40 protein-coding genes and 2 pseudogenes (1 of these 42 only partly in view) are annotated in these 57,671 nt (G+C 73.9%); 13 read left to right on the forward strand and 29 right to left on the reverse strand.

Going from position 1 to position 57,671, the window contains the following annotated elements:
* Positions 1–39: 39 nt before the first annotated feature.
* The 5 genes from ACZ45Q_RS02570 to ACZ45Q_RS02590 all read right to left on the reverse strand — a co-directional run bounded on the left by ACZ45Q_RS02570 (position 40) and on the right by ACZ45Q_RS02590 (position 7,726).
* The gene (locus ACZ45Q_RS02570; RefSeq protein ID WP_468253945.1) at positions 40–1,254 is read right to left on the reverse strand and encodes a hypothetical protein; all 1,215 of its coding nucleotides are present in this window, start codon (positions 1,252–1,254) and stop codon (positions 40–42) included.
* Between the two features lie 205 nt (positions 1,255–1,459).
* Entirely contained in the window at positions 1,460–2,665 is a 1,206-nt protein-coding gene (locus ACZ45Q_RS02575) for a hypothetical protein (RefSeq protein ID WP_468253946.1), read from the reverse strand.
* A 220-nt stretch (positions 2,666–2,885) separates the two neighbouring features.
* Complete coding sequence (locus tag ACZ45Q_RS02580; RefSeq protein WP_468253947.1) at positions 2,886–4,049, reverse strand: VWA domain-containing protein; 1,164 nt, start codon at positions 4,047–4,049, stop codon at positions 2,886–2,888.
* A complete protein-coding gene (locus ACZ45Q_RS02585) occupies positions 4,046–6,547 on the reverse strand; it encodes a DUF5682 family protein (RefSeq protein WP_468253948.1) in 2,502 nt (833 codons plus the stop codon). The genes ACZ45Q_RS02580 and ACZ45Q_RS02585 overlap by 4 nt, the downstream gene beginning before the upstream one ends.
* Before the next feature lie 51 nt (positions 6,548–6,598).
* On the reverse strand, positions 6,599–7,726 hold the full coding sequence (locus ACZ45Q_RS02590; RefSeq protein ID WP_468253949.1) for an ATP-binding protein: 1,128 nt from the start codon (positions 7,724–7,726) through the stop codon (positions 6,599–6,601).
* A 133-nt stretch (positions 7,727–7,859) separates the two neighbouring features.
* Between ACZ45Q_RS02590 and ACZ45Q_RS02595 the strand changes: the two genes are divergently transcribed.
* Both ACZ45Q_RS02595 and ACZ45Q_RS02600 read left to right on the forward strand, forming a co-directional pair.
* Entirely contained in the window at positions 7,860–9,215 is a 1,356-nt protein-coding gene (locus tag ACZ45Q_RS02595; RefSeq protein WP_468253950.1) for an SWIM zinc finger family protein, read from the forward strand.
* Positions 9,216–9,232: 17 nt separating this feature from the next.
* Entirely contained in the window at positions 9,233–10,825 is a 1,593-nt protein-coding gene (locus ACZ45Q_RS02600) for a DUF5691 domain-containing protein (RefSeq protein WP_468253951.1), read from the forward strand.
* Between the two features lie 99 nt (positions 10,826–10,924).
* On the opposite strand, the gene ACZ45Q_RS02605 is transcribed toward ACZ45Q_RS02600, so the two are convergent.
* Positions 10,925–11,341: a cobalamin B12-binding domain-containing protein gene (locus tag ACZ45Q_RS02605; RefSeq protein ID WP_468253953.1), complete on the reverse strand. Its 417-nt coding sequence runs from the start codon at positions 11,339–11,341 to the stop codon at positions 10,925–10,927.
* 370 nt (positions 11,342–11,711) lie between these two features.
* Here ACZ45Q_RS02605 and ACZ45Q_RS02610 point away from each other — a divergent pair, with 370 nt between their 5' ends.
* Together ACZ45Q_RS02610 and ACZ45Q_RS02615 are read left to right on the forward strand one after the other, a co-directional pair.
* A complete protein-coding gene (locus tag ACZ45Q_RS02610) occupies positions 11,712–12,875 on the forward strand; it encodes an esterase/lipase family protein (RefSeq protein ID WP_468253954.1) in 1,164 nt (387 codons plus the stop codon).
* Between the two features lie 229 nt (positions 12,876–13,104).
* The gene (locus tag ACZ45Q_RS02615; RefSeq protein ID WP_468253955.1) at positions 13,105–14,754 is read left to right on the forward strand and encodes a M23 family metallopeptidase; all 1,650 of its coding nucleotides are present in this window, start codon (positions 13,105–13,107) and stop codon (positions 14,752–14,754) included.
* A 57-nt stretch (positions 14,755–14,811) separates the two neighbouring features.
* On the opposite strand, the gene pcrA is transcribed toward ACZ45Q_RS02615, so the two are convergent.
* On the reverse strand, positions 14,812–17,295 hold the full coding sequence (pcrA, locus tag ACZ45Q_RS02620) for a DNA helicase PcrA (RefSeq protein ID WP_468253957.1): 2,484 nt from the start codon (positions 17,293–17,295) through the stop codon (positions 14,812–14,814).
* Between the two features lie 482 nt (positions 17,296–17,777).
* Here pcrA and ACZ45Q_RS02625 point away from each other — a divergent pair, with 482 nt between their 5' ends.
* Entirely contained in the window at positions 17,778–18,998 is a 1,221-nt protein-coding gene (locus ACZ45Q_RS02625; RefSeq protein ID WP_468253958.1) for a C40 family peptidase, read from the forward strand.
* A gap of 8 nt (positions 18,999–19,006) precedes the next feature.
* On the opposite strand, the gene ACZ45Q_RS02630 is transcribed toward ACZ45Q_RS02625, so the two are convergent.
* Positions 19,007–19,360 (reverse strand): hypothetical protein, encoded by a 354-nt coding sequence (locus tag ACZ45Q_RS02630; protein WP_468253959.1) that lies wholly within the window; start codon positions 19,358–19,360, stop codon positions 19,007–19,009.
* A 430-nt stretch (positions 19,361–19,790) separates the two neighbouring features.
* On the opposite strand from ACZ45Q_RS02630, the gene ACZ45Q_RS02635 reads away from it, so the two are divergent.
* Positions 19,791–20,840: a C40 family peptidase gene (locus tag ACZ45Q_RS02635; RefSeq protein WP_468253960.1), complete on the forward strand. Its 1,050-nt coding sequence runs from the start codon at positions 19,791–19,793 to the stop codon at positions 20,838–20,840.
* A 382-nt stretch (positions 20,841–21,222) separates the two neighbouring features.
* Complete coding sequence (locus tag ACZ45Q_RS02640; RefSeq protein ID WP_468253961.1) at positions 21,223–22,776, forward strand: pectate lyase family protein; 1,554 nt, start codon at positions 21,223–21,225, stop codon at positions 22,774–22,776.
* Between the two features lie 107 nt (positions 22,777–22,883).
* Here the strand turns inward: ACZ45Q_RS02640 and ACZ45Q_RS02645 are convergent, their stop codons facing one another.
* From ACZ45Q_RS02645 to ACZ45Q_RS02655, 3 genes are read right to left on the reverse strand one after another with little or no spacing between them, the layout of a single operon-like run.
* Complete coding sequence (locus ACZ45Q_RS02645) at positions 22,884–23,531, reverse strand: class I SAM-dependent methyltransferase (protein WP_468253962.1); 648 nt, start codon at positions 23,529–23,531, stop codon at positions 22,884–22,886.
* Positions 23,532–23,544: 13 nt separating this feature from the next.
* A complete protein-coding gene (locus tag ACZ45Q_RS02650; protein WP_468253963.1) occupies positions 23,545–24,267 on the reverse strand; it encodes a LuxR C-terminal-related transcriptional regulator in 723 nt (240 codons plus the stop codon).
* Positions 24,264–25,556, reverse strand: coding sequence for a PspC domain-containing protein (locus tag ACZ45Q_RS02655; RefSeq protein ID WP_468253964.1), 1,293 nt, complete (start codon positions 25,554–25,556; stop codon positions 24,264–24,266). Before ACZ45Q_RS02655 ends, ACZ45Q_RS02650 begins: the two co-directional genes overlap by 4 nt.
* A 164-nt stretch (positions 25,557–25,720) precedes the next feature.
* On the opposite strand from ACZ45Q_RS02655, the gene ACZ45Q_RS02660 reads away from it, so the two are divergent.
* A complete protein-coding gene (locus tag ACZ45Q_RS02660) occupies positions 25,721–27,124 on the forward strand; it encodes a PspC domain-containing protein (RefSeq protein ID WP_468253965.1) in 1,404 nt (467 codons plus the stop codon).
* Positions 27,111–27,326, forward strand: coding sequence for a hypothetical protein (locus tag ACZ45Q_RS02665; protein WP_468253966.1), 216 nt, complete (start codon positions 27,111–27,113; stop codon positions 27,324–27,326). Before ACZ45Q_RS02660 ends, ACZ45Q_RS02665 begins: the two co-directional genes overlap by 14 nt.
* A 7-nt stretch (positions 27,327–27,333) precedes the next feature.
* On the opposite strand, the gene ACZ45Q_RS02670 is transcribed toward ACZ45Q_RS02665, so the two are convergent.
* The 3 genes from ACZ45Q_RS02670 to ACZ45Q_RS02680 all read right to left on the reverse strand — a co-directional run bounded on the left by ACZ45Q_RS02670 (position 27,334) and on the right by ACZ45Q_RS02680 (position 30,388).
* Positions 27,334–27,840: a DoxX family membrane protein gene (locus ACZ45Q_RS02670; protein ID WP_468254329.1), complete on the reverse strand. Its 507-nt coding sequence runs from the start codon at positions 27,838–27,840 to the stop codon at positions 27,334–27,336.
* A gap of 260 nt (positions 27,841–28,100) precedes the next feature.
* Positions 28,101–29,357 carry a hypothetical protein gene (locus tag ACZ45Q_RS02675; protein ID WP_468253967.1) on the reverse strand — a complete coding sequence of 419 codons (1,257 nt, stop codon included), beginning with the start codon at positions 29,355–29,357 and terminating at the stop codon, positions 28,101–28,103.
* Between the two features lie 227 nt (positions 29,358–29,584).
* Positions 29,585–30,388 (reverse strand): class II aldolase/adducin family protein, encoded by an 804-nt coding sequence (locus tag ACZ45Q_RS02680; RefSeq protein WP_468253968.1) that lies wholly within the window; start codon positions 30,386–30,388, stop codon positions 29,585–29,587.
* Between the two features lie 154 nt (positions 30,389–30,542).
* Between ACZ45Q_RS02680 and ACZ45Q_RS02685 the strand changes: the two genes are divergently transcribed.
* Positions 30,543–31,016 carry a pyridoxamine 5'-phosphate oxidase family protein gene (locus tag ACZ45Q_RS02685; RefSeq protein WP_468253969.1) on the forward strand — a complete coding sequence of 158 codons (474 nt, stop codon included), beginning with the start codon at positions 30,543–30,545 and terminating at the stop codon, positions 31,014–31,016.
* A 42-nt stretch (positions 31,017–31,058) separates the two neighbouring features.
* On the opposite strand, the gene guaA is transcribed toward ACZ45Q_RS02685, so the two are convergent.
* Entirely contained in the window at positions 31,059–32,642 is a 1,584-nt protein-coding gene (gene guaA, locus ACZ45Q_RS02690; protein WP_468253970.1) for a glutamine-hydrolyzing GMP synthase, read from the reverse strand.
* A gap of 334 nt (positions 32,643–32,976) precedes the next feature.
* Here guaA and ACZ45Q_RS02695 point away from each other — a divergent pair, with 334 nt between their 5' ends.
* Both ACZ45Q_RS02695 and ACZ45Q_RS02700 read left to right on the forward strand, forming a co-directional pair.
* Positions 32,977–33,345 (forward strand): chorismate mutase, encoded by a 369-nt coding sequence (locus ACZ45Q_RS02695; protein ID WP_468253972.1) that lies wholly within the window; start codon positions 32,977–32,979, stop codon positions 33,343–33,345.
* Between the two features lie 699 nt (positions 33,346–34,044).
* Positions 34,045–35,166 (forward strand): LAETG motif-containing sortase-dependent surface protein, encoded by a 1,122-nt coding sequence (locus tag ACZ45Q_RS02700; protein ID WP_468253973.1) that lies wholly within the window; start codon positions 34,045–34,047, stop codon positions 35,164–35,166.
* Between the two features lie 93 nt (positions 35,167–35,259).
* Here the strand turns inward: ACZ45Q_RS02700 and ACZ45Q_RS02705 are convergent, their stop codons facing one another.
* The 10 genes and pseudogenes from ACZ45Q_RS02705 to ACZ45Q_RS02750 form a co-directional block, all read right to left on the reverse strand.
* Entirely contained in the window at positions 35,260–37,074 is a 1,815-nt protein-coding gene (locus ACZ45Q_RS02705) for a GMC oxidoreductase (RefSeq protein ID WP_468253974.1), read from the reverse strand.
* Between the two features lie 37 nt (positions 37,075–37,111).
* Entirely contained in the window at positions 37,112–38,770 is a 1,659-nt protein-coding gene (locus ACZ45Q_RS02710) for a succinic semialdehyde dehydrogenase (protein ID WP_468253975.1), read from the reverse strand.
* A gap of 220 nt (positions 38,771–38,990) precedes the next feature.
* Positions 38,991–39,635 (reverse strand): annotated as a pseudogene (locus ACZ45Q_RS02715) (serine/threonine-protein kinase); the annotation flags it as partial.
* A gap of 210 nt (positions 39,636–39,845) precedes the next feature.
* Positions 39,846–40,034, reverse strand: a pseudogene (locus tag ACZ45Q_RS02720) (hypothetical protein); the annotation flags it as partial.
* 43 nt (positions 40,035–40,077) lie between these two features.
* A complete protein-coding gene (locus ACZ45Q_RS02725; RefSeq protein ID WP_468253976.1) occupies positions 40,078–41,958 on the reverse strand; it encodes a serine/threonine-protein kinase in 1,881 nt (626 codons plus the stop codon).
* Positions 41,959–42,038: 80 nt separating this feature from the next.
* The gene (locus ACZ45Q_RS02730; protein WP_468253977.1) at positions 42,039–43,007 is read right to left on the reverse strand and encodes a serine/threonine-protein kinase; all 969 of its coding nucleotides are present in this window, start codon (positions 43,005–43,007) and stop codon (positions 42,039–42,041) included.
* A gap of 97 nt (positions 43,008–43,104) precedes the next feature.
* Positions 43,105–44,814 (reverse strand): serine/threonine-protein kinase, encoded by a 1,710-nt coding sequence (locus ACZ45Q_RS02735; protein ID WP_468253978.1) that lies wholly within the window; start codon positions 44,812–44,814, stop codon positions 43,105–43,107.
* Positions 44,815–44,965: 151 nt separating this feature from the next.
* Positions 44,966–47,674, reverse strand: a complete 2,709-nt coding sequence (locus ACZ45Q_RS02740) for a protein kinase (RefSeq protein WP_468253979.1) — start codon at positions 47,672–47,674, stop codon at positions 44,966–44,968.
* A 157-nt stretch (positions 47,675–47,831) separates the two neighbouring features.
* Positions 47,832–49,811 carry a serine/threonine-protein kinase gene (locus tag ACZ45Q_RS02745; protein WP_468253980.1) on the reverse strand — a complete coding sequence of 660 codons (1,980 nt, stop codon included), beginning with the start codon at positions 49,809–49,811 and terminating at the stop codon, positions 47,832–47,834.
* 205 nt (positions 49,812–50,016) lie between these two features.
* On the reverse strand, positions 50,017–51,723 hold the full coding sequence (locus ACZ45Q_RS02750; protein ID WP_468253981.1) for a glycerol-3-phosphate dehydrogenase/oxidase: 1,707 nt from the start codon (positions 51,721–51,723) through the stop codon (positions 50,017–50,019).
* 346 nt (positions 51,724–52,069) lie between these two features.
* Here ACZ45Q_RS02750 and ACZ45Q_RS02755 point away from each other — a divergent pair, with 346 nt between their 5' ends.
* A complete protein-coding gene (locus ACZ45Q_RS02755) occupies positions 52,070–53,278 on the forward strand; it encodes a nucleotide sugar dehydrogenase (RefSeq protein WP_468253983.1) in 1,209 nt (402 codons plus the stop codon).
* Positions 53,279–53,363: 85 nt separating this feature from the next.
* On the opposite strand, the gene ACZ45Q_RS02760 is transcribed toward ACZ45Q_RS02755, so the two are convergent.
* The 4 genes from ACZ45Q_RS02760 to ACZ45Q_RS02775 form a co-directional block, all read right to left on the reverse strand.
* On the reverse strand, positions 53,364–54,488 hold the full coding sequence (locus tag ACZ45Q_RS02760) for a GuaB3 family IMP dehydrogenase-related protein (protein ID WP_468253984.1): 1,125 nt from the start codon (positions 54,486–54,488) through the stop codon (positions 53,364–53,366).
* 113 nt (positions 54,489–54,601) lie between these two features.
* Positions 54,602–56,110, reverse strand: coding sequence for an IMP dehydrogenase (guaB, locus tag ACZ45Q_RS02765; protein WP_468253986.1), 1,509 nt, complete (start codon positions 56,108–56,110; stop codon positions 54,602–54,604).
* Between the two features lie 152 nt (positions 56,111–56,262).
* Positions 56,263–56,850 carry a sigma-70 family RNA polymerase sigma factor gene (locus ACZ45Q_RS02770; RefSeq protein WP_468253988.1) on the reverse strand — a complete coding sequence of 196 codons (588 nt, stop codon included), beginning with the start codon at positions 56,848–56,850 and terminating at the stop codon, positions 56,263–56,265.
* Positions 56,851–57,350: 500 nt separating this feature from the next.
* Positions 57,351–57,671: the 3' portion of a response regulator transcription factor gene (locus ACZ45Q_RS02775; protein WP_003948568.1), read on the reverse strand. The gene runs 291 nt beyond the window's last position; the window shows 321 of its 612 coding nt (coding positions 292–612); its start codon lies off the right edge, out of view; the stop codon is at positions 57,351–57,353.

Consider the following 57,671-nt stretch of genomic DNA (forward strand, 5'->3'; position numbering starts at 1 on the left):
ACTGGTGTCCGTCAGGACGGATGTCCGCTCGCGCGGATGTCAGACGTGGTACTGGCCGCCGAGTCCGGCGTGCTGCGCGTAGCCCGGGGTGACGGACTGCGCCACGCCCTGGACACCGGTGGCGGCGTGGTGGGCCAGCGGGACGCCCGCCTCCTGGACGGTGCCGGTCAGGTCCTGGCCGAACGGCGCCACCTGTCCGGCGACTCCCTGGGCGAACGGGGCCACCTCTCCGGCGACACCGTCCGCGAAGGGCACCGCGTGGCCCGCGACGCCGTACGCCAGGTCGGTGGCGCTGCCGCCGATGCCCTCGGCGACCGGCTCCACGGTCCGGACGACGGTGTCGACCACCGGCTGGACGGCGCCTGCCACCCCGGCGGCGAACGGCGGCACCTCGCCCGCCACGCCGTCGGCGAACGGCCCGACCTGCCCGGTCACGCCCTGCGCGAGCGGCTGCACCTGGTCCGCGACGCCGCCCGCGAAGGGCCGCACGTCGCCCGCGACGCCGTACGCCAGGCCGCTCGCGTCCTGCCCGGCCTGCCCGGCGACGGGCAGCACGCCGTGCACGGCCGTGTTCGCGACGGGCGGCAGGACGGCGTCTGCGGTGTCGTCGGTGTCGCCAGTGACCTGGCCGACCGCACCCGTCGCGACCGGCTGCACGCCCCGCACGGCCGCGTCGGCGACCGACCGGACGCCGGCCACCGCGTTCGAGGCGACCGGCACGGCCCCGTCGACGGCGCCGGCCGCGACCGGCGGCGTGACCGCGGCGGCCGTCTCCTCGACGACCGGGGTCGCGGTGCCGGTGACGTGGCCGGGGACGCCGCCGACGGTGTCCTGGACGGCGGTCGCCGCGGTGGTGGAGGCCTGCTCCAGCTCCGGCGCGAAGGCGGAGAGGGGGCCGAAGAGGTAGTCGATGTCGCCGTCGGCGGTCGCCGAGGCGGTGGCGTCGGCCTGACCGGCGGCGGCCGTGGCCTGACCGGCGGTCCGGTCGACCGTGGCGTCGGCGCGGTCGACGGTGGCGTCGGCGCGGTCGGTGGTCCGGTCGGCGGTCCGGTCAGCCGTGGCGGTGGCGGCGGTGGCGGCGGCCTCGTGCACGGCGGACGTGGCCTCGGACTCGACCGTGTCGACGGCCGTCGCGTCCGGGACGGAGACGGGCGCGGCGGGCAGCTCGTCGGCGCTGGCCACGGCGGAGCCGAGGGCCCAGGCCCCGGTGACGCCGGCGGCTATGACGATCGACCGGCGGATGTTCTTGTTCATGAGTACGTCAGGGTCCTTGCGAGTTTGGGGACATTTCCGGTGCCGGGCCGGACGGGACGCGAACGCCGGCGCACCAGGCGCCATGGCGGATCGGGTCGGAGGTGTGGTCCCGGCGGCTACCGCCCGGCGCACGGAGGAGCGTCCGGACGGGAGGGCAGACCTTTCCGCCCCCGCGCGGCAGGTCTACGGCGGGGGAAGGGCTGCCCTAGGCCGGAGAAACGGGAATGTCCCGGTAACGGTCCCGGGTCTCGTCGGCGTCGGCGCGCGAGACCGCGCCGGGCGCGAGTCGCAGGGGGACGCGGTGCTGGGTGGTGACGGCGTGCGCGTCGCCGTGTCGCGGCGTGTGGTTGTCGGCCGCGGAACGGTTGGCCGGCTCGCCGTCCGGATCGCCGGGCGGCGTGTGGGGGACGGGTGCGGGAAGCGTCGGGGCGGAGGTGACGGCCTGGTCGTCGGCGGCGAACGCGCGGTACGGCCGGGTCGGCACGTCGAAGTGAGGTCCGTGCAACACGGCGCCCCGCGCCCGGGCGTCGCCCGGCAGGTCGCCGGGCCGGGTGCCGGAGGGACGGGTCTGAGGGCCGGTGGGGGCGGGGACGCCTTCCGTGGCCGGGGGCGTCACGGGTCCCGCCGGTGGCGCCGGGAGGACCGGCGCGGGCAGGGCGTCCACGGCAGGCGGCGCGGCGAAACCCGGGGCGCGGGGCGCCTCCGGGAGGCCCGGAAGCGACGGAAGGCCGGGGAGCTCCGGGGAGCCCGGGAGGTCTGGCAGCGCCGCCGACTCCGGCTGGGCGACCACGCCGGAGACGTCCGCCAGGCCGGGCACCTCGGACAGGCCGGGCACCTCAGGCAGCCCGGGGAGGCCTGGGCCACCGTCGGATGCGCGCGGCGGGCCGGAGGCCTGAAGGTCGGTGAGACCACGCAGGCCGGCCAGGTCACGCAGGCCGGTGAGACCAGGCAGGTCGGACGCGTGCGGCGGATCGGCGGCAGCGGACCCGCCGGGCCGACGGTCCACCGGGCCGACGCCGTCGGTGTCATCGGCATCGTCGGCCCCGCTCGCCCGGCCACCCTGGTGGGCCTCACGGGCCTGACGCGCCTGACCGACCTGGCCGGCCCCGTCCGCGGTCGCCGTGCCGTCGGGGACAGGGCGATCCGGCACGGGACGACGCTCGCCGGGGCCCGACAGCATCGGCAGCTCGGCCGGCGCGTCCACCGCGTCCGGCCCGTCCGCCACCGGGACGCCTGCGGCGGCCGGCTGCGCCGGCGGCACGCGCCCGTCGGCGGCCTGTGCCCGTTCCCCGCAGTACAGCCCGAGCGCGAGGACCGCGCCCACCAGCAGCGCCAGTCGGAGCGCGCGCCGCCCGGCCGCCCCGCGCAGCATGCGCGGGGCGGCACCGGGCAGAGCGGCTGACCAGGTCACGAGGGAAGGTTCCTCCCGGACGGCGGAACGGTGACGGATGCGGAGGCGCGTCACGAGCGACGAGCCGGCGGGACGCGTACGGCCAAGCGGAACGCTGTACACCGCTGACGGGCGTCGATCCTTGCACGGGACGCCCGAGGTTGCGCAACCCCTCCGTTACCGATGGGTAGTCATGTCCCTTTTGCTGGGAGGAGTCGGGCGGTGACGGATCGACAAATCGTCACTGGGTGTCCGGTATCGGCAGCGGACGCTTCTCGATAGCCGCCGCCATCACCTCGGGGAAGAGGTCGGGCGTGCAGGCGAAGGCCGGTGCGCCGAGACCGGCGAGCGCTGCGGCGTGCTCCCGGTCGTAGGCGGGCGCCCCCTCGTCGGACAGCGCCAGCAGCGTCACGAACTGCACCCCCGACGCCTTCATCGCCGCCACCCGCTTGAGCATCTCGTTGCGTATCCCTCCCTCGTAGAGGTCGCTGATCAGGACCACCACCGTCTCGGTGGGCCGGGTGATCTGCGACTGGCAGTACGCCAGCGCACGGTTGATGTCCGTGCCGCCCCCGAGCTGGGTGCCGAACAGGACGTCGACCGGGTCGTCCAGCTGGTCGGTGAGGTCCACGACGGCCGTGTCGAAGACGACGAGCCGGGTGCTGATGGACCGCATGGACGCCAGCACCGCGCCGAACACCGAGGCGTAGACGACGGACGCCGCCATCGACCCCGACTGGTCGATGCAGAGGACGACCTCCTTCTTCACCGAACGGGACGCCCGGCCGTAGCCGACGAGCCGTTCCGGCACGATCGTCCGGTACTCCGGGAGGTAGTGCTTGAGGTTGGCGGCGATGGTGCGGTTCCAGTCGATGTCGTGGTGGCGCGGCCGGGTCACGCGGGCGCTGCGGTCGAGGGCACCGGTGAGCGTGGCCCGGGTGCGGGTGGCGAGCCGCTTCTCCAGGTCCTCGACGACCTTGCGCACCACGGCCCGTGCCGTTTCCTTCGTCGTCTCCGGCATCGCCCGGTTCAGCGACAGCAGTGTGCCGACGAGGTGCACGTCGGCCTCGACCGCCTCGAGCATCTCCGGCTCCAGCAGCAGCGTGGCCAGGCCGAGCCGGTCGATGGCGTCCCGCTGCATGACCTGGACGACGGAGGACGGGAAGTAGGTCCGGATGTCCCCCAGCCAGCGCGCCACGGACGGAGCCGACGCACCGAGCCCCGCCGCACGCTCCCGCCCGCCGCGCTGCTTGTCGCCCTTGCCGTAGAGGGCGGCGAGCGCACCGTCCATCGCGGCGTCCCGTCCGGACAGCGCGCACCCGGTGCCGTCGGCCGCCTCACCGCCGAGCACCAGCCGCCAGCGCCTGAGCCGCTCCTGCGCCGGATCCACCCGCTCGGCCGTCATGCCTCCACCCCCACCAGCTCATCGTCCTCGGCGTGCTGCCGCGCGCCTTGGCCGTCCGTCGAAGGACCCTCGTGCGGGTCCAGGCCCAGCAGCAGCCGCACCACCGGCACGACCGCGTCGGCCCGCCCGGTGTCGAGGCCGGCGCCGAAGCCGGGTACGCCGGCCCCCGTCGCCGCCGCGCCCCCGGGACCCGCGGGTCCGCGCCGGACCAGCTCGCCCAGCGTGCGGCGCACTCCCGGCTCGTACGCCGAGAACGTCCGCCGCAGCAGCGGGAGCACGTCCGTGAACGCGTCCGCCGGCACACCGGTCAGCCAGGCGTCGACCAGGCCCAGCAGCCGTTCGTCGTGGACGAGCAGCATGCCGCCGGAGCCGCCGCCGACGAAGCCCTCGATCCATGCGGCGGCGTCCGCCGGCGGTGTGCCCGGGGACAGCACCAGGCCCATCAGCCGAGCCGTCTCCTCGGGCGTGAGCTCCCCGTCGTCCAGCAGGAGCCGCACGGCCCGGCCCCGGATCACGCCGGGCACCGTGTCCCGTCCCGACAGCACCCGCAGCACCGACCGCCAGCGGGTCCGCAGCTCACCGTGGCCCGGCGCGGGGTCGTCGCCCAGCAGCGCCACCGCGCCGTGCACGGCGTCGACATGGCGTCGCATCTCCTCGGCGGCCTCCGCGTCCAGTGCGGCGCACGCCGGCGGCAGGCCGACGAACACCCGCCCGGCGAGGCCCGCGGCGACCTCGGCCAGCGCCCCGGTGTCCGTGCCGCGCACGTCGCCGTAGCGCAGGGAGCGGACCAGGGCGGGGAGGGCCCGGGCGAGGTGGCCGACGTCCGCGTCCAGCGCGGCCCGGTCGGCCAGGACGCGCATCACGGTGGGCAGCGCGTCCGGCAGTTCGGCCAGCAGGCAGCGCTCGGCCAGCGCGGTGACCTCCGCGAGGCCCTGCGCGGCGACGGCGTCCGCCTCGGCCTTGGCGGTCGCGGCGGCGAGCACGGTCGTGCCCCACACCCCGGCCTCGGCGACCCGCACCGACAGCTCCGGCTCCCAGCGCAGCCGCCAGGTCTCCCGGAAGGTGCCCGTGCTGCCGCGCGAGGCGGCCGGTTCGCCCCAGTCGATGCCGAGCAGGCGCAGCCGGTGCAGCAGTCTGCTGCGCCCGGCGTCGGTCTCCTTGCGCAGGTCGAGTTCCAGCTCCCGCTCCAGCGCCTCGGGCTTGAGCCGCAGCCTGCGCCGGAGCCGCGCGAGGTCCCGCTGCAACGGCACCGCCGGGGCGTCGTCCGGCACCTCGCCCAGCACGTCCCCGACGACCAGCCGGTCGCGCACCAGCGCCAGCGGCACGTCCGAGCCGTCGCACATCACCGCCCGCACGGCGTCGATGGTCTCGGTCAGCCCGGGCAGCGGGCGGCCGCGCATGGCGGCGAGCGTCCCGGCCAGCCGCACCGCCTCGATGACATGGGCGGAGGACACGATCCGGTCCTCCTCCCGCAGCAGGCCGGCCACCTTCGTCAGCCACCGCTCGACCGGGCGGTCCGGAGCGCTGAACAGATGCCCGTACCAGCCCGGGGAGGTGATGCCCGCGCCGTAGCCGCTCGCCCGGGACAGGCGGCGGTGCGTCCACGGCACCCAGGTCATGTCCGTCCTGACCTTGGGCAGGCCCTTCAGCAGCGCCCGGTCGGCGGCGACGGTGGTCTTCCGGCGCAGCGCGGGCACGTGCCAGGCCCCGCACACCACGGCCACGCCGTCGGCGAACTCCCGCTGCGCCGCCCGCACCTGGAGCCGCATGTACGCCTCGCGGACCGGGTCCCGGTCGTGTCCGCCGTCGCCGAACTCCTCCCGTAGCGCCCCCATCGCCTCCTCCAGCACCGCGAACGGCGCGAGCGGGTCCCCCTTCCCCGCGCCGCGGTGCTCGACCACGTCCTCCCACCACCGCTCCGGGTCGTCGTACCCGGCGGCGTCGGCGAGCGCGGCCAGCGGGTCGACCCGGACGTCGCAGGAGGAGACGTCGGAGGGTCCGGTGGAGGGGTCGTCGGCGGGGGCCGCGGAAGGGTCGTCGGAGGGGCGGGCGGCGGGGACTGCGGAGGGGTCGGCACAGGCGTCCGGTGTCTCCCAGGCGAGGGTGTGCGCGGCCGGCAGGTCGATGAAGCGGGCCGGCACCCGGTGCTCCAGCGCCCAGCGGAGGGCGACCCACTCCGGGGAGAACTCGGCCAGCGGCCAGAACGCCGACCGGCTCGGCTCGTCCACGGCATGGGCGAGGAGGGCGACCGGCGGCCGGAGACCCTCGTTCGCGGCAAGCGGGATCAGGGCGTCGCCCTCCGGCGGCCCCTCGATCAGCACCGCCGCGGGGCGGGCCGCGTCCAGGGCCGCCCGGACCGCCCGCGCCGACCCGGGCCCGTGGTGGCGGACGCCGAGCAGCAGCGGCCGCACCGCCGCTCCCCCGCCGCCCGGCCTGTCACTGACCGCCACGTCGTCCCCTCCCCCTGCGGGTCCACGTCGAGTCGTCCTCGTCCCCATTACGGCGCCCCGCCACCGGACGGCCCGTGGCATGACGCTCCTGACGGTGACTCACGCGCTCACCTCCCGGCAGGCGCGGTAGAAGTCGGTCCAGCCGTCGCGCTCGCGGACGACCGTCTCCAGGTACTCCTGCCAGATCACCCGGTCGGCCGCCGGATCGCGGACGACGGCGCCGAGGATGCCCGCGGCGACGTCGCCGGGGCGCAGCACCCCGTCCCCGAAGTGGGCGGCGAGCGCCAGGCCGTTGGTGACGACGGAAATCGCCTCGGCCGTCGACAGGGTGCCGCTCGGCGTCTTCAGCTTCGTCCGGCCGTCGGTCGTGACCCCGTCGCGCAGCTCCCGGAAGACGGTGACGACGCGGCGGATCTCGTCGATGCCGTCGGGCGCGGCCGGCAGATCGAGGGAGCGGCCGATCTGGTCCACGCGCCGGGAGACGATGTCGACCTCCGCCTCGGAGCTCTCGGGCAGCGGCAGCACCACGGTGTTGAAGCGGCGGCGCAGGGCGCTGGACAGGTCGTTGACACCGCGGTCGCGGTCGTTGGCCGTGGCGATCAGGTTGAAGCCGCGGACCGCCTGCACCTCCTGGCCCAGCTCCGGTATCGGCAGCGTCTTCTCCGACAGGATCGTGATGAGCGTGTCCTGCACGTCGGCCGGGATGCGTGTCAGTTCCTCGACCCGGGCGGTCATGCCCTGCGCCATGGCCCGCATGACGGGGCTGGGCACGAGCGCGTCCCGGCTGGGGCCGTGGGCGAGCAGCTGCGCGTAGTTCCAGCCGTAGCGGATGGCCTCCTCCGGGGTGCCCGCGGTGCCCTGCACCAGCAGCGTCGAGTCGCCGCTGACCGCCGCGGCCAGGTGCTCGGACACCCAGGTCTTGGCGGTGCCCGGGACGCCCAGCAGGAGCAGGGCGCGGTCGGTGGCCAGCGTCGTCACGGCGACCTCGACGATGCGGCGGGGTCCCACGTACTTCGGTGTGATCACCGTGCCGTCCGGGAGGGTGCCGCCGAGCAGGTACAGGGCGACGGCCCAGGGGGACAGCTTCCAGCGGGCCGGGCGCGGCCGGTCGTCCTGGGCGGCCAGCGCGGCCAGCTCCGCCGCGAAGGCGTCCTCGGCGTGCGGACGCAATGCCTCCGTCTGCTCCACGGGCGGTTCGACGGACGTCGGTTCAACGGACACGGACATGGCTCGGTCCCCCTCCAGCTCGGGCCGGTTCGGATCTGTCACCAACCGTGCACCACACCACTGACAATCGCTCTGACCTGTGCAAACGCGCTCGCAGGGTCGATTGTCAGTGGTGGGACCTACCTTCGACGGCATGACTTCGCAGGGGGTGCGCTGGACGGCGGACCAGGTGCTGGCACTGGCGCCTGACGCCGCGTCACGCAAAGCGGGAAGCAAACTCGGCACGGCCGGGCCGTGGTCCGAGACGGGGAGCCTGGACGAGGGGACGGTGTGGGGGCTGTGCAAGGGCAGCGGCAGCAAGCCGTATCAGACGGTCGTCGACCTGGCGGACGCCTCGGGACCGGCGTACAAGTGCACCTGTCCGAGCCGTAAGTTCCCGTGCAAGCACGCCCTCGGACTGCTGCTGCTCTGGGCCGAGGGGCCCACCGCGGTCCCCGGGGGTCGGACACCGCCCGACTGGGCGGAGCAGTGGACGGCGGCGCGCCGCGAGCGCGCGGAGGAGAAGCGGTCGGGCTCGGCCTCCCACGGCTCCGCGCCGGCCGACCCGGAGGCGGCGCGGCGCAGGGCGGAGCGCCGCGCCGAGCGCATCACGGCCGGGGCCACGGAGCTGGAGCAGCGCCTGGCCGACCTGCTGCGCGGCGGCCTGGCCGGCGCGGAGCAGGCCGGGTACGGCGTGTGGGAGGAGACGGCGGCCCGGATGGTCGACGCCCAGGCGTCCGGACTGGCCGCCCGTGTCCGGGAGCTGGGCGCGATCCCGTCCTCCGGCCCCGGCTGGCCGGTGCGGCTCCTGGAGGAGTGCGCCCTGCTCCACCTCCTCGTCCAGGGCTGGCTGCGCCGCGAGCGCCTGCCCGCCGGCCTCGCGGCGACCGTCCGCTCCCGCGTCGGCCTGCCCACGGAGCCGGACGGCCCGCCCGTCCGGGACAGCTGGCTGGTCCTCGCCCAGTACGACACGGCGGACACCCGCCTGACCACCCGCCGCATCTGGCTGTACGGCGCCGAGTCGCACCGCACGGCGCTGCTGCTCTCCTACGGCGCCGCCGGCCGCGCCCCGGACCTCGCGCTGCCGGTGGGCCTGGCGCTGGACACCGAGGTCCTGCCCCACCCGGGCGCGGCCCGGCAACGGGTGTCGCTGGGCCGCCAGTTCGCCGCCCCCGCGCCGACGCCGGCCCGCCCACCGGGCATGACCACGTCCCAGGCCGTCGCGCGGTACGGCGCGGCCCTGCGCGAGGACCCATGGCTGGACTCCGTCCCCGTCACCCTCGACCGGGTCGTACCGGCCCCGGACGGCGACTCCTGGCAACTGGCCGACGCCGACGAGGACACGGCCCTGCCCCTGACGCCCTCAGCCTGCAACCGTCCGGGCCTGTGGCGTCTCGTCGCCCTCTCGGGCGGCGCCCCGGTCACGGTCTTCGGCGAATGCGGCCACCGCGGCTTCACGCCCCTCACCGCCTGGCCGACGGGACCGGGCGCCGCGGTGCCGCTGTGCTGACCACGGAAAGGAACGGCATGCTCACGACCCCCTCGCCCTGGGAGGACCTCGTCACCTCGGCCCTGCTCGGCACGGACCGCCGCACGCCCGCGGGCTGCGCTCCCGGCCCTCACGCGCCGAAGGCGCTGCTGGACGCGGCGGCGCTGGAGACCCTCCGTCGCCGCTCCGGGCTGCGCCCCGCCCGCCCGGCCGACCGGCCTCGGCCGGCCCCCGAGGACCGGCGCCCGCCGCTGCCGCCCGCCGCTGCCCGCAGACTGGCGACGCTGCTCACCGACCGCGCCGGCGGCTCCGGAAACGGCCGCAGAGGCACGACCCCTGACCTGATGGAACTGCTCCCCCAGTGGCTGGCGACCGCCAACACTCGCGGTTACGCGGCTCCGCCCGAGCTGCTGCCCGCCTTGCTGGACGCGGCGCGCGGACGGACGGACCTGCGTCCGGCGGCCCTCGCCTTCGCCGGGCCGCGCGCCCTGTGGCTGGCCCGGCTGAACCCTGAGTGGCGGTTCGCGCTCCGCGCCGTCCCGGGCGGCGACGGCGCGCTGCCCCGGCCCGAGGACACCGCCGCGGTGCACCGGCTCTGGCAGGAGGGGCTGTTCGCGGAACGGGTCGCCCTGTTGTCGTCCCTGCGCTCCCGCGACCCGGCGGCCGGCCGGGAACTGCTCGCCACGACCTGGGCGACGGAGCGGGCGGAGGACCGGCTGATGTTCCTCGACTCCCTCCGGGCGGGCCTGGGCCCGGACGACGAGCCGTTCCTGGAACAGGCCCTGGCCGACCGCAGCCGCAACGTCCGCTCGACGGCGGCGGAGCTGCTGTCCGCGCTGCCCGGTTCGGCCCTCGCCGCCCGGATGGCCGCGCGGGCGGGGACCTGTGTGTCCGTCGACCGCACCGGAGCGACGCCGACGATCGTCGTGGAGGCACCGCACGAGTGCGACGCGTCGATGGAACGGGACGGCGTCGTGGCGAAGCCGCCGGCCGGCCGGGGCGAGCGCTCCTGGTGGCTGGGTCAGCTGGTGGAGGCGGCTCCGCTCGACACCTGGCCGTCCCGCCTGGGCGGACGCTCCCCCGACCGCATCGTCGCGCTGCCGGTGGCGGACGACTGGCAGGGCGAGCTGCACGCGGCGTGGTGCCGGGCCGCGGTACGGCAGCGTGACGCCGTGTGGGCGAGGGCACTGCTCGGCGCGCCGACGGCACCGGAGGCCGGCGGGCCGGGTGCGGTGTCCCTGGCCGAGCGGGCCAAGCTGCTCGGCACGCTGGCCCCGGAGGAGCGGGCCGAGTGGGTCGCCGGGTTCATCGCGACGCACGGGCTGTCGGAGGCGTTCCAGTTGCTGGGGGTGTGCGAGGTGCCGTGGGCGGCGCCGCTCGGGAGGGCTGTGGTGGACGCGCTCGACATCGCCCGCGACGGGGGCAGTTACCCGTGGAGCTTCAGCGGGGTGATGGGCCTGGCGGAGCGCTGCCTCGATCCGTCGGAGGCGGCCCGCCTCGACGGCCTGCTGGCGATACCCGACGAGCGGGAGGACACGTCGCCGGGGGCGGGCGGTTACTGGGCGGAGGCGTTCCAACGGCTGGTCACGACGTTGCGGTTGCGCGCGGCGATGACGGAGGAACTGGCCTAGGCGTCGTGCCTCCGGCGGTCACTGCGGGAGGCACGACCGCCCGCGGACTGCGGCGCCCGGCCCGGACTTTGGGCCGGGCGCCGCGAGCTGCCGGCCGGGCTAGGCCCCCGCGGGCTGCCGCGCGTTCTCCCGGACCCAGTCCACGATCGACGCCGTCGTGGCGCCCGGCGTGAAGATCTCCGCGACGCCCTTCTCCTTGAGCAGAGGAATGTCCGCCTCGGGGATGATCCCGCCACCGAACACCAGGATGTCCGCCGCGTCCCGCTCCTTCAGCAGCTCGATCACGGCTGCGAACAGCGTGTTGTGCGCCCCGGAGAGGATGGACAGCCCGATCGCGTCGGCGTCCTCCTGGATCGCGGTGTCCACGATCTGTTCGGGTGTCTGGTGGAGCCCGGTGTAGATGACCTCCATACCGGCGTCGCGCAGCGCCCGCGCGATCACCTTGGCCCCGCGATCGTGGCCGTCGAGCCCCGGCTTGGCCACCACCACGCGGATCGGACCGGCTGCCACACCCATCACTGCCTCCATGAAGCGACTACATCCATCCGTACCGACAAGGACCGCGCCGAAAACACCGCGCCCGGCCCGTCCCGGGGAAGTGAACGAACGTTATCTCCAGCATCCCGCAACCGGCAGTTTCGCGGTGCATACCGAGGGGGAAATCACACGGTGGGACACGCGTACGGAGAGCCGCACTCGGCGATCGCCCACCGGGGGCACAGGAAGCGCGGAGCGCCACCGCCGCCCGCCCGGCCCCCGCACCACCTCCAGCTCACCACTGACCGTGCCGATTCCGGCACCCACCGTCGATCGCTTGTGTCACAGCTCTCCCTGAGGGCACACGGACAACACAGGCGTTGCTCCGCGTGCCGACAGGAGGTCGGCCATGAAGGTCACCAGGGCAATCCACCCCTTTCTCCCGCTCTGCCGGCGTCTCCTGCCGGGCCTGCCCCCACTGCCGAACCCACTCCCGAACCTCTCGGCGCTCCCCGGCATCCCGGGGCTCCCGCCGCTTCCAGCCGTGCCGGCCCTCTCCGCGCTCCCCCTGCTCTCCGCGCTGCCCCTGCCCTCCATCCCCTCCACGCTGTCCGTCCCCTCCGCCCTGCCACTCCCGTCCGGCAGGCTCCCCGGCCTCTCCCTGACCCTCCTCAAGGCCACGGCCCTGGAGATCGCGATCCTCGCGGGGCATCTGTTCCTCTACCCCTCGGGCATCACCCAGGAGCGCCCGGACGCCCCCGTCGCCGTACCTCCGCCCGCCCGCACGCCCGCGGACCCGGACCCGCAGGACCCGCAGCTCACCGCGGAGACGCGGACGTCGACGGGGACGGGGCCGGAGACCGGGACGGACGCGGAGACCTCGCTGGTCGCGCCCGCGCCCCGGCTGCCGGTACACCCCCAGGACAACACCCACCCCCCGGTCGTCCTGCTGCACGGCTTCATCGACAACCGCTCCGTCTTCGTCTTCCTCCGCCGCAGCCTCGCCCAGGACGGCCGACGCCAGGTCGTGTCGCTCAACTACTCACCGCTGACCTGCGACATACGCACCGCGGCCGAGCTGCTCGGCCGGCACATCGAGGAGATCTGCGGCCGCACGGGCAGCGAACAGGTCGACATCGTCGGCCACAGCCTCGGCGGGCTGATCGGCCGCTACTACGCGCAGCGGCTCGGCGGTGACCACCGGGTCCGGACCCTCGTGACACTCGGCACGCCGCACACGGGCACCCGGGTGGTGCCCCTGGCCAACGCGCACCCCATCGTGCGCCAGATGCGCCCCGGCTCACCGGTGCTCGAGGAGCTGGCCCTGCCCGCCCCCGGCTGCCGTACGCAGTTCGTCAGCTTCTGGAGCGACCTGGACCGCGTGATGGACCCCATCGAGACGGCCTGCCTTCACCACCCCGACCTGACCGTGCAGAACGTGCAGGTGACCGGCATCGGCCATCTCGCCCTGCCCGTTCACCCGGCCGTCGCCACGGGCATCCGGCAGGCCCTGGACGCGGCCGCGGCCGACGCCGCCACCACGGAAAACGCCGGTGGCCTGACCGTCGCCTGACACCGAACCGGGCGCGGAGCACCACCCGGGGCGCCTTCACTCACCGGCCACGAAGTCGAACATCTGTCGAACACAAAGCCAAGGTCACACCCGCAGTCCCCCAAATCACGGCCGATTGCCCGTTTCCTGCGCGCGTGAAACCTGCCGAAGATTGTCGTGCCCGCGTACCGCCGGGTACAGTCGCCGCACTGCTCTGGCAGCCCCTGTTGTCGAGGCGAAAGAGAAGTTGGTGAACGACCGTCACCCGTCGGGGACCATGACGCCCCCGGCCTCGGCTTCCGACGCCGCCTCCGCCCCCTACGGGCCGTACGGCACCCAGGAAGCCCACTACGGCGACTTCACCACGTACGGCGGCTACGACACCACCGGTTTTGCCACCGGCGTCCCGTCCGCCACGTCCTTCGAGAGCGACCCGCTCTTCGGCAGCCTCCCTGGTCAGGGCGCCGACACGTACGAGACGACGCACGCGGCGCAGACGGCGCAGCCGGGACACGCGGCGCACTACGACGGCACCGGCTCGTACGACACCACCCAGTGGCCGACCGGCACCCACGAGACCCTGACCTCGGGCAGCCACCAGACGCTGACGTACGACTCCTACGGGACCCAGCACCCCCAGCACCACACCGCGTACGACGCCTCGGGGCAGGCCACCGGCGCCTACGACACCGGCGCCTGGACCGCCGAGTACCAGCAGGTGCCCCTCGTCCCCACGCAGGCCACCGCCCCGGACACGTCCGGCCAGTGGGACGCCACCGCCTGGCTCCAGCCGGACCAGCAGGGCAACCCCGCCGACCAGACCCAGCAGTGGGCCTGGGACACCCGGACCTTCGAGACCGGAACGTTCGACACCGGCGCCCTCGACGCGACCCAGTGGAACTCGGACGGCGCGACCGAGCAGGACACGCCCTGGAACTCGGAGGGCGCCACCGAACAGGACACGCCCTGGAACTCGGAGGGCGCCACCGAACACGACACGCCCGCGCCGGCCCCGGCCTCCGCGGACGGCGAGCCGACGGACACCGGCGAACTCCCCATGGTCACCGGCCCGCTGCTGCTCGACGGCCAGGAAGAGACGGGCACCGGCGACACCACCGCCGACGGCGCCACGGCACCGGCCCCCCGCCCGGCGCGCTCCTCCCGCTCCCGCCGGCGCCAACCGGCCAAGCGGTCGGCGCTGCTGACCATCGCGGTGCCCTCGGCCTGTGTGGTGGGTGTCGCCGGTATCGCCGCCGCCTCCGTCGGCACCCTGGGCGGCGAGGAGAGCACCGACGCCGCGGCGTCCGCCCCCGACAAGCAGCCGGTGAAACCATCCGCCGCCAACAACAAGCTGGACACGCAGCTCGCCAGCCTGTCCGCCGGGGCCAACGACTTCGCCGACCGGGCCAGCCGCACCCAGGAGCGCATCGACCTCAAGGCGCAGCAGGCGGCCGAGAGGAAACGCGCGGCGGAGGAGGCGGCCCGCAAGGAGCGGCTCCGCCCCAAGTTCGCGCTGCCGGTCGCCCAGCACGGACTCAGCGCCTACTACGGCCAGTCCGGCATCAACTGGATGTCGGTCCACTCGGGCATCGACTTCCCCGTGTCGTACGGCACGACGGTGATGGCCGCGACCGACGGCACGGTCCGTACGCAGTACAACAGCGCGTACGGCAACATGATGATCGTGACCGCGAAGGACGGCACGGAGACGTGGTACTGCCACCTCTCCAGCTACCGCGTCCCCTCGGGTACGGCCGTCAAGGCCGGTGACCCGATCGCCTACTCCGGCAACTCGGGCAACTCCACCGGGCCGCACCTGCACTTCGAGGTGCGGCCGGCGGGCGGTTCGGCGATCGACCCGCTGTCCTGGCTGCGCAGCCACGGCCTCGACCCGACCTGACCCGGCCGCCCCGCCCCGGCGCCCCTCCCCTTCGTCGGGGCGCCGGAGGGGTCCGTGTCAGAGCTTCTCCACCGGCGCGTACCGCAGCAGCAGCCGCTTGGGCTTGGTGTCCCCGAAGTCGATCGTCGCCTCGGCGTTGGCGCCGGTGCCCTTGACCGCGACCACCGTTCCCAGTCCGAACTGGTCGTGCGTGACCCGGTCGCCGACCGCGAGGGCGACCGTCGGCTTCTCGCCGGCCCGGCGGGTGGCGAAGCCCGATCCGCCGGACGCCGACGAACGCGACCGCGACGACGACAGCGAGGCCGCCACGCCCGACACCGGCCCGGCGGATGCGTAGGACGACGCGCCCGCGCCCGTCCGCTTCCAGGCGACATGGGCCGCCGGGATCTCCTCCAGGAAACGCGACGGCGGGTTGTACGAGGGCTGTCCCCAGGCGCTGCGCATCGTGGACCGGGTGAGATACAGCCGCTCGCGGGCGCGTGTGATGCCGACGTAGGCCAGCCGCCGCTCCTCCTCCAGCTCCTTGGTCTGGCCGAGGGCGCGCATGTGCGGGAAGACGCCGTCCTCCATGCCGGTGAGGAAGACGACCGGGAACTCCAGGCCCTTGGCGGTGTGCAGCGTCATCAGCGTGACGACGCCGTCGCCGTCCTCCTCGTCGGGGATCTGGTCGGAGTCGGCGACGAGGGCGACCTGCTCCAGGAAGTCGGCCAGCGTGCCGGCCTCGCCCTCGGCCCGCTCCTGCTCGAACTCCAGGGCGACGGCGGCGAGTTCCTGGAGGTTCTCGATCCGGGTCTCGTCCTGCGGGTCGGTGGACGCCTGCAACTCGGCCAGGTACCCGGTGCGTTCGAGGACGGCTTCCAGCACGGTCGCCGGTCCGGCGCCGGACTCCACGATCGTACGGAGGTCCTCCATCAGCGTGTTGAACCGCTTCACGGCGTTCACCGACCGGGCGGCCATGCCGTACGCCTCGTCGACCCGCTTCAGCGCCTGCGGGAAGCCGATCTTCTCGCGCTGGGCGAGGGCGTCGATCATGGCTTCCGCCCGGTCGCCGATGCCCCGCTTCGGCACGTTCAGGATGCGCCGCAGCGGTACCGAGTCCTCCGGGTTGGCCAGCACCCGCAGGTAGGCCAGGACGTCCCGGACCTCCTTGCGCTCGTAGAAGCGGACGCCGCCGACGACCTTGTAGGGCAGGCCGACGCGGATGAAGACCTCTTCGAAGACACGGGACTGGGCGTTGGTGCGGTAGAAGACGGCGACATCGCCGGCCTTCGCCTCGCCCGCGTCGGTGAGGCGGTCGATCTCGTCGGCGACGAACTGGGCCTCGTCGTGCTCGGTGTCGGCGACGTACCCGGTGATCTGCGAGCCGGAGCCCTGGTTGGTCCACAGGTTCTTGGGGCGGCGGGACTCGTTGCGCTCGATGACGGCGTTGGCGGCGCTGAGGATGGTCTGCGTGGAGCGGTAGTTCTGCTCCAGCAGGATCGTCGTCGCGTCCGGGTAGTCCTCCTCGAACTGGAGGATGTTGCGGATGGTGGCGCCGCGGAAGGCGTAGATCGACTGGTCGGCGTCGCCCACCACGCACAGTTCGGCGGGCGGGATCTCGGCCTCGGGCGGCACGTCGACGGGGTGCTCGGAGGTGCCGACCAGCTCGCGGACCAGGGCGTACTGGGCGTGGTTGGTGTCCTGGTACTCGTCGACCAGGACATGCCGGAAGCGGCGGCGGTAGTGCTCGGCGACGTCCGGGAAGGCGCGGAGCAGATGGACCGTCGTCATGATCAGGTCGTCGAAGTCGAGCGCGTTGGCCTCGCGCAGCCGCGACTGGTACAGCGCGTAGGCCTGGGCGAGGGTCTTCTCGAAGCCGTCGGTGGCCTGGGCGGCGAAGTCCTCCTCGTCGATCAGCTCGTTCTTCAGGTTCGAGATCTTGGCGCTGAAGGACTTCGGCGGGAACCGCTTGGGGTCCAGGTCGAGATCGCGGCAGACCAGCGCCATCAGGCGCTTGGAGTCGGCGGCGTCGTAGATCGAGAACGAGGACGTGAAGCCGAGCTTCTTCGACTCCCGGCGCAGGATGCGCACGCACGCGCTGTGGAAGGTCATCACCCACATCGCGTTGGCGCGCGGTCCGACGAGCTGCTCGACGCGCTCCTTCATCTCGCCCGCGGCCTTGTTGGTGAAGGTGATCGCGAGGATCTGGCCGGGGTGGACGCCGCGCTCGGCCAGCAGGTGGGCGATGCGGTGGGTGAGGACGCGGGTCTTGCCGGAGCCGGCGCCGGCCACGATGAGCAGCGGGGAGCCGGAGTGCACCACCGCGGCGCGCTGGTTGTCGTTCAGCCCCTCCAGCAGCGCGGCGGTGTCCACCACCGGGCGCGGGGCGCCGTCGCGGTAGTAGGAGTCGCGGTCCGGCGGCGCGTCGAACTTCCCCCCGAACAGATCGTCCGGGATCGACTCCGGAGCGTGATCGTCCTCGGGTGGTGGCGGTGGTTCCTCCTCGTGGCCGCGGGGGGCCTGGAGGCTCGCCAGGAAGCTGTCGTCAAAGAGGCTGCTCATCGCTCTACGAGTCTAGGGCGCCCCACCGACAACCCGAGGCCGCCTCGGAAAATGGCCGAAGCCCGCACAGGCGCCCCGGCGACCCGGCGACGGCACGGCCGGGGAACTCGCCGTCACCCGCCATCACTCGCCGTGCACCTCCGGCCGTAGGTCACGAAAATGTATCGGGCATATCACCCACCAACCTTCACATCTGCCACACGAGTTGGCTACGGTGCGGGCAGGCCGCACGACCCCCACCGGCGAACGTCGCCGGGCCGCGCGGCCTCCGCCGAGTCCGTCGCGCCCGCGAGGCGCCGGAGCCGGGGACCCGACCGAGACCATGGGGTGAATCGGCCCACACGCCCGTGAGCGGCGGGCCGCAGGGCAGACCTTCCGGACACCACCCAGCGCCACCGCCCGACCCTCCCCCAGAGCCTGACCGGCCCGGGGGCACCCCCGCCGCTAGCCCGGTAGGCGGAGCACGGAAGGAGTCGCCTCCCTTGGCGTCGCACCGCAAGTCGCGTCCCGCGGGTACGCGCGCAGCAGGCATACGGACCCCCGCTCTCGCCACGGCGGCCCTGACCTCCGTGGCCCTGCTGTCCCAGTCGGCCCACGCGGACCCCACCGCCCCCTCCACCCCTTCCGCCCCCTCGGCCGACGACAAGCCGAGCCTGGAGGAGGTCGAGAGGAAGGTCGACGCCCTCTACCGGCAGGCGGGCGCCGCGACCGAGAAGTACAACGCGGCGAAGGAGAAGACCACCAAGCAGCGCAAGCGCGTCGACTCCCTCCTCGACGACGTCGCCCAGCGCACCCGCAAGCTCAACGACGCGCGCGAGGAGCTGGGTTCCTTCGCCGCCGCCCAGTACCGCACGGGCGCCGCGGTCCCCGACACCGCGACCTTCCTGCTCGCCGACAGCCCGCAGGACGTGTTCGACCAGAAGCAGCTGATGGGCCGGCTCACCGGCCGCCAGAAGGCCGCGGTCGACGACTACATCACCCAGCAGTCGGCGACGATGGACAAGCGCCGGGAGGCCGCCGCGAGCCTGGAGACGCTCACCGACGCGCAGCAGGACCTGAGGACGGCCAAGGCCACCGTCCAGAAGAAGCTCTCCGCCGCGCGGGAGCTGCTGTCGCGGCTGACCGCCGAGGAGAAGGCGCGCCTCGCCGCGATCGAGAAGAAGAAGCAGGAGGAGGCCGCCCGCAAGGCCGCGGAGCTGGCCCGGCAGCAGGCGGAGGAGGAACGGGAGCGGCGGGAACGGGCCGCCCGTCAGGAGGCCGGCCCGGCGACCCCGGCCCCGGAGACGGGCACGCAGTCCCCGGCCCCCGGGACCGGCTCACCGACGGCGCCGGACTCCTCGTACACCACCAAGGCGGAGAAGGCCGTCGCCTTCGCCCGCGCCCAGATCGGCAAGCCGTACGTCTGGGGCGCGACCGGTCCCGGCTCCTACGACTGCTCCGGTCTGACGCAGGCCGCCTGGAAGGCCGCGGGCGTGACACTGCCGCGCACGACGTACGACCAGGTCGACGCCGGCACGACGGTCCCGCTGTCCCAGGCCCGCCCCGGCGACCTGGTCTTCTTCTACGACAACCTCGGCCACGTCGGCCTCTACATCGGCAACGGCATGATGATCCACGCGCCGAAGCCGGGCGCGTACGTCCGCGAGGAGTCCGTCTTCTACGACGGGGAGTCGTCGATCCACAGCGTGGTGCGGCCCGCCTGAGGAACCGCTCAGGTCCACAGCACGGCGATGAAGACGTTGGCGACCGTGAGCAGGCCCACCAGCCCGAACAGGGGCTTGTCCACCTTCTCGTCGTCCCGCTTCACGTAGACCAGGCCGAGGATCACGATCAGCAGCGCCAGCTTCACGCCGATCTTGATGTTGTCGACCGGCTGGTCGTCGGCCTGGTTGAGGCCGACCAGGATCACACCGGTGACCAGCATCGTCAGCGCGCCGTGCAGCATGGCCGGGGTGTAGCGGGCGGTGCCCTGGCCCATCGCCTTCATCTGGGTGAGGAAGCCGCCGAGGAGCGCGGCGATGCCGATGATGTGCAGGCCGACGAAGAGGTGGATGAGTACGTCCATGAGGCCGGAGCCTAATCAGCGGCGGAACGGCGCCTCGCACCCGGTCCGGTGACGACGCCGCACGCATTTGGACGGGTGCATATATGCGCCCCGTAGCACCGCGCCCGGTCCCCCGTCCCGTCGTCCGGCACATCGGTCATCACCCTGCGTGAAGAGAACGGCCGTGCAACCGGATCACGGTCACATACGGTCACCACCGGTCCCCAGGGCGCCACTTCCGCACATCGCCCGACCGGTCCGGCGCCGCCGGGTCTAGCGTCCTGCTCCAGGTGCCCGGCTCCCCACCGCCGCCCGGGCCAGGGGCGGCAGTCGGCACCACCGCCGAAAGGGTCCGGTGGCGGCCCGTCCCCTGTCCGGGGCCGCCACCGGGCACACCGGCCGGCGGCCCGCGGGAGCGCCAGGCGTCGTACGGAAGGAAGGGTGAGCCCCCGTGGCAGCGCACCGCAGACCCCGGCAGCGTACGGCGGGCGGTGGCAGCGCCCGCACGGCCGCCACCCTCGCCCTCGCGGGCGCCGCGACCGCCACCGGACTCGACGGGAGCGGGCACGCGGCACCGGAACCGACGCCGGAGCAGGTCAGGGCCAAGGTCGACAAGCTGTACCAGGAGGCGGAGGCCGCCACGGAGAAGTACAACGGCGCCAAGGAGAAGGCGGACGCGGCCGAGACCAGGCTGGAGAACCTGCGCGACGAGGTGGCCCGCAAGCAGGACCGCCTCAACACCGCGCGGCGGTCGCTAGGTTCGGTGGCGGCGGCGCAGTACCGCAGCGGCGGCCTCGACCCCGCGCTGCAACTCGCGCTCTCCTCCGACCCCGACGAGTACCTCGACTCGGCCGCGTTCGTGGAGCGGGCCGGCGTACGCCGGTCGGCGGCCGTCGAGCGGGTACGGGGGCGGCTCCGGGAGATCGAACAGCTCCGCGGCGCCGCCCGGATCGAGCTGGCCGCGCTGAAGTCCCGGCAGGCCGACATGAAGCGGCACCGCGAGACGGTCACCGGCACGCTGGGCGAGGCCCGCCGGCTGCTGTCGCGACTGACCGCCGAGGAACGCGAGCGCGGCGGCGCGGGCCCGGACCGCGCCTCCCGGTCGGCGGACGCCCGGGAGGCGCCGGCGTCCGCCGCCGCGCAGGCGCCGAGTCCGCGGGCCGCGGCGGCCGTGGCGTACGCCTACTCCAAGCTCGGCAGCCCCTACGTCTGGGGCGCGACCGGCCCCGACGCCTTCGACTGCTCCGGGCTGGTCCAGGCCGCCTACCGCTCGGCGGGCGTCTCCCTGCCCCGCACGACCTACGCCCAGATCGACGCCGGGCGCCGGGTGTCCCGCTCCGAGCTGCGCCCCGGTGACCTGGTCTTCTTCTACTCGGGCATCAGTCACGTCGGCATCTACGTCGGCGAGGGGCGGATGATCCACGCCCCCAACCCCTCGGCGCCGGTCCGGGTGGCGCCCGTCGACGGGATGCCGTTCGCGGGGGCCACGCGGGTGGCGTGAGCCCCCACGCGCGCCCGACCGAGTCGCCGCCCGAGCCCCCGCCCGCGCCCCCGTCCCTGTTTCCGTCGCTTCCGTCGCTTCCGTCCTGGCGACGCAGCGCACAGCCCCGGCTCCGCAGCGCAACAACTGCGCAAACCCTTGTCTCCGTCGGAGGCTGACCCTACCCTCTCCCGTCAGCAAGCGCTTTCTTCATGTACATGCAACGCTCATGCAGCGTTCGGTGCCCGAATGACACCCGCCGGCAAGAAACCGCTTCACGCTCGACCGCACCACGCTCGACCGCACCACGCTCGACCGCTCCACGCGCACGACACGGGTTTCCACGGCACCCCCACCGGCGGTGACCGCACGCACCGCACGCGAGGACGAAAGGCGAGGCGAGATGAGACGAACAGCCGCAGTCAAGCTCTCCGCGGCACTGGCCACCCTGGCTCTGGCAGGGGCGACCGGCGCGCTCCTGTCGGCCCCCGAGGCATCGGCCGCCGCGACCGGCTCGGCAACGGGTTTCGCGAGCCAGAACGGCGGGACCACCGGCGGCGCCGGCGGGCAGACGGTCCGGGCCACCACGGGCACCGCCATCCACACGGCCCTGTGCAACCGGGCCAGCAGCTCGACCCCGATCATCATCGAGGTCGAGGGCACCATCAACCACGGCAACACCACCAAGGTCTCCGGCGACAGCTGCAACACCGCGGCCGACAAGATCGAGCTGAAGCAGGTCAGCAACATCACGATTGTCGGCGTCGGCAACGGCGCCGTCTTCGACCAGCTGGGCATCCACATCCGCGAGGCCAGCAACATCATCATCCAGAACGTGACGGTCCGGAACGTCAAGAAGTCGGGCTCGCCCACCTCCAACGGCGGCGACGCCATCGGCATGGAGAGCGACGTCCGCAACGTCTGGGTGGACCACACCACGCTGGAGGCGTCGGGCGGGGAGTCGGAGGGCTACGACGGCCTGTTCGACATGAAGGACAACACCCAGTACGTGACGCTGTCCTACAGCGTCCTGCGCAACTCCGGCCGCGGCGGACTCATCGGCTCCAGCGAGAGCGACCGCTCCAACGGCTACGTCACCTTCCACCACAACCGGTACGAGAACATCGACTCCCGCGCACCCCTGCTGCGCGGCGGCATCGCCCACATGTACAACAACCACTACGTCCGGCTGAACGACTCGGGCATCAACTCCCGCGCCGGGGCGCGCGCCAAGGTCGACCACAACTACTTCGAGGACTCCAAGGACGTCCTCGGCACCTTCTACACCGACCACGCCGGCTACTGGCAGGTCAGCGGCAACATCTACGACAACGTCACCTGGTCCGAGCCCGGCGGCGACAACAACCCGGCCGGTCCCGACCCGCAGTCCAACACCACCGTCAGCATCCCGTACTCCTTCCGTCCCGACGCCGCGAGCTGCGTACCGGACGTCGTGAGCCGGACGGCGGGCGCGCACACGGGCCTGAAGGTGTCGGACGGCAACTGCACGCCGCAGACCCCGGACCCGACCGACCCCACGCCCGACCCGACGGACCCGACCCCGGACCCGACCGACCCGACGCCGCCGCAGGGCACCAACCTCAGCATCGGAGCGGGCTCCGACGGCTCCTCCAAGGCGAGCGGGACGAGCTACGGCAACGTGCGCGACGGTGACATGAGCACCTACTGGTCGCCGGTCGGCACGACCGGCTCCATCTCGGTCAAGTGGGGCTCGCCCACCACTGTGGCGAAGATCAACATCCGGGAGGCCGCGGGCAGCGCGGGCACCATCGGCTCCTGGCGGGTCGTCAACCATGACACCGGGGCCGTCCTGACCACCGGCACCGGAGCGGGGGTCATCTCCTTCCCCGCCACCACGCTGAGCAAGGTCACCTTCCAGATCACCGGCGCCTCCGGCACCCCGAAGGTCGCCGAGTTCGAGACCTACGCCGGATAGCCCCGGCCATCGCCGAGCGGCCCGCCACCGGTCACCCCGGCGGCGGGCCGTCGCCGTGGGCGGGCCGTCGCCGTGGGCGGGCCGTCGCCGTGGGCGGGCCGCCCCGGTCAGGCCCTGCGGGCGAGCAGGTGCACCTCGTCGAACTGCCGTCGGTCCGTGGGCCGGGGCCGGCGCACCGTCCGGGCCTCCTCCGTGAGCCCCACGGTGCTCAGCAGCCCGGCGAGATGGTCGGGGGACCAGCGGTAGGCGGTCGTGACGGCGTGGTCGAAGGCCTGCGCCGGATGCGACGGGCCCTCGCTCGCCCAGAAGCCGATCAGCAGATGGCCGCCGGGAGCCAGGACACGCCGGAACTCGGCCAGCACGCCGGGCAGTTCGGCGGGCGGGGTGTGGATGACGGACCAGCGGGAGAGCACGCCGCCCAGTGCGCCGTCGGCGATGTCCAGCGCGGCCATGGAGCCCACCTCGAACCGCAGGCCCGGGTAGGCCTGCCGCGCCAGCCCGATCATCGCCGGGGAGGCGTCGACACCGAACGCCGAAAGCCCCAGCCCGTCCAGATGCGCGGTGACGTGGCCGGGCCCGCACCCCAGGTCCGCGACCGGACCGTCGCCGTCCTCCCGCACGGCCTCGGCGAAGACCCCCAGCACCGCCCGGTCCAGAGGGCTGTCCCGCAGGGAGTCGCGGAACAGCCGGGCGTAGGTGGCGGCAGCGGCGTCGTAGGCCTCGCGGGTGACGGAGAGGGCGTCGGATGCGGTCATGCCCGCGACGATGTCACACCAGGCGCCGCGCGGTCGCCCAGCGGGTCAGCTCGTGACGGTTGGACAGCTGGAGCTTGCGCAGGACCGCCGAGACATGGGACTCGACCGTCTTGACGGAGATGAACAGCTGCTTGGCGATCTCCTTGTACGCGTAGCCGCGGGCGATGAGACGCAGCACCTCCCGCTCGCGCTGGGTGAGGCGGTCGAGGTCCTCGTCGACCGGCGGGGCGTCGGTGGAGGCGAAGGCGTCCAGCACGAAGCCGGCCAGCCGGGGCGAGAAGACGGCGTCGCCCTCCTGGACGCGGAAGACGGAGTCGATCAGGTCCGTGCCGGTGATGGTCTTGGTGACGTAGCCGCGGGCGCCGCCGCGGATCACGCCGATGACGTCCTCGGCCGCGTCCGACACGGACAGGGCGAGGAAGCGGACCGGCCGCTCGGTGTCCGCCATCAACGCGGCGCAGCGGCGCAGCACTTCGACGCCGCCCCCACCGGGCAGGTGCACGTCGAGCAGGACGACCTCCGGCCGGGTCGCGGTGATCACCGTGACCGCCTGGTCGACGTCGGCGGCCTCGCCGACCACCTCGACGCCGGTCTGCTCGGTCTGGCCGATCTCGGCCTGGACGCCCGTACGGAACATGCGGTGGTCGTCGACGAGGACCACGCGCACGTGCCGCCCGCTCGCACCGCCGGCGGCATCCGCTCCGGCCGTCCCGTTCGCCTCGGTCGGGTCGCTCATGACGTGTTCTCCGCCCTCTCCATCTCCAGCTCGACCTCCGTGCCGCCGCCGGGCACCGCGCGCAGCCGCGCCGTGCCGCCGTTGCGCTCCATGCGGCCGATGATCGATTCTCTGACACCCATGCGGTCGGCGGGGATCGAGTCGGGGTCGAAGCCGGGGCCGCGGTCCCGGACGGACACGAAGACCGTCCTGCCCTCGACTTCGGCGTAGACCTGAACGGCGCCGCCCTCGCCACCGTACTTGGCGGCGTTCACCATCGCCTCGCGCGCGGCCTGCATCTGCGCCCCGACCCGCTCGTCGAGCGGGCAGTCGCCGACGACCACGACCTCGATGGGGACGCCGTGCTTGTCCTCGACCTCGGCGGCGTTGCGCTTCACGGCCTCGGCGAGGGTCGCGGGCTCGTCGTCCTCGTCCTTGCCGTTGCCCTCCGGTCTGTAGAGCCACGCGCGCAGGTCGCGCTCCTGCGCCCGGGCCAGGCGGCGCACCTCGCCGGGGCTCTCGGCGTTGCGCTGGATCAGGGTGAGGGTGTGCAGCACCGAGTCGTGCACATGGGCGGCGACCTCGGCGCGCTCCTGGGCCCGGATGCGCATCAGGCGCTCCTCGGAGAGGTCCTGTGTCATGCGCACCAGATACGGACCGGCCAGCAGCGTGATGCCGACGAGGACCGCGAGCGCCGCCTGGAGGACGGAGCCGAGGTGGGCGGCGGAGCCCTGGAGCACGAAGATGCCGGTGACACCGGCCGTGACGAGCAGCACGCCGGCCACGGCACGCAGCACGGTGACCGTGCGCCGGTGCCGGCCGACCTCGACCCAGCGGGCCCGGCGCGCGTTGTCCGCCTGCCGCCAGACCAGGGCGACACCCGCGCCGACCAGCACGGTGGGCCACAGGTAGGCCCGGGCCCCGCCACCGAGGTTGACGTTGCCCACGAAGACCATGGCCACGACGACCATGAGGAGCAGGGCGACGATCTGTCCCTTGTCGGGCTTGCGGGCGACGAGTCTGCGCCGGCCGTCCGGCGAGGTCTCGGCGGTGACCAGGGACGGGGGCCGCTCGGCGTCGACGCCGCCGACGCCGAGCGGCACGAAGAACCAGAACGCCGCGTAGAGCAGGGCGCCCAGGCCGTCGGCCATGAACAGTCCGGCGAACGCCAGCCGCACCCACACCACGGGCAGCCCGAGGTGCCCGGCGAGCCCCCGCGCCACACCACCGAGCCAGCGTCCGTCGCTGCTGCGGTAGAGCTTGCGCGGCGGCCGCGGTTCGACGAGTGGCGCTGTGGCGGCTTCCGGCATGTCACCGATGGTCACACGACCGCCCCGGCCGGGGCATCAGGGTCGCCCCCGGAGACACCCCTGATCCTCGCCCGTACCCCCGCCCCGCATCAGGGGCCGATATCAGGGTCCGGCCAGGGTCGCCCCGGCTGCCGTCCCGCCGCCGCGCCCGTCACCATGGACCCATGACCGATCACGAGCACGCCGCGACGGGTCCGGGACCCGGCCCCGGCCCGCGTCCCCGCCCGGGCGCCGGGCCGCGGGACGCCGCGCCGGCCGCGGATGCCGCCCCCGGGACCGGCGCACCGGCCGGGGCGGACGCCCCCGAGCCGCCGGCGAAGCTCCACCGCGACCGGTCCCACAAGCTGCTCGCCGGCGTGTGCGCCGGGCTCGGCCGCCACTACGACATGGACCCGGTGATCTTCCGGATCACGCTGGCCGTGCTCTCCGCGACCGGCGGCATCGGCCTGCTCTTCTACGGTTTCGCCTGGCTCTTCGTCCCCTACGACGACGAGGACGAGAACGAGCTCCGCAGGCTGCTGACCGGCCGCGTCGACGGGCAGGCCCTGGCGGCCGTGCTCTTCACGCTGGTCGGCTGCGGCGTCTTCCTGACCATGCTCGACAACGGCGGGGTGCTGACCTTCGGCGTCGTCCTGTCCCTGCTCCTGGCCGGCGCCGGGTACTGGTCGCGCCACCGCGGCGCACCGGGACCGGACCCCATAGCGGCGCAGGCCGCGGCCGACGCCCCGCCGGAGCCGAAGGCGCCGCCGGTCGCCGCCGCGTACCCGTCCTGGTGGCGGGACCCCATCGTGAAGGACGGCACCCATGTCGGAGGCACCGGCTACCTGTGGGGCCCCCGGGACGCCCGCGACCGGGACGTGGCGGAGGCCGCCGACGTCAGCCTGGGGCTGCACGACGACCGCGAGGACCTGCGCCCGCGGCCGCCGCGGCGGCACGGCCCCCGCGGGATCGGCGGCTGGGTCTTCCTCCTGGCCCTGCTCGCGGGCGGCCTCGGCACCGGCCTGACCTGGGACGCGCAGCCGCTGGGCACCAGCCTCCAGACCGGCCTGTCCTGTGCCCTCGCCGTCTTCGGCCTCGGCCTCGCGGTCAGCGCCTTCCTCGGCCGCCTCGGCGGCGGCACGATCCTGCTGGCGGTCGTCACGGCGGCCCTGCTGACCGGCTCGGCGGCGCTGCCCGACACCATCGGCAACCGGTGGACGCACCCGACGTGGAGACCCGCGACGGTGGCGGACCTGCGGGAGCAGTACGACGTCGGCGCGGGCGACGGCACGCTGGATCTCTCCCGGCTGGACGTCGCGGACGGACAGACCCTGGCCACGCGGGCCGACGTCGGCATCGGCCGCATCCAGGTCGTCGTCCCGCGGGACGTCACCGTGCGGCTGAGCGTCGAGGTCGGGGTGGGGGACATCCAGTTGCCGGGTGACGAGCGGAAGGACGTGGACGTGGCACCGGGCAAGCACGAGGAGCTGACCCTGCCGGCCGCGGAGGGCGGCGGGAACACCGGGACGCTCGACCTGGACCTCCAGGTGGGCGTCGGTCAGGCGGAGGTGACCCGTGCTGCGCCATGAGTTCCAGCCCGGACGGCTGGTCGCCGGTCTCTTCCTCACGGCGGCGGGCGTCGTCTACGCGGGTGACGCGGGCGGACTGTGGCAGACGCCCTGGTTCGCGGTCGTCCCGCTCGTCGTCGGGGGGCTCTGCCTGGCGGGCGTGGCGGGGATGGTGGCCCGGGGGGTCCGCCGGCGCCGTGCCACGGAGGAGTCCCGCTCCTGACGGCGCCCTACCGGCGTCGCCGGGCCCGCAGGGCGGCGTCCACCGAGAGCAGGGGGGCGCCGGCCAGGACGAGGGGGATCCAGGCCATGAGGTAGGCGAGGTCGTTGCCGTAGTAGTACGGGTCGGAGGCCCAGCTCACGGTCAGCCACAGGCTGAGCGAGATCAGCGCCCCGCCGAGCGCGGCGAGCCGGGTGAGCAGCCCGAGCAGGGTGCCGATGCCCACGGCCAGTTCGCCGAGGGCGATGGCGTATCCGAAACCGACCGGGTTCTCCAGCGCGAGGTCGACCAGGGCGGGGACGGCCGACGAGTCACGGACGGCACGCATCATGTCGCCGATGGAACCGGCACCGGCGTCCTGCATGAACGCGCTGTCGGTGAGCTTGTCCAGACCGGCGTAGACGAAGGTGACGCCGAGGAAGACGCGCAGCGGGAGCAGGGCGTACCGGGTCGCCGTGTCGCGCCAGTCGCCGCCGGGGCGGTACGAGTCCGTGTCCGTACGGTAGCCGTGGGTCATCGTCGCCTGCCGCCTCTCACGCATGGGTGCGGAGCCCCTCACCGGACCATACGTACGACAAGGGGGCCACGCTCAATCCTGCTCCCCCGAGATCGTTCCCGAAAGACGTCCGACGCCGCCCTGTTCCCCACTGCCCGGCGTGGGGCGCCGCGCAGCGGGGTGCCGCCCGCGGCGCGCAAGTGGCGGCAGGCCGGGGCTCTACCCGCAGACGCGCACGGCGGGACCCACCACGCGAACGCGAACCCCCACCCCCCGGTGGCTCACTCCGTCACCTCGATCACGCAGCGGTTGGACTCCGCGCCCGCCGCCGTCACCACCTGGACGTCCACCCGGCCCGGCTCCACGTCCGCCGGTACGGGCACCCTCAGCAGGGTGTCCGTAGGGTTGCCGAAGCCGCCCGCCACCGGGATCAGCGGCACCTGCACGTACACTGCCCCGATCCGGACCACCACCCGCGCCAGCAGATCCGCCCGCTGCGCGCCCGGCGGCACGAACCCGGCCCCGCGGATCTCGACGTCCTCCCCGGTCCGGATCGGCCCGTCCAGGTCACCGGGCTCCCGCGCCCGTACGACCGACAGAATCACCGGCCGCCCGCCCTCCGCGTACTTCCCCGCCAGATACGTCGCCGCCGACACCAGCACCACCGCCGTCAGCCCCCACGGCAGATCCGGCAGCCGTTCCGGACTCCGCGCCAGCCGCACCACCGCGAACCCCAGCGCCACCGCATTGATCACGACGTACTGGATGTCCGCGAACGCCCCCCGCCCCGCATCGTCCGTCAGCAGATCCGCCGCCCGCGGTCGAGTCGCCGGCACCTTCTGGAGCCGCTGCCCCAGCACCCGCACCCCGACCACCCGCCGCACCAGCACCGCGATCCCGCACACCACCGCGAGCACGGTCACCAGCCCGGCCGCACGGCCGAACCCCAGGCCGGAGAGCAGCGCATCGCGCTCCGCCCGCCCCGAGGCCACCGCCAACCGCAACGCCGGCACCAGCGTCGCGTACCCGACGAACAGCACCCACACCGCCGCCACCGCACGCGACGTGGACAGCCGGTTGTCCTCACCGACGACCGGCGCCAGCACCCCGCCCCGCGCCCGGTGGAGCCACGATGCCACCGTGAGCGCCCCGGCCACGACCACCGCCGCCACGAGCCCGGCGCTCCGCGAGGCGGTCCACCCGCTGCCGATCGCGGTGAGCGCCTGCACGAGCAGCAGGACGGCCACCACCGCCCACACCACGCCCGCCGTACGCCGCCACAGTCCCCCGAGCCGGGCCGCGCCCTCGGCACGGCCGCGCTCGGCGAGACGTTCCGCGGACTGCTCCAGCTCCGCCGACACCCACTGGCGCGCCGCGGAGGGCGAGTGGGCCACCGCGGCCGGCACGTGCCGCCCCGCCGCGAACTCGTCCCGCCGCAGCAGGAACTCGGCGACCGCCCGCCGGTGCCCTGCCCGGGCCCCGCACGCGCAGTCACCCCAGGTGTCCACGCCCTCGCGTCCCGCCTCCTGCACCGCCACGCCCCACACCCGCCTCCCCGCACCGTGCACGAGCGCGCACGCGAGCGCGAGCGCAAACGCGAAGGCGAAACGACCGCAAGCGCGAACACGAGCACCGGTGACCCGTAAATCCCCTACGACGCCAGCGAATTGTGCCGTACGAAACGCGGCCCCTGCCCGCCGTCCCCCGCCCCCTCTGCCCGGCACGAGTGACACCGGCGCCGCCGTGTTGACCCGCCGACGCGGTCTCAGCTCAGCAGATCCGGCTCGCTCCGGCTGATGTCCTGCCACAGCGGCTGGTAGTTGATCCACGCCATGATGTCCCCGCCGAGCTGCTCGCGTGTGGCCACCGCCGCCCGGTGGTCGATCAGCACCGGCCGGCCCGCCGCCCGCGCCGTCAGCTGCACCTGGCAGGACCGCTCCATGGACAGAAACCACCAGGCCGCCGCGTCCACCGAGTCCCCCACGGTCAGCAGCCCGTGGTTGCGCAGGACGAGCGCCTTGCCGGAGCCGAGCGCGGCGGCGATGCGCCGTCCCTCCTCCTGGTCCACGGCGACGCCGCTGTAGGCGTCGTACAGGGCGTGGTCCTCGTAGAAGGCGCAGCTCTCCTGCGTGATCGGGTCGAGCAGCTCCCCGAGCGCGGCCAGCGCACGGCCGTGCACGGAGTGGCAGTGGGCGACGGCGACGACGTCCGGCCGGGCCGCGTGCACCTGGGAGTGAACGGTGAAGGCGGCCTGGTTGACGTGGTAGCGGCCGTCGACGACCTGACCGTCGGAGTTGGCCAGCACCAGGTCGCTCACGGTGACGTGCTGGAACGGCATACCGAACGGGTTGACCCAGAAGCAGTCGGTGAACTCGGGGTCGCGGGCGGTGATGTGCCCAAAGACCCCGTCCTCCAGCCCGTACCGCCCGAAGACGCGCAGTGCGCCCGCGAGCCGCTCCTTGCGGTGCCGGCGCTCGTCCTCGACCGATTCGTGCATGGGCGGCATCGCGAACCGCAGCTGATCGGTGGGCAGCGGCGGGGGCGGAGTGGCCCCGGACGTCCCGTGCATGTGTCCTCCGGCACTGGAATGCTTTACGGGCCGGAAGGTACCGGCGGTGGCCCCGGGAGGACAGCTCCCCTCACGAAGAGCGGCGCGCACCACATCCCGGCGGGCCGGTCCATACGCGTCAGAAGATGTCCGGTATGGCTGCCACACTCGCCGCATGACAGTGAACTGGGCCGCTTTCACCACCGCAGAGCCGGAACTGGCCGCCACGGTCGAGAAGCGCTTCGGCGCCTGCCCGCACCACGTCCTCGCGACCCTCCGCCGGGACGGCTCGCCCCGCACCACGGGCCTGGAGGTGCGTTTCCTGGGCGGCGAGCTGTGGCTCGGCATGATGCCGAACTCCCTCAAGGCGCTGGACCTGCGCCGCGACCCGCGCTTCGCGCTCCAGGCCAACCCCGGGGACGGCACCGGCATGGGCGGCGGCGACGTACGGATCAGCGGCCGGGCGATCGAGGTCGAGGACCCGGCGACGAAGGCCGCGTACGGCGAAGAGGTGGAACCGCCGGAGCCGTTCCACCTCTTCCGCACCGAGCTGACGGAGGTCACCCGGACGTCCGTCGAGGACGACACCCATCTGGTCGTCCAGGTCTGGAAGCCGGGCCGGCCCGTGCGCACGATCAAGCGCACGTAGCCGACGCCGCTCCCGTTGCCGGTCCCGCCGTCGCGCCCGGCGTCACTCCCACTCGATCGTCCCCGGCGGCTTGGAGGTGACGTCGAGGACGACCCGGTTGACGTCCTTGACCTCGTTGGTGATCCGGGTGGAGATCCGGGACAGGACGTCGTAGGGCAGCCGCGACCAGTCGGCCGTCATGGCGTCCTCGGACGAGACCGGGCGCAGCACGATCGGGTGGCCGTAGGTGCGGCCGTCGCCCTGGACGCCGACGGAGCGGACGTCGGCGAGCAGCACCACCGGGCACTGCCAGATGTCGCGGTCGAGGCCGGCCGCCGTCAGCTCCTCGCGGGCGATGGCGTCGGCCTCGCGGAGCAGGTCGAGCCGCTCCTTGGTGACCTCGCCGACGATGCGGATGCCGAGGCCGGGGCCGGGGAACGGCTGGCGCTGGACGATCTCCTCCGGCAGGCCGAGTTCCTGGCCGACCATGCGGACCTCGTCCTTGAACAGCTTGCGCAGCGGCTCGATCAGCTTGAACTCGAGGTCCTCCGGCAGGCCGCCGACGTTGTGGTGGGACTTGATGTTGGCGGCACCGGTGCCGCCGCCGGACTCGACCACGTCGGGGTAGAGGGTGCCCTGGACCAGGAACTCCACGGCCGGGCCCTGGTCGGCGATGATCTCGGCCTGGGCCTGCTCGAAGACCCGGATGAACTCCCGGCCGATGATCTTCCGCTTCTCCTCGGGGTCGGAGACCCCCTTGAGCGCGTTCAGGAACCGCTCGCTCGCGTCCACGACCTTGAGCTGGACGCCGGTCGCGGCGACGAAGTCCTTCTCGACCTGCTCGGTCTCGCCCTTGCGCATCAGGCCGTGGTCGACGTAGACGCAGGTCAGCTGGGAGCCGATGGCCTTCTGGACGAGGGCGGCGGCGACCGCGGAGTCCACGCCGCCGGACAGGCCGCAGATGGCGCGCCTGTCGCCGACCTGCTCGCGGATGGCGGCGACCTGCTCCTCGATGACGTTGCCGGTGGTCCAGTCCGGGGTGAGGCCGGCGCCCCGGTAGAGGAAGTGCTCCAGCACCTGCTGCCCGTGCGTGGAGTGCATCACCTCGGGGTGGTACTGGACGCCGTAGAGCTTCTTGTCGTCGTTCTCGAAGGCGGCGACCGGGACGACGTCCGTGGAGGCGGTGACGGCGAAGCCCTCGGGGGCGGCGGAGCAGGCGTCACCGTGCGACATCCACACCGCCTGCTCCTCGGGGGTGCCCTCGAAGAGGGTGGAGGAGTTCTTGGAGACGTGCAGGCCGGTGCGGCCGTACTCACGGGCGCCGGTGTTGTCGACCCTGCCGCCGAGGGACTGCGCCATCAGCTGGAAGCCGTAGCACATGCCGAAGACCGGGACACCGGCCTCGAACAGGGCGCGGTCGACGGTCGGGGCGCCCGGCTCGTACACGGACGAGGGGCCGCCGGAGAGGATGATCGCCGCCGGGTTCTTGGCGAGCATGTCCTCGACCGGCATGGTGCTCGGCACGATCTCGCTGTAGACCCGCGCCTCGCGGACGCGACGGGCGATGAGCTGGGCGTACTGCGCGCCGAAGTCGACGACCAGGACGGTGTCGGGGGCGGCGCTGGCAGCGGGGGTCGCTGATGACACGGGGTGCCTTCCGGCGGTCGGGCGGGGGTCTTGTGCTTCCCGATTCTACCGACGCGGCCGGGCCGGCCGTCCCGCGCTCGGCGTCTCACGATGCGGGTCACCATGCGAACGCGCTTGGACACCGTGCGTCGGCGGGGCATACTGGGCCCATGCTCACGCACCAGGTCTTCCTGTTTACCTATGGCAACCGGCCCGCCGGCTGCCATGGTCGTGCTGCTTGAGCAACTGACAAGCGACTTCCCAGGCGCCCCGGGCCGACAAGGCCCGGGGCGCCTGTCGTTTCCCGGTCCTGTCGCCCCGGGGCCCCGCCCACCGCCGAGCGAGGAGCCCCGACATGACCACCGCAGCCGCCGAGAAGACCCCCGCGAAGACGTCCGCACAGACCCCCGCGAAGGGCGCCGCGACGATCCCCGCCGAGGCCGGCCCGGGCGCCGACCGGACCGGCGCCCGCACCTCCGAGGCCGCCGGCGTGATCACCGGCGCCCGGGAACGCATCGACGCGCTGGACGACCGGATCATCGGCCTGATCCAGGAACGCATGGCCGTCTCGGCCGTGATCCAGGAGGCCCGGATCACCTCCGGCGGCCGGCGCGTGAACCTCGCCCGCGAGATGGAGGTCCTCGACCACTACCGCCAGGCCCTGGGCAAGCCGGGCACGGCCCTGGCGATGACGCTGCTCGAACTGTGCCGGGGCCGTGTCTGAGCCGCCGCCGGCTCGTATCTGAGTTCGGCAACGTCTCTCACCCGTACGGCGCGTGACCGGCGCCCGGGCCGCTTCGTTGGTCCCGGTGTCCGTGTCAGCCAGGCGCGGGCCCGACAGAACCACGCGTGGCTCGCTGGGGCGATGAGACGTACGGATCGTGCCGTACGTCGTGGGACCTCGCTCCAGGGAAGTGACCGGACGGCAGGGGACAGCAGCCCGGTCACCCAAGAGAACGGCCGGCTCCGGGGACGCCCGGGGCCGGCCGGCGGACCTGACGCAGTCCGGGCCGACCGGTTGCGGAGGCCGTTCCCGACCAGCACGATACGAAGCGAACCAAGTCCCGCTGACGACAAGCACGTTGCCCCGCGTCCCCGTACCGACGCCCGGGGCATGACAGGCAAGCGGCGCGACCCCCCGGCGCCGCTCCCCAGGCACCGGTGACGCCCTGGCACCGGTGCTGACCGAGGAAGGGCCCCGCGGCCGACGTCCCGCGGGGCCCTTCGTCATGCCCGGGGTCCCAGTCGAGCCCGAAACCAAGTGATCCAGAACACATAAAATTTCTGTCAGTCCGGGCACAACCATTCACAGGTTTCACTGATCAAACCCGGTGAATCAAGGGCCACACCCGCGGCCCCACACGCGGAACGCCCACCCGCGCGTGCTGTGACACCGCAGCACTCAGGACTTCTTGAGGACTTCATGAAGATTCGCCGCGCCATGGCCACCGCGGCCGCGACGGCTGTCATCGCGCCGCTCGCCCTGCTCTCCGCTCCGGCGGCGTTCGCGACGGGTGACGACACCACGACCACCTCCCCGAGCGCCTCGCCCTCCGAGGAGACCGGTGCCGGGGAGTCGAAGGAGACGGAGCAGGCTCCGGCGCCTTCGGCCTCCACCTCCGAGTCCACGGAGGAGAAGGACCCGGCCGCGACGGAGTCCGAGCCCGCGAAGGGCGAGGAAGGCGAGGCGGACACCGAGGCGGACGGCGACAAGACCGACGACGAGACCGAGCCGGGTGGCGCGAAGCCGTCGGCCAGCACGTCCTCTCCCGCCGCCGCCGACCCGTCGCCGAGCAAGCCGGCCGACGACGAGGACGCGTGGAACCCCTACTACGACTGCGAGAGCTACGACCTCGACGAGAAGCTCACGGCCCAGATCTCTGGCCTGCCGAACAAGATCGTCGCCGGTTCGGGCTGGCACAACTTCGAGTTCGTCGTCGAGAACAACGGCGACAAGGACCTGAAGGACGTCTGGATCCGCGCCTTCGCCGAGTACAGCGACGAGACCGAGGCCTCCCTCGTGGACGGCCTGGCCGAGATCCAGGTCAAGGAAGACGGCAAGTGGACCTCCGCCTACCAGGAGGGCTTCGAGTTCGAGGACGGGGAGTCGTACAACTTCTCCGGCACCTTCCTCGCCGTCCTCGGCACCCTGGAGGCGGACACCACCGCCACGCTCGACCTGCGGGTGAAGGTCAACGAGTCGGCTCCCGCCGGTTCCGCCATCGCACTGAGCAACGCCGTGTACTCGGGCGACGGCACCCAGTGCTACGTGAACGGCGACTACTACGAGTTCACCGTGCTCGCCGCCGGCAGCAAGAAGCCGGGTGACGTCGGCGAGGCCAAGCCGAACGGCAAGAAGCCGACCGCCCCTGCCGAGGACAAGCTGAAGCCGCAGGGCGGGGCCAAGGAGATCACCGGCGAGCTGGCCGAGACCGGTTCCAGCTCCGCGCTGCCCACCATCGCGCTCGTCGGCGGGTTCGCCGTCGTGGCCGGTGCTGGTGCGATGTTCGTGGTGAAGCGCCGCAAGAGCGGTGCCGCCGCGTAACGGCGTCCGGGTGCGCTGAGCACCTGAGTACGTGAGAAGGACCTGCGCTCGGAGGGGGGCGCAGGTCCTTCTTCGTCTCTTCGCCAGGTGCGGCTACTCCTTCGGCGGCACCGCCGGCATCCCCAGGAACGGCAGCCGCAGCGCGCCGAACGCCTCCGCCGGGACCGCCGGGGACTTGGGCTCGACGGGGGCCAGACGCTCGTAGGCCGCCCCCTGCTGCGGACGCGGGTCGGGTTCGCCCTTGTTCGGCCAGAACGACATGGCGCGCTCGGCCTGCGCCGTGATGGTCAGGGACGGGTTGACGCCCAGATTGGCCGAGACGGCGGCGCCGTCGACGACCGAGATACCGGGGTGGCCGTACAGCCGGTGGTAGGGGTCGATGACGCCGGTGGTGCGGTCGGCGCCGATCGGGCAGCCGCCGAGGAAGTGGGCGGTGAGCGGGGTGCCCATCAGCTCGCCGACGTTGGAGCCGGCGAAGCCGTTGATCTCGGCGGCGAGGGCCGACGCGCCCTCGGTCGCCGCCTTGATCTGCTTCGGGTTGGGTGAGCCGTGGCCCTGCCGTGCGGTCAGCAGGCCCTTGCCGACGCCGGCCGGCTTCAGGTACGTGGTCAGGGAGTTGTCCAGCGACTGCATCACCAGGCCGATGATGGTCCGCTCCGACCAGCGGCGGTTGGACAGGGAACGCAGCACCAGCAGGGGGTGCTTGGCCGCGTGCGCCAGGAAGCCGAGCACCCGGGAGGCGCCGGAGGCGTTCTCGCCGGCGTAGGGCACCTGGAGGATCGACAGGCCGCCCATGGAGTTGGAGCCCTTGCCGTAGCGGACCGGCTCGATGTGGGTGTCGGCGTCCGGGTGGATGGACGACGTGATGGCGACGCCGCGCGTGAAGTCGGCCCGCGGCTCGCCGGTGGCCTTGCGGTAGCGGCGGTCGTCGGTCTGGGCCCCGACCAGGGCCTCGGAGTTGGTGCGGGTCAGCTCGCCGAGCTTGTCGGATATGCAGGGGAGCCGGCCGTTCGCCTTCATGCGGTGCAGCAGTGTCTGGGTGCCGTAGGTGCCGGCGGCCAGCACGACCTGGCGGGCGGTGAAGGTGCGGCCGGAGCCCTTCTTCCGTCCGGTGGGCAGGGTGACGACCGCGTAGCCGCCGCGCGAGTCGTCGGTGACGGAGACGACCGTGGTCATGGGGTGCACGACCGCCCCCGCCTTCTCGGCGAGGTAGAGGTAGTTCTCGTTGAGGGTGTTCTTCGCGCCGAGGCGGCAGCCGGTCATGCAGGAGCCGCACTCGGTGCAGGCCTGCCGGTCCGGTCCCGCACCGCCGAAGTACGGGTCCTTCACCTTCTCGCCGGGCGCGGCCCGCACGGTGCCGCCGGCGTCCTTGCCGTCGCCGAAGAAGACGCCGACCGGGGCCATGTGGAAGGTGTCGCCGACGCCCATCCGCTCGGCGGCGGCCTTCAGATGCACGTCCGAGGGGGTCATCGTCGGGTTGAGGCGGACGCCGAGCATGCGCTGCGCCTGGTCGTAGTACGGCTTCAGTTCCTCCTCCCAGTCGGTGATGTCCTTCCACTGGGGGTCCTCGAAGAAGGGCTTCGGCGGTACGTAGAGGGTGTTGGCGTAGTTGAGGGAGCCTCCGCCGACCCCCGCGCCCGCCAGGACCATGACATTGCCGAGCAGGTGGATGCGCTGGAGTCCGTACATGCCGAGCCTGGGGGCCCAGAGGTAGTTCTTCAGGTCCCAGGAGGTCTTCGGCAGCGACTCGCGGGTGAAGCGGCGGCCGGCCTCCAGCACACCGACCCGGTATCCCTTCTCGGTGAGGCGCAGGGCGCTCACCGAGCCGCCGAAGCCGGAGCCGACCACGATGACGTCGTAGTCGTACCCGCTCTCCTCCCGGGTCTGGACGGACTTCTCCTGTGACACGTGCTCTCCTCGTCGAGAACGGGGCGGACCGGATGACCTAGCGGAAGCGGAACGCCTTCATCAGGCGCAGGCTGCGGCTCATGAAGCGGGCGTAGGCCTGGTCGTCCATGCCCAGGGACGGGGCCATGGGGAGCAGGCGCTGGTGGGCGACCGTCTGGACCTCGGTGTACTTGAGGATGCCCTCCGCGCCGTGGCGGCGGCCCAGGCCCGATTCCTTCATGCCGCCCATCGGTGACTGGACGCTGCCGTAGGCGGACGCGTAGCCCTCGTTGATGTTGACGGTGCCGGTGCGCAGCCGCGCGGCGATCTCCCGGCCGCGGCGGGCGTCCGTCGTCCAGACCGAGGAGTTCAGGCCGTACGGCGTGGCGTTGGCGCGTTCGACCGCCTCGTCGTCGCTGCCGAACCGGTAGACGGACACGACCGGGCCGAAGGTCTCCTCGCCGCACAGCGTCATGTCGTCGGTGACGCCGTCGAGGATGGTCGGCTCGTAGAAGAACGGGCCGATGTCGGGGCGGGCGACGCCGCCCGCGACGATCCGCGCGCCCTTGGCGACGGCGTCCTCGACGTGCCGCTTGACGGTCTCCAGCTGGTGCCCGCTGACCAGCGACCCCATGTCGGCGCCGTAGGCGAGGGACGTGCCCAGCCGCATGGCGCGGGTGCGGGCCGCGAAGCGGTCCAGGAAGGCGTCGGCGACCGACTGGTGCACGTACAGCCGCTCGATGGACACGCACAGCTGGCCGGCGGAGGAGAAGCAGGCGCGGACGGCTCCGGCCGCCGCCTTCTCGATGTCGGCGTCGTCCAGCACCAGCATGGCGTTCTTGCCGCCGAGTTCGAGGGAGACGCCGACGAGGCGGTCGGCGGCGACGGTGGCGACCTCGCGGCCGGTGCGGGTGGAGCCGGTGAAGGAGACGTAGTCGCCGTGCTTGACGACCTCGGGGCCGACGACGGGTCCGACGCCGATGACGGGCTGGAGGACGTCGGCGGGCAGCCCGGCCTCGATCAGCAGGTCCCGGGCCCACAGCGCGGTCAGGCAGGACTCGGTGTCCGGCTTCATCACGATGGCGTTGCCCGCGACGAGGGCGGGCAGCGCGTCGCCCGCGGACAGCTCCAGGGGGTAGTTCCAGGGCACGATCTGGCCGACCACCCCCCGCGGGTGGCGCAGTTCGGTGACCTTCGTCAGCGCCGGCACGGCACCGGCGTGCCGCTTCGGCTTCAGGTAGGCGGCGGCGAGGCGGCCGTAGTGCCGGGCGGCCACGGCGACGGCCTGGACCTCCTCGTGGGCGTGCAGCCGGGCCTTGCCGGTCTCCAGCTGGATCAGGTCGAGCACCTCGGCCTGCCGCTCCAGCAGCAGGTCGTGGAAGCGGAGCAGGACGGCCGCGCGCTGCCGGACCGGGACCCTCGCCCACACCGGCTGGGCGGCGCGGGCCAGCGCGAAGGCCCTGGCCACGTCCTCGGGCGTCGACTCGGGCAGATCGGCCAGCTTCTCGCCGGTGAACGGTGTGTGGTTGGCGGTGCGTCCGGAGCCGACGACGCCCTTGGTGAGCTGCGCGACCAGCTCGGGCGTGACCACGTCGGCGGCGGTGCGGGCGCCCGCGGGGGCGGGGGCGAGAGGGTTGGTGCCGGTCTGTGCCGTGCCGGTGTCTGCGGTACCGGTCTCTTCCGTACCGGTCATTTCCGGGGCCTGCGCGTCCGTCATGAGCGGCAGGGTATGCCCCGGCGAACGCTTTGTGTACCCGTCGGTAATAGGCATTCACGGAGTGCACACACGCTGCCAGTGATCGCTGGCAAGAAATGCCCTGATCAGCGCGTTGTGCGCCGGGAGCAGCTCGGTCCCCGGTCACTGCGATTCCACACCGCCTCCCCCGCGTGGCTCACACGGTCGCGGCCGTGGGGGCGGTGGCCGACCCGCACCGCGCCAGCAGACCGGCGGTCTCCTCGCCGTCCGGCCGCGCCTCGGGGTCCTTCGCGAGCAGCCGCAGGATCAGCGGGCCGAGGCGTCCGGCGCGCCGGGGTGCGGGCGGCTCCTCGGACAGGACCGCCGCGCCCGTCGCGTCGGGCGTCGCACGGCCGAACGGGGATTTGCCCTCCACGGCGGCGTACAGCAGGGCGCCCAGCGACCACAGGTCGGAGGCGGGGCCGGCCACCCGGCCCGACCATCGCTCGGGTGCGGCGAACTCCCCCGCCGCACGGGGGTCGGTGCCGAAGTCGGTGAGGACCACGCGCCCGTGCGGACCGAGGAGCACGTTGGCGGGCCGGACGTCGCGGTGCACGATGCCGACCGCGTGCGCGGCCCGCAGCGCGCCGAGCACGGCGTGGCCGATGCGGGCCGCCTCGGCCGGCTCGACGGGGCCGCGCCGCAGCACCTCGGCGAGCGACTCGCCGGGGACCAGCTCCATGACGACGTACGGGAGTCCGCCGGGGCCGTCGGGACCCGTGCCGTCCGGCGCGGCGACGACGTCGTGGATGGACACGGCCGCCGGATGGTCGACGCGGGCGGCGGCGCGGGCCTCGTGGCAGAGCCGGTGGGCGGCCCGCCGGTGCCACTCGTCCACCGGCGGGCCGCCCAGGGGGTCTACGCGGGCGGGGGCGACGCCGGCAGATCCGGCGCCGGCGGGCCCGGCGCCCACCGGGCCTCCGTTCACCGGGCCGGCGCCCGCCGGGCCTCCGTTGCCCGGGCCGCGGTTGTCCGGTCCGCGGTTGTCCGGTCCGCCGTTCGCCGGACCGCCGTTGCCCGGAACGCCGTCCGTCGAGCCGCTGGTGGCGGGTGCCGCGGGCAACCGTGGCTGGCGGACGGCGACTTCGCGCCGGGCCAGCTCGTCGTGGGCCCGCCAGACGGTTCCGGTGCGGCCGGAGCCCAGGGGCTCGATCAGGCGGTAGCGCCCGCCGACCAACCGTGTCCGGCCGGCGGCACCGCCGGCCCGCTTCTCACCGTCGCCGCTGTCTTCCCCGCCGTGGCTCATGCCTCATGAGTACCGTGCGGTAAGGCCCCTTGTCGACGCGCCGTCAGGGCTTGGCGACCTCCCAGTTGGCGAGCGCGATCCGGGCGATCTCCCGGCCCTGCTCGGCGAAGTAGCCCTTGCCCGGGTAGTCGATGTGGATGCGGTACATGTCCCCGTTCCCCGCCCGGTAGTAGAAGATCCGGAACTCGCGGACCCGGGGCTCCTGGGTGTCCGTGGTGGTGTAGACGATCGTGTTCTCGGCCGCCTTCTTCCCCTTGTACGTCGACTCCTTCGGCTCGCCCTTCGGCGCGGGCTCGGTGGCGATGTCCCAGGAGTACTCCCCGTCCCGGAGCATCTCCCAGTCGGCGAACGCCTTGCCCGCGGCGGTGTCCGGGACGTCGCCGGCCTCCTCGTCGCCCTCGGGGTCGCGGTCGACGTGGATGGACACGGCCCCGCTGGGGTCGGCGAAGGTCAGGTCGGTGCCGTCCCAGTCGTCCGCCGGCTCCAGCTTCTCGAACCCGGCCGGGACGGCGAGACTGACGCCGGCCTTGGTGCCGAGGTCGTGCTTCTTCCAGCCCTCGGGCAGCGGCCCGGCGAACGGGTCGGCGAGCACCAGGTACGCCGCTGCCGAGGCCGCGACGACCGCCGCGCCGAGCCCGAGCCACGTCTTGCGGCCCGGCCGGAACCGGCCCCCGGCGCCCGGCCCGCCCGGTCCCTCCGGCCCGCTCTGCCGGATGACCTGGGTGGGCTGCGCGGGGGCGGGCGGCCGGACCGCCTCGGTCAGCAGGGCGCGGACCCGCGCGGCGTCCGGACGGTGCGCGGGGTCCTTCTGGAGCAGTCCGGTGATGACCTCGGCCAGCGGCCCCTGGGCGGCCGCTGGCGGCGCGGGGACGGCGTTGAGGACCGACTGGAGCGTGGCGGGGGTGTTGCTGCGGCGGAACGGTGAGACGCCCTCCGTCGCCGCGTAGAGCACGACGCCCAGGGACCACAGGTCGCTCGCCGGACCGGGACGCTGTCCCAGCACCCGCTCGGGGGCGATGTACTCGGGCGAGCCGACGAAGCCGCCGGTGTCGGTCAGATTGGTCTCGCCCTCGATCTGGGCGATGCCGAAGTCCGTGAGGACCACCCGGTCGTGCCGGCCGAGCAGCACGTTGTCCGGCTTCACGTCCCGGTGCAGCACGCCCGCCGCATGCGCGGCCTCCAGGGCGCCCAGCACCTCCAGGCCGATCCGGGCGGCCTCGCGGGCGTCCAGCGTGCCCTCCTGGAGGGCGTCGCCGAGCGAGCGGCCCCGCACCAGCTCCATCACGATCCACGGCCGGCCGTCCACGACGGCCACGTCGTGGACGGCGACCACCGACGGGTGGTCGAGCCGGGCCGCGGCACGTGCCTCGCGGCGCATCCGCTCGAAGGCGTTGGCCCGCTCGCGTTCGGGCAGGTGGTCGGGGACCCGAGGTTCCTTGACGGCGACCTCGCGGTCCACCGTCTCGTCCACGGCGCGCCACACCGTGCCCATGCCGCCGTGGCCGAGCTTGGCGACGAGGCGGTAGCGGCCGGCGATGAGCCGCCCGGCCCCGGGGTCCGGGGCGGCGGGCGCGGTGGACGACGCGGAGGACGACGCCGAGGACGCGGGCGACGCCGCCTGCCGCGGGTCCCGCGGTGCCGGGCCGGAGGGCTGCGGGCCCTGCGGCACCGGCCCGGACGACTGCGGCTGCGGCTGCGGCTGCGGGCCCTCGGGCGACGGACCGGAGGAGTGCGGCGGCTGCGGCGACGGACCGGACGGCGGCTGGGGATGGGGCCGCGGGCCGGACGGCTGCGCCGGCACGGCCTGGGTCGGTGTCGCGTACGGGTTGCCGGGATGCCCGGCGGCGGCCTGCGGGTTCGGCGGTTGCAGGCCGAAACTCGTCGGCTCGTCGGTTCCCTGGCGGGCTCCCCCGTTGCTGTTCATGCGCCTATGCATACCGTGCCGGCGACACCGGCTTCCAGCGGGGGTGCGCACCGGTCACAGACCCGTGACGCGGGCGCCGCTCACCTCCCGTTCGGGGGCCTGCGCACCGGACGGCGGCGAAACGGACGGAACACCGCCATGAGCAGGCCCCGCGTGGACTGCCGGGCCGGCCCTCCGGCGGGCGCCGGCACGGGCGTACGGCCCGTGGCCAGAAAGGCGCGCAGCATCTCCTCGGCCCCGGCCGCGTCCAGCCGCCGCCGCGGGTCGCGCTCCAGCAGGCCCCGTACGACGGGCAGGAGCGGCCCGGCCTGCGCGGGCGGCCGGACCGCCTCGTCGACGACGGCGTGCACGATCCCGCCCAGCGAGTCACGGCGGAACGGCGACTCCCCGCTGAGCGCGGCGCACAGCAGCGCGCCCAGCGACCACAGGTCGGACTCGGGGCCGGTCCCGGTGCCGGCCATCCGCTCGGGCGCGGTGTACTCGGGCGACCCGACGAAGGAGCCGGTCTCGGTGAGCGTGGTGGTGCCCTCGACCTGGGCCACCCCGAAGTCGGTGAGCACCACCCGGCCGTCGCCGGCGACCAGCACGTTGGACGGCTTCACGTCCCGGTGCAGCACGCCGGCCGCGTGCGCGGTGCGCAGGGCGCCGAGCAGGGCGAGGCCGATCCGGGCGGCCTCCGCGGCGTCGACCGGCCCGTCGGCGGCGATCCGGTCGGCGAGCGAGCCGCCGTCGATCAACTCCATGACGATGTAGGGGCGTTCGTCGTCCTCGACGACGTCGTGGACGACGATGATGTTCGGATGGCTCAGCCGGGCCACCGCACGCGCCTCGCGCAGCGTGCGATCGCGCCGCCGCCGCGCCTCGGCCGCCGAGCGGGGGTCCCGCAGGGGCGACAGCGGCACGTCGAGAGGGAGCGCCTTGACGGCGACCTCCCGGCCGAGCAACAGGTCGGTGGCCCGCCACACGACGCCCATGCCGCCGCTGCCGAGCCGCTCCCCGAGCCGGTAACGGCCCGCGATGACACGCCCGCCCTCCCCCTCGGTCACCATGCGCCCCATCATGCCGCACCGGACGGACGCGCTCCGGGCCACCGGGCGCGCCGGTGGCCGACAACCGACGGAAACGGGCCCTGGTGGGCGGGCCGGATCAGCCGCGCTTTTCCTGCCAGCCCTGGAGCACCGCCGTGAACTGCCGGCGCGTGGTCTCCCAGTCGGCCGCGGGCGACGACATGTACAGGGCGTACTCGACGCCGTCCCGGGACATGTAGATCTCCTCGATCGCGCGGCGCGGCCCGGGGAAGGAGGTGTCCTTGGCCAGCGCGGTCCAGGTGTACTCCCAGCGCGCGCTCGGGCGATCGCGGTAGACGCTGCGTTCCAGGGTGACGCGCCGGTAGTCGACCAGGCGCTGCAACTGCGCCTCCAGGTCGAGCTGGTGGGCGTAGGGGTCGTGGAAGTCGGGCGAGGTGTCGACCGCGATGCGCAGGAAGTGCTCGCCGCCGTCGGGGGTGTAGTCGATCTGCGTCAGGTCGCCGTTGCGGTCGAACTCCTCGCGCTTCCAGTCCTCGGGCAGGTAGAGGCTGAAACCCACCGGGTCGTCGCGGCGGACCCAGGAGTCCGGTACACCGCCGCCGGGGCCGTGCCCGGGCGCGCTGCGGGTGGGCGTGGGGGCCGCGGAGGAGCCGCCGTCCGGGCCCCACTTGTGGAGCACCACGGCGGTGCCCGCGCCGACCAGCGCGGCGAACGCCGCCACCAGGGCGACCGTACGCAGCCGACGGCGGCGCCGCGGGGCGGACGCCCCGGCGGCCGTCGCGGGCGAAGGGGCCATGGGTGTGGGCGCCATGGGTGTGGGGCCCACGGGCGCCCGGCCCATGGGCGTGGGCCCGACGGCCGTGGGACCGACGGCCGGGTGACCGACGGCCGTCCGTCCCGTCGCCGGTGGGTACGGGCCCGATCCCGCCGGGTCGCCCCCCGTGCGGTCCGCGCGCCCGCCCCCGGGCCGCGCGGGCCCGGGCACCGGCGCGTACGCCCGCGCCTCGCCGGGCCGCCGGCCCTCCGCGGCCTCCGCGAGCATCCGCTCGGCCTCGGTCGACGCCGGCCGGGCGGCGGGGTCCTTGCGCAGCAGCGCGTCGATGACGGGCGCCAGATGACCGGCGTACCGGGGCCGCTCGGCCTCCTCCTCCACCACCGCCTGCATCGTGGACAGCGGCGAGGTGCGGCGGAACGGCGACCTGCCCTCGACGGCCGTGTACAGCGTCGCGCCGAGCGCCCACAGGTCGGAGGCCGGGCCGGGGTCGTGGCCGCGGACCCGCTCGGGCGCCAGGTAGTCGACGGAGCCGACGACCTCCCCGGTGCGGGTGATGGTCGAGTCGCCCTCGATCTGCGCGATGCCGAAGTCGGTGAGCAGGACGCGGCCGTCCCGGGCGAGCAGGACGTTGCCCGGTTTGACGTCGCGGTGCAGGACACCGGCGGTGTGCGCGGCGCGCAGGGCGCGCAGCACCCACAGGCCGACGCGCGCGGCCTCGCGCGGTTCGATCCGCCCCTCCTCCTGCATCGCGTCGGCGAGCGAGCGGCCCTCGACCAGCTCCATGACGATCCAGGGCCGGCCGTCGTGTTCGAGCACGTCGTGCACGGTGACGACGGCGGAGTGGTTGATCCGCGCGGCGGCCCGCGCCTCGCCCCGGGTCCGGGCGAGCAGGATGGCCTGGTCGTTCTCGGAGGCGTACAGCGCGGCCGTCAGCTCCTTGACGGCGACCGCCCGGTTCAGCACCTCGTCGTCGGCCCGCCACACCCGGCCCATGCCCCCGCTGCCGATGGTGTCGCCGAGCCGGTAGCGGCCCGCCAGGAGCCGCCCCTGCATCTGATTCACGTTGCCCCGCAATGGTCTTGACAGGGTCAGCGTAAGGACCGGTCCCCGCTCAGGGAACCGGCGGGGCCCCATGGAGACCGCTCTGTGACGGTTGCGTCCGGTGGGACGGGGCGGGGCGGCCCCGACGGGAGCCGCCGTGTGGTCAGCCGGTGTAGCGGTAGGTCGCCGACGCCTGCTCGAACAGCCGGGTCACCTTGTCCCGTTCGGCCTCGGGGCCGCGCACCTGGACGACGTGGTAGCGGCCGTCGATCAGCATGGCGAGGTTGCGCACGTACAGCTCACCGCCGTCGTCGCCGGTCCAGGTGAACTGCCCCTCGGCCATGGTGCGTCCGCCCACCTCGATGGTCTTCAGCCCGGTGGAGGTGGCCCAGCTGGAGTCGCGGTACGGCTGGAGCTCGGGCTCCTTGTCGCGCTGGTACACCATCGGGTCGTCGCCCGCCTCGTCGGCCCGGTCCCGGCCGGGTACGACGATCAGCTCGAAGTCGCCGTCCGCGTAGACGACCTGGCCGCGGCCGTTGACCGGCGTGCGGTCCCAGCCCTCGGCGACGGCGACGCTGAAGCCCTCGGGGTCCTTGCGCAGGGTGAAGCCGTCGGCGGCGCCCGGGCCCGTGGTCTGCGTCTCGGCGGCGCCCGTGGACCGCGACGCGCTCGGTTCGCTCTTCGGGGAGTCCTGCCCGTCGGGCCGCGATCCGTCGTCGGCGTCCGGGGACCGCGCGGGCGGCGGCGCCTGGCTCGCCTCGCCCACGGCGCCCGTACGGTCCTGGGCACCGGCACCGCCGCTGTCGGCCTTCGGCATGAAGAGCAGGGCGTACGCGATGGCCCCCGCGACGCCGAGCAGTATCAGCAGGAGCAGGATCCGTCCGAGGCTGCGCGGGGACCGCCCCTCCCGCCTGGCCCGCTTGTGGCGCCCGTGGTGCGCGGGCAGCCCGGCGCGCCGCCTGCGCACGAGGTCGCCGCGCCGGCGGACGACGGGCAGCCGGCCGGTGTCGGCGGGGGGCGGGGCGGAGATGACGTGCAGTCCGGCGTCGGGTTCGGGCGCGGACCGCACCAGGGAGCGCAGCCAGCCGCGCAGTTCCTCGAACTCCAGCCGCTCGGTGGGGTCCTGACGCAGCAGCGACTCCACGACCGGGCGGAGCGGACCGCACTCCTCGGCGAAGGCGGGCGGCTCGGCGCACACCATCTGCACCAGTTCGGCGGTGGACTCCTCCGGGTACGGGGCATGGCCCTGTACGGCGCGGAAGAGCAGCGCGCCGAGCGCCCACAGGTCGGTCGCGGGGCCGATGGGCGGCGCCAGCCGCCAGTTCTCGTGGACGGGGCCGGCCTGCTCCGGCGCCCAGCGTTCGGTGACCGGTCCGACGACGGCCATCCGTGCCTGGCGCGCCCGCTCGGCGGCCAGCGCGGTGGCGGGGCCGCGGGGCGGCGCCGGGGTCCCGGCGACGGGGCCGTCCCAGCCGCCGGCCTGCGGGGCGGCGGGGGCGGTCGGCCCGTGGGCGGCGGGGGCGGTCGGCGGCTGCGGGGTGCGGGCCGCGGGCAGGGCGGGGGCCGTGGCGGGGGTGCCGGTGCCGGTCGTACGGGGCGTCGCGCCGTGCCAGGAGGCCCCGTTGACGCCGTAGGGGTCGGCGATCTGGCCGGGCGGAGTGGTGCCGGCGGGTGTGGAGGCGCCGGGGCCGGGGAGATGCGGCGGCTGTGCGGGGCCGGGCGCGGTGTCCGGTGCGGTGCCCGGTACGGCGTCCGGGGCGGGGCGGGCGCCGGGCAGGGCGGCGCGGCCGGCCCGTGCCTCCTGGACCCGGGCCGCGGCCCGGGCGCCGGCGCGGTAGGCGGCGATGGCACCGGCCCGGGCGGCACGGATGTCGTCGCTGCTGTCCAGCGCACGGGGGCCGAGCCCGGTGGCGGCACCGTCGGCGCCGGGCGTTGAGGGCGCCGTCAGTCCCCCGGCCGCCCGCGCCTGGATGGCGGCCCGCCGCGCGGCCTCGGGGTCGACGGCGGCGTACGGGGCACCGGGCACACCCGGCTCCCCCGCCCCGGCCCCGCCAGGACCGGGCGCGGGACCGGACGCCCCGAATCCGCCACCCCGCGCGGACGCACCGAGACCCGCACCACCGCCCGCGCCCGCGCTCCCGCCGAACCCTCCCGGCTCACCGGGGCCCGCGCCACCGCCGAACCCTCCCGGCACGCCGGAACCCGCCCCGCCGCCAGGGCCGTCCCCGGCCGGCGTGTCCGCGCCCGGCACCGGGTCGTACCCGCACAGCGCCTCCTCCGCCGCGCCGACCGCGAGCCCGGTCAGCATCACCCGGCCGTCGTCGCAGACCAGCACCGTGCGCGCGGTGATGTTCCGGTGCACCCAGCCGTGGCCGTGCAGCACCCGCAGCGCCATGAGGACGTCGGCGGCGACCTCGGCCGCCCGGTACGGCGTCAGCGGCTGCTCGGCGAGCAGGGCCGCCAGCGGCCGCGCGGCCACCAGTTCGCTGACGATCCACAGGGAACCGCCCTCCGCGAACACGTCGAAGACCTGGTCGAGCCGCGGATGGTCGGGGATGGCCGCCGCGGCCTGCGCGGCCTCCATCGCCCGCCGCACCACGGGGTCGGCGGGCCGCCGGGTGCCGCCTCGGGCGGCCGACGCCCGCTGCACCGGGCGCCGCGGGCCGCCGTCGCGTGCCGTGAAGCCGTCGGGCAGTCCCTCGGCGTCGAGCACCTCCGCCTCGACGACCTCGGGCAACGGGACCTGCCTGATGAGGACTTCCTGCCCGCTGTAGGTGTCGAAGGCCCGGGTCTCGGTGAGTTCGTACTCGTCGGACGGCGGCAGCGGCAGGCGGTAGCGGTCGGCGAGTACCCGTCCCGCGTAGTCGTCCACGATGCCTCCCCCGGCAGCCCGGTCGGTCAATTCCGTTCGCGCCGCGGTTCGTTCCGGCTGCGTACGGTCCGCAAGCACTCACGATACGTGCCGGAGGCAACCCGCAGAGAGGGGATGCCAGATCTCGGCGCCCCCGAAACCACCGGGGGCGCCGGGCTCACTTCTTCGGCTCGAACGTCTTGGTCAGGGTCCGCCAGGTGTCCCGGCGCCGGTCGGTGTCCCAGTCGGCGGCCTTCGCCGTGTACATCAGCGCGTAGCCCTGCCGGCCGTCGACGACGAAGCCCCGGTCGACGGTCCGGTACTTGGTGCCGCCGTCGACGTAGGTGAACTCCCAGTCGGCCGCGTTCCAGCCGCGGTAGCCGACCTTCTCGATGCGGATCTTCTGGTACTGGGAGCGCACCATGAACCGCTCCTGGTTCTTCCAGTCCGCGACCGGGTCGCCCTTGGGCGTGGACGTCCAGGCGACGAGCAGCTTCTGCCCGTCGGGCCCGGTGAACCGGTCGCCGGCGGCGCCCGTCGACCGGTACGTCCAGCCCTCGGGCAGCCCGATGCGGTATCCCTGGCCGCCCTTGTGGGTGGTCGCCGCGGCCTCGTCGCCCTCGGCGGAGTCGTCCTTGGCGGAGTCGTCCTTCGAGGCGTCGTCGCCCGCGTCTCCGGCGCCCGGCCCGGCCCCGGCCGACGAACCGGGCGTACCGTCCTGGCCGGGGTCCGCGGCCCCGGACTCCCGGGCGGAGCCGTCCGTGCGGGCGCCGTCGCCGTCCGTGCCGCCGTTCTCGTCCTGCTTGGTGTCGCCGGCGGTGGCGGCCGGGCGGTCGCCGCCGCCGGCGCCCTTGGTGCCCTCGTCGCCGCCGAGCGCGAACGCCAGCACCGTGCCGAGCACGGCGAGCACCACGACCACCGCGACGATCACCAGCGTGCGCCTGGGCACCACGTCGGTGAGGGAGGCCTTCGGCGCGGGCCGGGCCGGCAGGTCCGGCGGCGGCATCACGGGCCATCCGGAACTCCGGCCCGCGGCGGGGGCGTTGCCCGGCCGGGATGCCGCTGCCGGGGCCGCCGTCGAGGCGGCGGCGCCCGCGGTGGCGCGCTCCCCGCCGGAAGCGGCCGGGGCGTCACCGGACCTGGCGCGGGAGGCCACCGTCCCCGCGGCGGCCTTGCGCACCGAGCGCAGCGCGCCCCGCAGCCGCTCCCCGGCCTCCTCGGCCCGCCCCTCGCGCTCGCCGGACTGCGCCGGGAGCGGCACTACCTTGGTGGCGTCGGCGGGCTCCCGGGCGCCGGCCCGGTCCTCGGGCGCGTGGATGACCTTGTTGAGCAGCGCGCGGGCGCCGGCGTCGTCGAGCCGCTTGGCGGGGTCCTTGGTGAGCAGCCCGTGGATGACCTCGGCCAGCGGGCCGGCGTTCCTCGGTTCCTCCAGCGGTTCGGTCATCACGGCGGTGAGCGTCGCGATGGCGGAGCCCTTGTCGTAGGGCGGGGAGCCCTCCACCGCGGCGTACAGCAGTCCGCCGAGCGACCAGAGGTCGGCCGCCGGCCCGGGCTTGTGGCCGCGGGCGCGCTCCGGGGAGATGTACGAGGGGGCGCCGACGAGCATGCCGGTGGAGGTGATCGACGGGTCGCCCTCGACCTGGGCGATGCCGAAGTCGGTGAGCACCACCCGGCCGTCGTCGGCGATCAGCACGTTCGACGGCTTCACGTCGCGGTGCAGGATGCCCTCGCGGTGCGCCGAGCGCAGCACGTCCAGCACGGCCAGGCCGACCTCGGCGGCGCGCCGGGGTTCGAGCAGTCCGTCCTCCCGGATGACCTCGGCGAGGGACCTGCCCTCGACGAGTTCCATCACGATCCACGGCCGGTCGTCCTCGTCGACCACGTCGTAGACCGTGACGGCGCTGTTGTTGCGGATCCGCGCGATCGCCTTGGCCTCGCGCAGCGTCCGCGTGATCAGGCGCCGCTTCTCCTCCTCGTCGATGTTCGACGGGAACCGCAGCTCCTTGACGGCGACCGTGCGGCCCAGGGTCTCGTCCTCCGCGCGCCACACCGTCCCCATGCCGCCGCGGCCGAGCACGTCTCCCAGCCGGTACCGCCCGGCGAGGAGACGTGCGCTCTTGTCCTGGCGGGGTGTCCCCGCCCGCTCCGCCTCCGACATGCGTCCCCTCATGCAACCCGCCCTGACAGAGCCTTCATTGTCTCTCACCCGACAAGTGCTCGATGCCGCGGGTGCCCCTGGCGGCGGACCCCGGCCCCGCCCGCCGGGCGGCTGTGCGGGCCGGGCCGCCCACCGGCCCCCGCGGGGGACGCGGCGGAGTGCCGGCGCGGTGCTGACCGGGCGTCATCCGCCCGTCGGTGAGCGGCTACAGGGGCACGATGTCCGGTGCTCCGAGCCGTGCCGCGTCGGCCGTCAGGTCGTCCGGCTGGCGCTGCGACTCCCGCTCGGCCTCGACCCGCTTCTCGTAGTGGTGCACCTCGCGTTCGATGCGGTGCTTGTCCCAGCCGAGCACCCCCGCCATCAGTTCGGCGGCCTCCCGGGCGCTGCGCGAACCCCGGTCGAAGGTCTCGATGGAGATGCGTGTGCGCCGGGTGAGGACGTCGTCCAGATGACGCGCGCCCTCGTGGGATGCGGCGTAGACGATCTCGGCGCGCAGGTAGTCGTCGGCGGCCTGGAGCGGCTCGCCGAGGGCGGGGTCCTCGGCGACGAGGGCCAGGACCTCCTCGGCCAGCGTCCCGTACCGGTTCAGCAGGTGCTCGACGCGGACGACGTGCAGTCCGGTGCGGGCGGCGACGCGGGCCCGCGCGTTCCACAGCGCCTTGTAGCCCTCGGCGCCGAGCAGCGGGACGTCCTCGGTGACGCAGTCGGCGACCCGCATGTCGAGGCCGTGCACCGCCTCGTCCACCGCGTCCTTGGCCATCACCCGGTACGTCGTGTACTTGCCGCCCGCGACGACGACCAGGCCCGGCACCGGGTGGGCGACGGTGTGCTCGCGCGACAGCTTGCTGGTGGCGTCGGACTCGCCGGCCAGCAGCGGGCGCAGCCCGGCGTAGACACCCTCGACGTCGTCCCTGGTCAACGGCACCGCGAGGACGGCGTTGACATGTTCCAGGAGGTAGTCGATGTCGGCGCTGGAGGCGGCCGGGTGGGCCTTGTCCAGGTCCCAGTCGGTGTCGGTGGTGCCGATGATCCAGTGCCGGCCCCAGGGGATGACGAACAGCACGGACTTCTCGGTGCGCAGGATCAGCCCGCTGGCGGAGTGGATGCGGTCCTTGGGGACGACCAGGTGGATGCCCTTGGAGGCCCGGACGTGGAACCGGCCGCGCTCGCCCACCATCGACTGGGTGTCGTCGGTCCACACCCCGGTGGCGTTGACGATCTGCTTGGCGCGGACCTCGTACTCCCCGCCCGCCTCGACGTCCTGCACCCGGGCGCCGACGACCCGCTCGCCCTCGCGCAGGAAGCCGGTGACGCGGGCGCGGTTGGCCACCTGGGCGCCGTACGCCGCCGCCGTGCGCACCAGGGTGGCCACGAAGCGGGCGTCGTCCATCTGGGCGTCGTAGTACTGCAACGCGCCGACCAGCGCGTCCTTCTTCAGCGCCGGTGCCACGCGCAGGGCGTGACGGCGGCTCAGGTGGCGGTGGGCCGGCAGGCCCCGGCCGTGGCCGCGGGCCATGGACATGGCGTCGTAGAGCGCGACGCCCGAACCGGCGTACAGCCGCTCCCAGCCCTTGTGCTGGAGCGGGTAGAGGAACGGCACCGGCTTCACCAGGTGCGGTGCGAGCCGCTCCAGCAGCAGGCCGCGCTCCTTGAGCGCCTCGCGGACCAGGGCGAAGTCGAGCATCTCCAGATAGCGCAGCCCGCCGTGGATCAGCTTGCTGGACCTGCTGGAGGTGCCCGACGCCCAGTCGCGTGCCTCGACCAGTCCCGTGGCCAGTCCGCGGGTCGCGGAGTCGAGGGCGGTGCCCGCGCCCACCACGCCGCCGCCGACGACCAGCAGGTCCAGCTCCCGCTCGGCCATGGCCGCGAGCGCCTCGGCCCGCTGCTCGGGCCCCAGTGCCGCTGTCCTCACCGCTGCCTCCCGCTCGTCCGGTCCGTCCGGCTCATCCGGTCCCTCGGTCACGTCGGCCACACCCGTGGGGGCGAGGCCCGGTCGTTCCGCGTACCCCCATGCCCAGATTCTGACGGTGTTGCCCGACTTCAGCCACCACGCACCCGCAACCTGTGGACAACGCGGGGCACCGGGGGCCGCCCGTCGGCGGCAGGGCCGTCGCTCCCGCCAACACTCGGCGAAAACTCGCGGATCAATCCCACATATCGGTCATATTTACTCCTAGTCTGACGTTGTGCTCGCCCATCCTGTCCACAGGGCTTGCGCACCTGTCCCGCTTCGGCTACTGGGAAGGACGGCCCACGCCATGCCCGCAGATCTCGCCGTCATCGGACTCGGCCCGTACGGCCTGCCCCTGGCCCAGGCCGCCGTCGCCGCCGGCATCCCCACCCTCGGCTACCGCACCGGGCCCGAGGCCGACCCGCTCACCCCCGCCGAACTGCGCCGGATGCTCTCGGGGGGCTTCCGGACCGCGGCCGGCCCGGCCGAGCTGGGCCGCGTCCGCACGGCCGTCATCTGCGCCCCCACCCCGCCCGGCGCGGACGGCGGCCCGGACCTGGGCCAGGTGGAGGCCGCCGCCCGCACCCTGGCCGCCCACATGCGCCCGCACACCACGGTGATCCTGGAATCGCCGGTGCACCCGGGCACGACGGAGGACTTCCTCCGCCCGATCCTGGAGCGGGGCTCCGGGCTGCGGGCGGGCCGCGACTTCCACCTCGCCTACGCCCCCAGCCGCGTCGACCCCGGCAACCGCGACTTCACCCCCGCCAACACCCCGAAGGTCATCGGCGGGCTCACCCCCGCCTGCACCGAGTCGGCCGCCACGTTCTACGGCCGCCTCACCGACAAGGTGGTCCGCGCCCGCGGCCCCCGGGAGGCGGAGACGGTGCAGTTGCTGGAGAACAACTTCCGGCACGTGAACATCGCCCTGGTCAACGAGATGGCCGTGCTCTGCAACGACCTGGGCGTCGACCTGTGGGACGTCATCCGCTGCGCCGAGACCAAGCCGTTCGGCTTCCAGGCCTTCCGCCCCGGCCCCGGTGTCGGCGGCCACTCCGCCGCCCAGGACCTCACCGGCCACGCCCCGCGCGGCCTGCGCCTGGTGGAACTGGCCGGACAGGTCAACAGCCAGATGCCCCGCTACGTCGTCCAGCGCGCCGCCACGCTCCTCAACGAGCACGGCAAGTCCGCGCGCGGCGCCCGTGTCCTGCTGCTCGGCGTCACCTACAAGGCCGATCTCGCCGACCAGCAGGCCACCCCGGCCCAGGAGATCGCGACCCGGCTGATGGAGCTGGGCGCCTCCGTGAGCTACCACGACCCGCACATCCCGTCCTGGACGGTCCTGGACCGCCCGGTCCCGCGCGCCGACTCCCTCTACGAGGCCGCCGCCGACGCCGACCTGACGATCCTCCTCCAGCAGCACCGCACGTACGACCTCCAGGGCCTGTCGGTCAAGGCCCAACTGCTGCTGGACACGCGCGGCGCCACTCCCACGGGGGCGGCGCACCGGCTCTGAGCGGCAGAAAGGGCCCGGAGCGCACTGCTCCGGGCCCTTCGTCGTCGTACGCGTCGTACGCCGGACCGCCGTCGTCGCGGCCGGACTACCGCCGGTGCTGGGAGTCCGCGACCGTCACCTCGACCCGCTGGAACTCCTTCAGCTCGCTGTAGCCGGTCGTGGCCATCGCCCGCCGCAGCGCGCCGAAGAAGTTCATGGAGCCGTCGGGGGTGTGGGACGGGCCGGTGAGGATCTCCTCGATCGTGCCGACCGTGCCGAGGCCGACCTTCTTGCCGCGCGGCAGCTCCTCGTTGACGGCCTCCATGCCCCAGTGGTGGCCCTTGCCCGGCGCGTCCGTCGCGCGGGCCAGCGGCGAGCCCATCATCACCGCGTCGGCGCCGCAGGCGATCGCCTTGGGCAGGTCGCCGGACCAGCCGACACCGCCGTCCGCGATGACGTGCACGTACCGGCCGCCGGACTCGTCCATGTAGTCCCGGCGGGCCGCGGCCACGTCGGCGACGGCCGTCGCCATCGGGACCTGGATGCCCAGCACGTTGCGCGTGGTGTGCGCGGCGCCGCCGCCGAAGCCGACCAGCACGCCCGCCGCGCCCGTGCGCATCAGGTGCAGGGCCGCGGTGTAGGTGGCGCAGCCGCCGACGATCACCGGGACGTCCAGCTCGTAGATGAACTGCTTCAGGTTCAGCGGCTCGTGCGAGGAGGACACGTGCTCCGCCGACACCGTGGTGCCGCGGATGACGAAGATGTCCACGCCCGCGTCCACGACCGCCTTGGAGAACTGGGCGGTGCGCTGCGGGGAGAGCGCGGCGGCGGTGACCACACCGGAGTCGCGCACCTCCTTGATCCGCCGGCCGATCAGCTCCTCCTTGATCGGCGCGGCGTAGACCTCCTGGAGGCGGCGGGTCGCGGCCTCGGCGGGCAGCTCGGCGATCTCGTCGAGCAGCGGCTGCGGGTCCTCGTACCGCGTCCACAGGCCCTCGAGGTTCAGCACGCCCAGGCCGCCCAGCTCGCCGATGCGGATCGCGGTGGCCGGGGAGACGACCGAGTCCATGGGGGCGGCCAGGAACGGCAGCTCGAAGCGGTAGGCGTCGATCTGCCAGGCGATCGAGACCTCCTTCGGGTCCCGCGTACGGCGGCTGGGGACGACGGCGATGTCGTCGAAGGCGTACGCCCGGCGGCCGCGCTTGCCGCGCCCGATCTCGATCTCAGTCACGTTGGTGGCCTTTCCCTGTTGCGTTGCGGCGCCTCCCAGTATCCCCGACGCACGGCGGCAGGGCGGCCCCGGACCTGTCCGGGGCCGCCCTGCCGGCGTCGGAGGGTCGGCGGCTACCTCTTGCTGCTGTAGTTCGGCGCCTCGACCGTCATCTGGATGTCGTGCGGGTGGCTCTCCTTGAGCCCGGCGGAGGTGATCCGCACGAACCGGCCGTTGGCCTGGAGGTCGGGCACGGTCTTGCCGCCGACGTAGAACATCGACTGGCGCAGGCCGCCGACCAGCTGGTGGACGACCGAGGAGAGCGGGCCGCGGTAGGGCACCTGGCCCTCGATGCCCTCGGGGACGAGCTGCTCGTCGGAGGCGACGCCCTCCTGGAAGTAGCGGTCCTTGGAGAACGACTTGCGCTCCCCGCGGGTCTGCATGGCGCCCAGCGAGCCCATGCCGCGGTAGGACTTGAACTGCTTGCCGTTGATGAACATCAGCTCGCCCGGCGACTCCTCGCAGCCCGCGAGCAGCGAGCCGAGCATCACCGTGTCGGCGCCCGCGACCAGGGCCTTGGCGATGTCGCCGGAGTACTGGAGACCGCCGTCGCCGATCACCGGCACGCCCGCCTCACGGGCGGCGAGCGAGGCCTCGTAGATCGCCGTGACCTGCGGGACGCCGACGCCGGCGACCACGCGCGTGGTGCAGATGGAGCCGGGGCCCACGCCCACCTTGATGCCGTCGCAGCCCGCGTCGACCAGGGCCTTGGCGCCGTCGCGGGTGGCGACGTTGCCGCCGATGACGTCGACGCCGGACGAGTTGGACTTGATCTTGGCGACCATGTCGCCGACCAGGCGGGAGTGGCCGTGCGCGGTGTCGACGACGATGAAGTCGACGCCCGCCTCGATCAGCGCCTGGGCGCGCTCGTAGGCGTCACCGGCGACACCGACCGCGGCGCCGACCAGCAGCCGGCCCTCGGCGTCCTTGGAGGCGTGCGGGTACTTCTCGGCCTTGACGAAGTCCTTGACCGTGATCAGGCCCTTGAGCACGCCGTGGTCGTCGACCAGCGGCAGCTTCTCGATCTTGTGCCGGCGCAGCAGCTCCATGGCGTCCAGGCCGGAGATGCCGACCTTGCCGGTGACCAGCGGCATCGGCGTCATGACCTCGCGCACCTGCCGGGTGCGGTCGGTCTCGAAGGCCATGTCGCGGTTGGTGACGATGCCGAGCAGCTTGCCGGCGCCGTCGGTGACCGGCACGCCGCTGATGCGGAACTTGCCGCACAGCGCGTCGGCCTCGGCGAGCGTGGCGTCCGGGTGGATGGTGATGGGGTTGGCCACCATGCCGGACTCGGAGCGCTTGACCAGGTCGACCTGGTTGGCCTGGTCCTCGATGGACAGGTTGCGGTGCAGCACGCCGACGCCGCCCTGGCGGGCCATGGCGATGGCCATGCGCGACTCGGTCACCTTGTCCATGGCGGCGGACAGCAGCGGGATGTTGACCCGCACGTTCTTGGAGACGTACGAGGCGGTGTCGATCTCGTCGGGTGCCATGTCCGACGGGCCCGGCAGCAGCAGCACGTCGTCGTAGGTCAGCCCGAGTGTCGCGAATTTCTCGGGCACTCCGTCGACGTTGGCAGTCATGACACCTTCCCCAAATGGCCTTGATCGGTGCGGATGTCCATGCTAACGGGAAGTGAGGGTGTCTCATTCCACGATCAAGGACAGCACCGGGCTTCGTAGCTTCGTACGGGAGCCGGCCGCCGCCCGTTCACGGCGGTTTCCCGCGGCGGCCCTTACTGCTCCGCGAGCGCGCGCAGCCGGCTCAGTGCCCGGTGCTGTGCCACACGCACGGCCCCGGGTGACATTCCCAACATCTGGCCGGTCTCCTCGGCCGTGAGCCCCACCGCGATGCGCAGCAGGAGCAGCTCGCGCTGGTTCTCCGGCAGGTTGGCCAGCAGTTTCTTGGCCCATTCGGCGTCGCTGCTGAGCAGCGCCCGCTCCTCCGGGCCGAGGGAGTCGTCCGGCCGCTCGGGCATCTCGTCGGACGGCACCGCCGTCGAGCCGGGGTGCCGCATCGCCGCGCGCTGGAGATCGGCGACCTTGTGGGCGGCGATGGCGAAGACGAACGCCTCGAAGGGGCGCCCGGTGTCCTTGTAGCGGGGCAGTGCGAGGAGCACCGCGACGCAGACCTCCTGGGCGAGGTCCTCGACGAAGTGGCGCGCGTCGCCGGGCAGCCGGGACAGCCGGGTGCGGCAGTAGCGCAGGGCCAGTGGGTGGACGTGCGCGAGCAGGTCGTGCGTGGCCTGCTCGTCACCGTCCACGGCGCGGTGCACCAGCGCGCCCACACTCCCGTGGTCGGCTGCCGCCTCGTCGTCGCGCATCGGTCCATGGTGCCCTCTGGCCGTGCGGTCCATGGCACCGTGTCCGTTGTTGTGCACCGAAGCGTTATGAGCAGGTGCGCCGGAACTCATCCCCTGCGCCCTCCCCTTCCGCTCGACCGACTCGTCCCCGAGGAACTCCACACCTCAAGGATGCGGCATCGGCGGCGAAACGAGCACCGGGCGTCCGGCGGGTCGCCTTGTCACCCCCGCCCACCTCGCGGTAAGCGGGGATCGCCGTGAGTCCGTGGGCCCGGTCCGGGCCGCCGGTCACGGGGCGCCTCCGGGGCCCGTCCGGCGTTTCATGCCGCGGCGGCGGGGCGCACCCCGCCCCTCCACGGTGTCGTCGCCGGCCGTCGCCCGGTCCGCACCGGGCTTCGCCCGCGCGGGGGCCTTCCCGGCGCTCCGCCGCCGTCCTTCGCCGTGCGGCCGGACGCGCCGTGCCCGCTGCTGAGCCCATCGGCACCGACGGTCACCTGCGTCCCGATCCGACCGGGCCGGGCCTAGCGGACCAGGCCCCAGCGGAAGCCGAGCGCCACCGCATGGGCCCGGTCCGAGGCACCGAGCTTCTTGAACAGCCGCCGGGCATGGGTCTTGACCGTGTCCTCGGAGAGGAACAGCTCACGGCCGATCTCCGCGTTGGAGCGGCCGTGGCTCATGCCCTCCAGGACCTGGATCTCCCGGGCGGTGAGCGTCGGCGCGGCGCCCATCTCGGCGGAGCGCAGCCGGCGCGGGGCGAGCCGCCAGGTCGGGTCGGCGAGGGCCTGGGTGACCGTGGCGCGCAGTTCGGCGCGCGAGGCGTCCTTGTGCAGATAGCCACGGGC

Source organism: Streptomyces sp. NPDC031049, from assembly GCF_055571015.1.

What these genes read in the sequence shown, in the direction of transcription:
- ACZ45Q_RS02570 (WP_468253945.1), bottom strand. Translation starts at nt 1,254, where the DNA reads ATGAACAAGAACATCCGCCGGTCGATCGTCATAGCCGCCGGCGTCACC.
- ACZ45Q_RS02580 (WP_468253947.1), bottom strand. Translation starts at nt 4,049, where the DNA reads ATGACGGCCGAGCGGGTGGATCCGGCGCAGGAGCGGCTCAGGCGCTGG.
- ACZ45Q_RS02585 (WP_468253948.1), bottom strand. Translation starts at nt 6,547, where the DNA reads ATGGGGACGAGGACGACTCGACGTGGACCCGCAGGGGGAGGGGACGAC.
- ACZ45Q_RS02590 (WP_468253949.1), bottom strand. Translation starts at nt 7,726, where the DNA reads ATGTCCGTGTCCGTTGAACCGACGTCCGTCGAACCGCCCGTGGAGCAG.
- ACZ45Q_RS02595 (WP_468253950.1), top strand. Translation starts at nt 7,860, where the DNA reads ATGACTTCGCAGGGGGTGCGCTGGACGGCGGACCAGGTGCTGGCACTG.
- ACZ45Q_RS02600 (WP_468253951.1), top strand. Translation starts at nt 9,233, where the DNA reads ATGCTCACGACCCCCTCGCCCTGGGAGGACCTCGTCACCTCGGCCCTG.
- ACZ45Q_RS02605 (WP_468253953.1), bottom strand. Translation starts at nt 11,341, where the DNA reads ATGGGTGTGGCAGCCGGTCCGATCCGCGTGGTGGTGGCCAAGCCGGGG.
- ACZ45Q_RS02610 (WP_468253954.1), top strand. Translation starts at nt 11,712, where the DNA reads ATGAAGGTCACCAGGGCAATCCACCCCTTTCTCCCGCTCTGCCGGCGT.
- pcrA (WP_468253957.1), bottom strand. Translation starts at nt 17,295, where the DNA reads ATGAGCAGCCTCTTTGACGACAGCTTCCTGGCGAGCCTCCAGGCCCCC.
- ACZ45Q_RS02630 (WP_468253959.1), bottom strand. Translation starts at nt 19,360, where the DNA reads ATGGACGTACTCATCCACCTCTTCGTCGGCCTGCACATCATCGGCATC.
- ACZ45Q_RS02640 (WP_468253961.1), top strand. Translation starts at nt 21,223, where the DNA reads ATGAGACGAACAGCCGCAGTCAAGCTCTCCGCGGCACTGGCCACCCTG.
- ACZ45Q_RS02645 (WP_468253962.1), bottom strand. Translation starts at nt 23,531, where the DNA reads ATGACCGCATCCGACGCCCTCTCCGTCACCCGCGAGGCCTACGACGCC.
- ACZ45Q_RS02650 (WP_468253963.1), bottom strand. Translation starts at nt 24,267, where the DNA reads ATGAGCGACCCGACCGAGGCGAACGGGACGGCCGGAGCGGATGCCGCC.
- ACZ45Q_RS02655 (WP_468253964.1), bottom strand. Translation starts at nt 25,556, where the DNA reads ATGCCGGAAGCCGCCACAGCGCCACTCGTCGAACCGCGGCCGCCGCGC.
- ACZ45Q_RS02660 (WP_468253965.1), top strand. Translation starts at nt 25,721, where the DNA reads ATGACCGATCACGAGCACGCCGCGACGGGTCCGGGACCCGGCCCCGGC.
- ACZ45Q_RS02670 (WP_468254329.1), bottom strand. Translation starts at nt 27,840, where the DNA reads ATGACCCACGGCTACCGTACGGACACGGACTCGTACCGCCCCGGCGGC.
- ACZ45Q_RS02680 (WP_468253968.1), bottom strand. Translation starts at nt 30,388, where the DNA reads ATGCACGGGACGTCCGGGGCCACTCCGCCCCCGCCGCTGCCCACCGAT.
- ACZ45Q_RS02685 (WP_468253969.1), top strand. Translation starts at nt 30,543, where the DNA reads ATGACAGTGAACTGGGCCGCTTTCACCACCGCAGAGCCGGAACTGGCC.
- ACZ45Q_RS02695 (WP_468253972.1), top strand. Translation starts at nt 32,977, where the DNA reads ATGACCACCGCAGCCGCCGAGAAGACCCCCGCGAAGACGTCCGCACAG.
- ACZ45Q_RS02700 (WP_468253973.1), top strand. Translation starts at nt 34,045, where the DNA reads ATGAAGATTCGCCGCGCCATGGCCACCGCGGCCGCGACGGCTGTCATC.
- ACZ45Q_RS02710 (WP_468253975.1), bottom strand. Translation starts at nt 38,770, where the DNA reads ATGACGGACGCGCAGGCCCCGGAAATGACCGGTACGGAAGAGACCGGT.
- ACZ45Q_RS02725 (WP_468253976.1), bottom strand. Translation starts at nt 41,958, where the DNA reads ATGAACAGCAACGGGGGAGCCCGCCAGGGAACCGACGAGCCGACGAGT.
- ACZ45Q_RS02730 (WP_468253977.1), bottom strand. Translation starts at nt 43,007, where the DNA reads ATGGTGACCGAGGGGGAGGGCGGGCGTGTCATCGCGGGCCGTTACCGG.
- ACZ45Q_RS02735 (WP_468253978.1), bottom strand. Translation starts at nt 44,814, where the DNA reads ATGCAGGGGCGGCTCCTGGCGGGCCGCTACCGGCTCGGCGACACCATC.
- ACZ45Q_RS02745 (WP_468253980.1), bottom strand. Translation starts at nt 49,811, where the DNA reads ATGTCGGAGGCGGAGCGGGCGGGGACACCCCGCCAGGACAAGAGCGCA.
- ACZ45Q_RS02755 (WP_468253983.1), top strand. Translation starts at nt 52,070, where the DNA reads ATGCCCGCAGATCTCGCCGTCATCGGACTCGGCCCGTACGGCCTGCCC.
- guaB (WP_468253986.1), bottom strand. Translation starts at nt 56,110, where the DNA reads ATGACTGCCAACGTCGACGGAGTGCCCGAGAAATTCGCGACACTCGGG.
- ACZ45Q_RS02770 (WP_468253988.1), bottom strand. Translation starts at nt 56,850, where the DNA reads ATGCGCGACGACGAGGCGGCAGCCGACCACGGGAGTGTGGGCGCGCTG.